The sequence below is a fragment of the Priestia aryabhattai B8W22 genome (assembly GCF_000956595.1).
Lineage (GTDB): Bacteria > Bacillota > Bacilli > Bacillales > Bacillaceae_H > Priestia > Priestia aryabhattai.
This window is the reverse complement of the sequence record NZ_JYOO01000010.1, coordinates 1-57,006: the sequence shown is the minus strand read 5'-3', so window position 1 is coordinate 57,006 and position 57,006 is coordinate 1. Positions and strand designations below refer to the sequence as shown.

The window sequence follows — 57,006 nt, the reverse complement described above, 5'->3', positions numbered from 1 at the left end:
CTTATTTTTCTGGTGGTTGTATGGCTGTGTAATATGGGGAAAGGAATAGGATGTGGATCAAAGGTGAATGCAGAGATAAATATACCGCTGTCGACGTGGGTGTGGGATACAAAGAAATGGATGCTGAACCAAGAAGCTATCCTCGAAAAGCTTCAAGAAAAAAAGGTGACAAACGTTTATTTACAAATTGATACTCATCTTTTACCTTCCGTATATCGGCATTTTATCCAACAAGCACAAGCCCAGGGCATAAGTGTTTACGCACTTGACGGCGCTCCTTATTGGATAGGGCCTTCTGGTATAGAAGAGCAGGAAGCATTTTTTAATTGGATAACAGCTTACCAAGCAGAAGCAGACGAGCAACAGCAATTTTCAGGGGTTCATTTGGATGTAGAGCCTTATTTGTATAAAAGTTGGGAAAATAATCGCGCGAAAAGTATTCTGCAGTATCAATATGTTATTTCTCAAGCCGCTGTACAGTCTCATGAGTTACACTTGCCGCTTGCTGTAGATATCCCGTTTTGGTTTGACGAAGTTCCATTCAAAAATAGCAACGGTTCCGGTTCGCTGGGGCGGTGGATTATTCAGTACGCTGATGAAGTCACAATTATGGCGTACCGGAACCACGCAGATAAAGAAAACGGCATTGCTGAAATAACAGAAAATGAACGCAAGTGGGGACGTGTACTATCCACTCCGATTGAAATAGGGGTAGAAACGATGGCTTCAGATGAAGGAGAATACATTTCTTTTCTGCTAAAGGAGAAGAAAAGATGATGCAAGAGCTGGGTATGTTGTTTACGGAGTGTCAAGCTGAAAATCCTCCAAGCAGTATAGCTGTTCATCATTTTGATAGCTGGCTACAGATGAAGCCATGACAATGAAAAGACCGCTGCATCGCTGCAGCGGCCTTTTTGGGTTTAGGGAGTATAGATACAATATAGCCATTTTATTAAAGGACTATACATAAAAAAAGTAACCATTTAAAAAATGGCTACTCACACAAAGGGGGGGAACTTAATCTTATCATTCCCACTTTTTCTAAAAGATATGCCTTTTTTAACCCGTTTTTTTAAAATAATTTAGTCGTCCAAGATTCGCAGTTCCACACGTCTGTGACCACATCTTGATAAAATTCAGGTTCGTGGCAAATAATTAAGATACTTCCTTTGTATTCTTTTAAAGCTCGTTTTAATTCATCTTTCGCATCTACATCTAAGTGGTTTGTAGGCTCATCCAGTACAAGAATGTTGGTTTCGTTGTTAATCAGCTTACATAGACGAACTTTTGCTTTTTCTCCACCGCTTAGAACTTCTACTTTACTTTCAATATGTTTTGTTGTTAAGCCGCATTTAGCTAAAGCTGCACGAATTTCATATTGGGTAAAGTGAGGAAACTCATTCCATGCTTCTTCAATACACGTATTGTAATTAGCCGATTTGACTTCTTGTTCGAAATAGCCGATATGCTGGTAATCGCCTTTTTCTACAGAGCCTGAAATCGGTTTGATTTCTCCTAAAATACTTTTTAAAAGAGTTGTTTTCCCGATTCCATTTGCTCCTACAAGGGCAATCTTTTGACCTCGCTCCATTTTTAAATTCAGTGGCTTAGAAAGCGGCTCTTCGTATCCAATCACTAAATCAGATGTTTCAAAAATTAATTTGCTTGAAGTACGAGCACTCTTAAAGTTAAACTCTGGTTTTGGACGCTCTTGAGCTAGTTCAATTACTTCCATTTTATCGAGCTTTTTTTGACGAGACATGGCCATATTTCGTGTCGACACGCGTGCTTTGTTTCTCGCTACGAAATCTTTTAAATCTGCCATTTCTTGCTGTTGTTTTTTATAAGCTGCTTCAAGCTGCTGCTTTTTCATCTCATATACTTTCATAAAATCGTCGTAGTCTCCTACATAGCGATTTAACTCTTGGTTTTCCATATGATAAATTAAATTGATCACGCTATTTAAAAATGGAAGATCATGGGAAATTAAAATAAAGGCATTTTCATATTCTTGCAAGTAGCGTCGTAGCCACTCAATATGCTGTTCATCCAAGTAGTTTGTAGGCTCATCAAGTAAGAGAATTTCTGGTTTTTCAAGCAATAATTTGGCCAGCAATACTTTTGTACGCTGTCCGCCACTTAAATCCTGTACATCACGGTCTAAGCCGATATCTTCTAATCCTAATCCGCGTGCAATTTCTTCGACTTTTGCATCGATAATGTAAAAGTCATTATTTGTTAAGAGGTCTTGAAGCGTACCGACTTCTTCTAATAGTTTTTCAAGTTCTTCTGGTGATACATCCGCCATTTTCTCATAGAGGCCATTCATTTGAGCTTCTAAATCAAATAAATATTGAAAAGCACTTTTTAGTACATCACGAATAGAAAGCCCGCGCTCTAATGCCGTGTGCTGATCTAAATAGCCAACGCGCACTTTTTTGGACCATTCTACTTTTCCAGCATCCGGTTCTAGCTTGCCTGTAATGATGTTCATAAATGTTGATTTACCTTCGCCGTTTGCTCCAATTAAGCCGACGTGTTCACCTTTTAACAATCGAAATGATACATCGTTAAAAATCGCACGGTCACCAAAACCATGGCTTAGATTTTTTACGTTTAATACACTCATGCTGACACACCTTTTCTTTTAAAATATCTATCGTACGTTTCGTTATAAACAAATTGATTCATAACGATTATAGCGAACTTATATACATAAATCCATATGAGTTTTCTAGCCTTGAACGTCATATAAAATTCACTCGCGTCTTCCTTTCTCTTCATTCATACTATATATATATCAATGTAAAAATCCTTCATGACGAAGGGACGGTCATATCGAATTATTCAAATAGAGTATATAGAAGAATAAAAAGGCAGGGGAAAAGAAATGAACATTCATACCATACTAGTGGCAGGAAGAATGCATAAAGAGTTGCAGGAGATAATCAAACAAAAGCAGCTGTCTCAGACGTTTCGATTTATGGAAGAGAAAGACGTTACAATGGAAGATTTAAACTGGGCTGACGCGCTTTTATCCTTCGGTCCAACGGATTACTTTGAAGACCATAGCTTCAAATGGATTCATTCTCTCGGCGCAGGAGTCGATCGGTTCTTAGAAAGTGGGAATTGGAAAAAGAGTGTGATGTTAACACGTACGGTTTGTTCATTTGGTCAGCGAATCAGTGAATATTGTCTTAGCTATATGCTAGCTGAACTTCAGCACCACGCACAGTTTCAGCATCAGCAAAAACAAAAGCAGTGGAAAGTGGTGGAGCCTCAGCAGCTTTCTGCTCAAACGGTCATAATTTACGGAACAGGTGAAATCGGCGGACGTCTTGCAGCCGTTTTAAAATCTTTTGGTGTACGAGTGATAGGAGTATCTAAAAGTGGAAATGAAAAGCCGTCATTTGATCAAGTGGTCTCGATTTCAAATGAGAGAGACTTGCTAAAAGAAGCTGATTGGATTATTAGTACAATGCCGCTAACGAATGAAACAAAAAGCTACTTTAATCAAAAATGGATGAATTTAGTTGAGAATGCATATTTTATAAATGTTGGACGAGGTGCAACTGTAGATGAAAATGCGTTAGTAGGGGCTATTGAGCAAAAGCGTATTCGAAAAGCGTACATAGACGTGTTTGAGCATGAGCCGTTAACGAAAGAATCTTTTTGGTGGAATCATTCACATATCATCATAACACCTCATATTTCAGCGGTGACTACGCCTGAAGAAGCCGTAGAGTGCTTTGTTGAAACGCTGCAAAAAGTTGAGCAAGGCGAATTGCCTTCTAACTTGGTTAATATTGAAAGAGGTTATTAAAGCATTATGATGCGCGTTTCCGCTATGAGAATGGTATACTGAAACTTGCTTTTCTTGGACGAAAAGAATGAAATCTGTTCTTCTAGGGGGGAACAAACGTTGAAGCAAGAAGAATTATTTGAACAAGCACGTGTATTTATAGAGACGTGCTACGCTGAACTTGAAAAAAGCGAAGCGGACAAAAACAAGCGATTAAAAGAAATTCATCAGCAAATTATGTCACTCGGACATTATGATCATACATTTGAAGAGTTAGAGCATGGAGCTCGCATGGCTTGGAGAAACAGCAATAAATGTATCGGACGACTATTTTGGCAATCGCTCAATGTATTTGATAAGCGAGAGGCAAGCACAGTTGAAGAGGTAAGAGACGCCTTGTTTCACCATATTGAATATGCAACAAATGATGGGAAAATCCGGCCTACTATTACGGTGTTTAAACCGAAAATGAAAGCAAAAGAGCCGGTTAGAATATGGAATCATCAGCTAATCCGCTATGCGGGGTACGAGACGGAATATGGTGTGATAGGAGATCCTGATTCTGTTGCGTTCACGGTGGTTTGCCAAAAGCTGGGGTGGGAAGGTGAGAAAACTCACTTCGATGTTCTTCCTTTGGTTCTGCAAGTTAATGAAGCATCACCTCGATGTTTTGAGATTCCAAAACATTTAGTGAAAGAAGTAGCTATTACGCATCCAGAACTTCCTGAATTTGAAGACTTACAGTTAAAATGGTACGCTGTCCCGATGATTTCAGATATGAAGCTAGAAATTGGAGGGATTGATTACGTTGCAGCACCATTTAATGGATGGTACATGGGGACTGAGATTGGTGCCCGAAATTTAGCGGATACGTATCGCTATAATCAACTTCCAAAAATAGCTTCTATGATGGGATTGAACATGGATTACAACGCTATGCTTTGGAAGGACAAAGCCCTTGTCGAATTAAACGTTGCGGTGCTTTCTTCTTTCAAACGAGAAGGTGTTAGCATTGTAGATCATCATACGGCTGCTCAGCAATTTCACTTGTTTGAAGAAAGAGAGCAAAAAAATGGCCGGGAAGTGACTGGGAACTGGACGTGGTTAATCCCACCGGTTTCGCCAGCAACCACGCATATTTTTCATAAGCCTTATAAAAATAAAGTATTATCACCAAATTATTTTTATCAAGACGCTGCTTATTAAATGAACAAAAAAGAGAGTACAAATTTGTACTCTCTTATTACAAGTTAATTAATTTTTGTGTTTATCAAGCAAGTTAGCAAGTACATATGTTTTGTACTTTTCCACTTTGCGGCCTTCATGGTTGCGAACTCCTCGTTTTTTAAGTTCCTCAACATACCAGCCTTTGCTTCCTACGTGCATACTCAAACACCCTTTCGTCATTTTTTTAGGATGAACAGAATGAGGTTCATTGTCTGCTCGAATGGAGACATCTTGTCTTTCCAATACGTGCCTCATTGTAACATCTTTTATTTTATGATGAAAGGGAAAAAGGTCGAAAAAACGAGAATGATTTCAGAGAAATTTTAGTTTGATCATTCCTCGTTTTTTTGAGATAGAAGGAGGAGGTTTAATTCGTCTTTATTTTGGATTAGATCTTCTAATGTATACTGATCTAAAACCTTAATGAAGGCTTGCGTGGCTTCATGCAAAACGCTTTTTAACTTACAGACGGGGCTAATAATGCAGAAGTTTCCTTCACGGTCAAAACATTCAACAATATGAAAATCTTCTTCTGTTTGACGTACCACTTTTCCAATATTAATGTCTTTTGGAAGCTGAGCTAAACGAATACCGCCGTTTCGTCCTCGGATCGTTTCAATTAAGCCAAGTTTCCCAAGCTCGTGAATGATTTTCATAAGATGGTTTTTTGAAATATTATATGCTTCAGCAATTTCTTTTATATTGCTTAGTTTATTATTATCGCGAACGCCTAAATATAATAAAACTCGCAGTGAGTAATCTGTATATTGTGTGAGCCTCATCTTTTTACCTCTTCTCTTATCAGCAGCTGATATATCTATAATAGCATGTCTATATCTAAGAAATACAGAAAGAATGCTCTCGTTTTTGCAGGAGTGAATTTGTGAACATTTTTTTAAATATGTATATAAAATATATCTTTTTAAGTCGGATATGAGTATTATAAAGATGTATTAAAAATATATCTTTTAAAAATGAATCTTTCGGAGGCGAAAGTTATGAAACAAACAACTATTTCTATTGTAAAAAGTACAGTTCCTGTTTTAGAAAAGCATGGTCAAGCAATCACAACTCGTTTTTATGAAATGCTTTTTGAACAGTATCCTTCTTTAAAAAATGTATTTAACCAAACAAATCAAAAAACAGGACGTCAGCAAATGGCGTTAGCTAATACAGTTTATGCTGCTGCGCAGTACATCGATCGGCTTGAAACGCTGCTTCCAGTTGTGAAGCAAATTGCCCATAAACATCGCAGTATCGGCGTAAAAGCAGAGCACTATCCGATTGTAGGAGAGTTCTTATTAAAGGCAATTAAAGATGTTTTAAAAGAAGCTGCGACCGATGAGATTATGGAAGCGTGGAAAGAAGCTTACGGTGCCATTGCAGACGTATTCATAAGTGTGGAGCAAGAGTTATATGAAGAAGCCGAAGAAAAAGGATGGAAAGATTATAAAAAATTAATGGTTCATAAAAAAATAAAAGAAGCAGAAGACGTGTACTCGTTTTATTTAGTATCACCTGATCAAAAAGCGCTGCCAGCTTTTCTACCAGGTCAGTATGTGAGTGTACGAATTCCTGGTCAAGAGTATTTATCCATTCGCCAGTACAGCTTATCTGGCTATCCAAACCAGCCATACTATAAAATTACCGTAAAACGAGAAAAACAAATGGAAGACGGGGTCGTGTCAACTTATTTACATGATCAATTGAAAGAAGGAGACTTGCTTGAAGTCAGCGTTCCAGCAGGAGACTTTGTCTTAAAAGAAAATAATAAATCAGTATTTATCAGCGGAGGTGTAGGGATTACTCCAATGATGTCAATGCTTCATCAAGCATTGGAAAACAATCAAGAAGTAACATTTATTCACAGTGCTAAAAATGAGCAGTTTCATGCAATGAAACGAGAGCTTCAATCGTTGTCAGAGAAATATACGTTTGAACAACACGTTTTCTATAGTCAAGCGCAAACAGATCAGCATGATGAAAACATAACGTATGGTCGCTTAACTAAAAAAGAGCTAGCTAAATATGCCGGCGATAAACATGCATATTATTATGTTTGTGGGTCTTCTTCATTTACGCAAATGGTGTTAGAAGGCTTAGCAGAAATGGGTATTTCCCAAGAAAATATCATGTATGAATCGTTTGGCCCGAAAATGAGTATGACTCCTTCCGCATAAATGTATGGAAAAAGGGTAAAAAGCTAACAGTAGACAATACTGTTAGCTTTTTTTATGAAAGGGAGTTTAAAGATGACAAATAAGCAGTATGACATGGTGGGAATAGGAATAGGACCTTTTAACTTAGGCTTAGCGGCCCTTGCTGAGCCTCTTGATGAAATTGATGCCGTCTTCTTTGATAAAGAAGAGAAATTTGAATGGCATCCAGGCATGTTAATTGACGGCACGGACTTGCAGATTCCGTTTCTAGCAGACTTAGTTACATTTGCGGATCCAACAAGCCCCTATTCGTTTCTAAATTATATTCACAAGCAAAAACGCTTGTATCCGTTCTTTTTCTTTAATCGTTTTGACATTCCGCGTCAAGAATACAACGAGTACGCAAAATGGGTAGCGGAGCAGCTATCTTCCTGCCACTTTTCTTCAAAAGTTGTGGACGTGATACCGAAAAATGAAGAAGAGTATTATGAAGTAAAGGTAGAAACACCTGAGGGAATTCAAACAGTAAATGCTAAACACGTTGTAATGGGAACAGGAAGCATTCCACTTGTGCCTCCGGCTTTTGAAGAAAAGCTGAATGAGCATATTTTACACAGCAGCGGCTATTTACATAAAAAAGAAGAGGTTCAAAAAGGAAAGCATGTAACGATCGTTGGGTCAGGACAAAGTGCTGCCGAGATTTTTCTTGATTTACTAGAAGAACAGACTGAACATGATTACCACCTTACATGGTTTACAAGATCCTCTAATTTTTTTCAGCTTGATCAATCCAAGCTTGCTCAAGAGTTATTTTCGCCAGACTATGTAGATTACTTTCATTCGCTAGCTTTTGAGGAACGTACAAGCACAGTAGAAGATTTAAATCCTTTACGTCACGGAATTGAATCTTCTACCTTAACGAAAATCTATGATTTACTCTATCATCGTTCACTTAAAGGAAGAGTACCCGTTACGATTCAAGCTTCGACTGAAGTAAGTGACATTCATAAAAAAGGAAATGGATATGAGCTGGAGTGCAAACAATTAAAGGCTGAACGCTCTTTTCAATACGAAGCGGATCGTTTGATATTATCCACGGGCTATAAGCCAAAGATTTCGCCGTTCATTGAACGAATAAAAGATGATATCGAATGGGAAGATGACAAGCGTTTCAAAGTCACAAAAGATTACCGGCTTGTCTTTAAACACCCCCGTAACCACCACTTTTTTACTTTAACTAATATCGAACATTCACATGGATCTGGCGCAACAAATCTTGGTTTATCCGTTCAGCGCAATCAGCGTATTCTGAACGTAATTGCAGGTAGAGATGTGTACCCAGTTCCAGAAGAGACGACGTTTCAGACATTTAATTTGTTTTGAATTTCTGCTTTGTAAAAACCTCCAATGTGCTTTTTGATTATTGTAGAAAAGTTTTTTGCTCATAAACCATGTTTAAAAGAACAGTGCACGGGTATTTTATTTATAGAACATTAGTACACAAATCAATTAAGGAGTTGCTTAGAATGAGTAAGAAAATTGCAGTATTAGTAACAGATTTATTTGAAGATGTGGAATATACAGATCCAGCCAAAGCCTTTGAAGAAGAAGGACATACGCTAACAAAAATCGATGTTAAAACAGGTGAAGTAACAGGTAAACAAGGTGAAACAACATTAACAATTGATAAAGCAATTGCAGATGTAAAACCAGAAGATTTTGACGCATTGTTTTTACCTGGAGGCTTCTCACCAGATATCTTGCGTGCGGACGATCAAGTCGTAGCTTTCACAAAATCATTTATGGATGAAGGCAAACCGGTTATGGCTATTTGTCACGGGCCACAGCTGCTAATCAATGCTGAAACATTAAAAGGACGTGACGTAACTGGTTTCAAATCAATTGCTATTGATTTGAAAAATGCGGGGGCAAACTTTCATGATAAAGAAGTGGTGGTATGCGGTAATCAACTAGTTACAAGCCGTACACCAGACGATATGGAAGCATTCGTACGTGAATCAGTAAACGTCTTAAAATAAAATAATATTAGTAAAACTTTCTGTAAAAGGCGATAACAGGGTGATTTACCACTCTGTTATCGCCTTTTTTGTATGTAACGATTTTGACGAGGAATTTACAGTTATATTACTGCATTGGGTGAAGCAGTTTCTAAAAGAATATGAAAACCTTTTACTATCAATAGATGGAAGCCATGTAATACAATCGAAACATTTTTTACATAAATGAAAGTATAATTTTGGTAGCTTAAAAGACGTTGCGAGTTTCATAGTTTTCGTGCAACAATGAGGGTGCATCACGAGATTGGCTTGCTACAAGCTTAGATGCGTTGCGGTTTTACAAAAAACTTTATTATCACATAGGAGGATTTCAAACATGAAGAAAAGGTTTCGTATTGCCACTGTCGCAGGTGCCGTATCATTAGGATTACTAACAGCAGGACAAGCAAATGCAGCAGCTCCTGATTGCAACACTCCAAAACAAATTACCATTAAAGATGCTCAAGCAGCACAAAATATAAATGTAGATGAGCTATTAAAGAAATTTAACGCTCAAGGGCAATCTGCTCAAGCAGCAGCTCCACAACAAGAAACACAAGCACCAGATCAAGCTGAAGCAGCTCCACAGGAACAAGCACAAGCACCAGAACAAAGTGAAGAAGCAAAAGCTCCTGAGCAAACACAGCAAAACACAAAAGCTCAACAATCAGAAAATACTGATAAAGCAGAACAAACAAAAGATGCTAGTCAATTCGAACAAAAGGTCGTAGATTTAGTGAACCAAGAGCGTGAAAAACAAGGTTTAAAACCTCTAACACTTAATAAAAAATTAAGTGACGTTGCACGTACTAAATCAAAAGATATGATGGACAAAGGGTACTTTGACCACAATTCACCAACATATGGTTCACCATTTGATATGATGAAACAATTCGGCATTGAATATACAACTGCAGGTGAAAACATTGCAAAAGGTCAGCAATCTCCTGAAGATGTAATGAATGCTTGGATGAATAGTGACGGTCACCGCAAAAACATTCTAAACCCTGATTTCACTGAAATTGGTGTTGGATACGTAAAAGGTGATACTACGTACTGGACTCAACAATTTATCGGTAAGTAATACAAAAAGAGCAGGATATACCTGCTCTTTTTTGCGTTTTTAGCTGTCCAATTTGGGTATAGTAAAGTAAGAACACGTAAAGGAGTGCCTTAAATTGGGACGTATATTAAAAAAAATTTTAGTCGCTGTTTTTCCTATCCTTTTAAAAGAAGGATATCGTCATTATAAAAATCGTAAAACTCGAACTACGCCGTCTAAAGGGTATAAATAAAAAGGACTCGAAAGAGTCCTTTTTGTTTTATGCTTGAACGGGGATATGCTTGAATTCTTTTACGTTAAATAATCCTTTGTCGGTTAATTTTAGACATGGGATAACAGGTAAGCTTAAGAAAGATAATGTCAGCAGCGGGTTGAATTTCTGTGAAATATCAAGCTCATGAAGAGCTCCGTGAAGCTGCTTAAGTAAGCTGTTTACTTCATTGTAAGGGTGAGGTGACATTAATCCTCCGATGGAAAGAGGGAGGGAGCCAATCACTTCATTGCCTTTTACAATAACAATACCTCCGCCGATTTCTTCAATTGCCGCAATTGCTTTTGCTAAATCCTCATCATTTGTTCCTACGGCTACGATATTATGTGAATCGTGAGCAATCGTAGTAGCGATCGCTCCGTCTTTTAACTGAAAGCCTTTTACGATCCCAAGACCAATATTCCCTGTTAAATGATGGCGCTCAACAACAGCCATTTTCAGCTGATCGTTTTCTACAGAAGACTGAAATTCGTTTTGCTTCACTTGAACTTCTTCTACAATATGATTTGTAAGCAGACTGTTTGGATTAATTTCAATAATATTAGCCCGATTGTGCTGAAGTGGTATCGTAAGTTTGTTAATAGAGAACTCTTTCAAATGAACAGAATTCATTAGTTCTGTCGGAAGATCAATTTGTTCTTCTTGAACAAACAGCATCTCTCCATTTTCAGCAATGAGCTCTCCGTTTTGATAAACATGTGCTGCAGATATATCGGTTAAGTCGTCCAGCAGAATAAAATCGGCTTTGTAACCAGGAGCAACCGCACCTCTATCTTTTAACCCGTAGCATTCAGCAGCATTTAATGAAGCCATTTGAATCGCAATTAACGGATCAAGCCCGAGTTCAATAGCAAAACGAACATTGTAATCAATAGAACCTTCCGTTAATAAATCATCTAGATGTTTGTCATCGGTACAGAATAAAAATCTGCGCGCGTTACGTTCATTTACAGCAGGTAACAATTGTCTCAAATCTTTAGCAACAGAACCTTGGCGGATTAGAACATACATCCCGCGCTGAATGCGTTCAATTGCTTCTTCTGCTGTTACGCATTCATGGTCTGTTGAAATGTTAGCGGTACGATAAATATTAACGCCCGTGGCATCTAGCCCTGAGCCGTGCCCATCAATTACGCCGTTTGCATCGTTAGCTGCTTGTAATTTATCAAGCATATCGTCATCTCCATCTCGAACAGCAGGGAAATCCATCACTTCTGCTAATCCAAGCACGCGAGGGTGAGAGAAAAATGGTGCCAAGTCAGCTGCTTTTAAGACGGCTCCAGAGCTTTCAAAAGGAGTTGCTGGCACGCTTGAAGGTAAGTTCACAAATACGTCTAAAGGAATCGAATCCGAGTTTTGAAGCATAAACTCAATGCCAGATTTCCCTGAAACATTCGCAATTTCATGAGGATCCGTTACGACAGTTGTGACGCCTCTAGGTACAAGAAGTTTTGAGAACTCTTTAGGTGTAACCATTGATGATTCAATGTGAACGTGTCCATCAATGAACGTAGGAGAAATATATTTCCTTTTGCATCAACGACGTTATTCCCTTCGTATTGACCTATTCCAACAATCACTCCATCAGCAATCGCAATATCGGCTTCAATGATGGAAAGCGTAAAGACATCGATAATTTTCCCGTTTTTCACTACAAGATCTGCAGGTATTTTTTTATTGGCAACAGCAAGCTGTTTTTTTAATGTTGTTTTTGTATTTGACATGAATGTGACTCCTCTCATTGTATAACTGAATAACAATGAAGGACTATGTAAGGGAGAACATAAAGAAGAATAAAAATGCAGTATGAATGATGTTCAACCCTCGTAGTCCAACTATTTACGGTAGTTCGGTAGAAACTCTTGGACCCTATTTCCAAGACTATACGAGCTTTAGGTATTTCGATACATTCTATAGACAAATAATAAAAACGTCAATTCCTAATAAAAAAGAAAGATTTTTGGGAATATTTCATCTATGTGTATGTAAACGATTTAACTCTTATTTGCTCGCTAAAAGGTGCAGCATTCATGTATAGAAAAAAATGTAGAAAAAACCGTCAATGGCTATTAGTCATTGACGGAGTTGTCATTAAGCTTGTTTACGCAGTGTACCTAATTCTTCCGCGATCGCTTGCATTTCACTTGGGCTAAAAGAATCTTTTCTCATTACCATATCGTATAAGTACTTTAAGTCTTCATACATTTCTTCGTCAAAAGCTTCAGCTTTAATTGCTCCGATATTTAGCATGCGCAATTTTTCACTAATGCTATCGACCATATGTTTAATATTCTCTGGAGATTTTACTGATAAATCCACTTTGTTCATCCTTCCAGTTGCGTTTTTTTTATTGTAACATGTTTTTATCGTGTGAACACTTTTATGTCAGGTTCTTATCCACAGAAGAGTGGAAACGATATAAATAAAAGAAAACTATTTTTTAGTTTAAAAATGATTGTATATAATGTTTGTAATAAGGGAAAGGAGTCGAGACTATGATTAACGTATTATTCGTTTGTTTGGGAAATATTTGTCGTTCACCCATGGCAGAAGCGGTCTTTAAAGATATGGTGAAGAAAAAAGGGCTAGAAGGACAAATTCACGTAGATTCTGCAGGCACAGGAGGCTGGCACAAAGGAAATCCGCCTCATGAAGGGACACAATCTATTTTAACGAAAAACAACATTGATTTTAAAGGGCAAACAGCAAGACAAGTGATTCAAGAGGATGTAGCTAAATTCCATTATATTATTGGAATGGATGTCGAAAATGTAGGAAATCTGAGAAGGATGGCTGGACATACTAAAACAGGTTATATTGCAAGACTTTTGGATTTTGTGCCCTATTTACATATTGAAGATGTGCCTGATCCTTATTTCACGGGAAATTTTGACGAAGTATATGACTTAGTTCAAGAAGGATGTAAGGCTCTTTTAGACGAAATTATAGAGAAGCATTTTTCGGAATAAGTGATACTCAAAAAATAAAAAACGGAGGAGAAACAACAAATGGGTAAACGAAATAAGCTAGTAGAAGGTATTGTCATTGGAGCAATTATAGGAGGAGCTGTTTCTTTATTTGATAAAGAAACAAGAAGTTCCGTCATTCAAGGAAGTAAAAAACTGAAAGACAAAACAAAAACTCTTATTCAGCACCCTGAACTTGTAACGGATACTGTGAAAGAGAAATATGAAACGATCCGTACGACCATTGAGCAAGTTTCTGAAGATGTATCATTTGTAGCAGGAAAAGTAGAAAAGTTAAAAGAAACAACGCCTCAGGTGATGGAAATTGTAAACGATACAAAAGAAGCATTTGTGGAGAAGTATGGTGATGAACAAAAATAAATAAGGAGGCACATATGGCTGGAATATACATAAATAACATCGTAAGGTTTGGCAAAGAACTGATGGGCCGCATTCATCGAGATGAGCTGCCCAGCTTATCAGCTGAATTGGCTTATTATTTGCTGCTCTCGCTATTTCCTTTTTTAATTTTTTTAATTACGCTGATTGGATTTTTGCCATTGGAATCAACAGATCTGCTTGACTTGGTCGAAAATGTAGCGCCCCAGCAAACGCTCCACATGATTGAAAGCAACGTTTCTCATATCATTGGTTCTCATAATGAAAAACTATTGTCCTTTGGTATCATTGCCACGATGTGGTCTGCTTCAAATGGAATCAATGCGATTGTAAGAGCATTTAACCGAGCGTATCACGTACAAGAAAATCGGCCTTTTTTAGTGGCAAGAGGTATGGCAGTTCTCCTTACTTTTGCGATGATATTTGTTATTATTGTAGCGCTTTTACTTCCGGTTTTCGGCCATATGATTGGTCTTTATTTATCGTCTACGTTTGGGTTCTCAGAAACTTTTCTCGCTTTATGGTCTGCTTCCCGCTGGATTATCAGCGGTCTCATTTTGTTTACTGTTTTTACGGGGTTATATTACTTTGCTCCTAATAAAAAGCTGCTGATTCGAAATGTGGTAAAAGGAGCGGCTTTTGCTACGGTCGGATGGACAGTGGTATCGATGCTGTTTGCGTATTATGTAAATCATTTCAATAACTATACAGCTACATATGGAAGCTTGGGCGGAATTATTATCTTGCTTATTTGGCTGTACCTATCGGGGATGATTATTGTTATTGGAGGAGAAATTAACGCTATTTTCTACGACCGTCGAGTTAAATCTTCATAGTCACAAATTGGCATGAAATCATTCGCAAGATATGAGCATACTAACAAAGTGAAAGGGAGGTTTTACATCATGACAAAGCATACAAAAAAAGACGGAAGCAATACAAAGCAAAATAAAAAGAGCCAACCAAAGCATAAAACAAGCAACAGCCAAAATGGACAAAACGGTTACCATTAAGGCATGGGTTTTCATAATAAAGAGGCTGGGACAAAGGTAGTTGAGTCCAAGTAAAAAACGAACCATTCATCGACCTGTTTGATGAGTGGTTCGTTTTTTTTTTTGTGATGGTGCATATCGTTTTATTTGTTTCGTTCCTTCTAGCAGTTGATTGGAGGGTAAGGCGAAGACTCCTGCGGGAAAAGCGGAACAGGTGAGACCCCGCAGGAGCGAAAGCGACGAGGAGGCTCAGCGGCCGCCCGCGGAAAGCGAAGCCTTGCACGGAAATCAATTGCGGTGTCATAAGCAGTCCAGCTCATGTATCTCATTTGTTCGTCTTTCGATTGGATTTATTTTGTTATGTCTCAACCTCTTTTTTGCGTTAAGATTTTAACAAACGCAGGCCGTTTAAGATAACTAAAATGGTGCTGCCTTCGTGACCAATAACACCAAATGGCATATCAAGCACTTGGAAAAAATTCGAACAAATCAATAAAAAGATGACGGCAATAGAAAAAATAACGTTTTGCTTCACAATTGAGTTCATTCGTCTAGAAAGAGCTACTGCATCCGAAATTTTTGATAAATCATTTTTCATTAAAACGATATCTGCCGTTTCAAGTGCCACATCCGTTCCTTCTCCCATGGCTACTCCAACGTTAGCAGTAGCGAGAGCAGGTGCATCGTTAATGCCATCTCCCACCATTGAAACAGTAGGGAATTTTTCTTTTAACGCTTTAATTTTATCTACTTTCGCTTCGGGCAAACATTCTGCAATGTATTCATCGACGGCACATTCTTTTGAAATGGCCTCGGCTGTTTTTTCGCTGTCTCCTGTAATCATGACGGTATGAATACCCTGCTCTTTAAGAGATTTAACAGCGTCTACAGCTTCTGTTCGTACAACGTCTTTTAGCGCAAGCAATCCCACAATACCATGCTGGTCTTTTGCGTACACAATCGTTTTTCCTTCACTGGCAAGCGTAGATGAAATCCCATTTTCAAATTCAGCTGCATCTTCTTTACCTACAAAATCTGCTTTTCCTATCTTCCACGTATCTCCTTGAAGAGACCCAATGACACCGTATCCGGGAACGTCTTCAAGTGAATCTGGCTGAACGAGCGTCAATTCCTTCTTGTTTTTCACAAAATCAACAATGGACTGAGCAAGCGGGTGATTGGACTGACGTTCAATGGATGCTATTTTAATAAGAAATTCCTGTTCGTTTATATCAGAACGTACAATAACATTTGTCACTTCTGGCTTTCCTTTTGTTAACGTTCCTGTTTTGTCAAAAGCAATTGCGCTTAAATGGCTTAACCTTTCTAAATGCACACCGCCTTTGAACAAAATTCCTTTTTTTGCTCCGTTTGAAATAGCAGACAGCGAAGCAGGGGTGATAGATGCAACTAGGGCGCAAGGAGACGCTACAACTAAGAGAATCATTGCTCGGTAAAATGTCTCGGTCCAGCTCCATCCAAGCACATAGTGTGGGAGGAAAAGCATAACTGCCACAACCGATAGAACAATTTTTACGTATGTGCCTTCAAATCGTTCGATAAATAATTGAGAAGGAGACTTTTCACTTTGAGCCGTTTGAACAAGTTGAATGATCTTTTGAAACAGCGTCTCAGCACTTGGCTTTGTCATTTTAATGGTAATGGCGCCTTTCACATTCACCGTGCCCGCAAATACTTCATCATCGAGCTGTTTTAGTACAGGAACAGATTCACCCGTAATAGCAGCCTGATCAATCGTTGTTTGACCTGAGACAACAATACCATCGGATGGCACTCGTTCACCCGGCTTAACTAGCAGCAAGTCACCGATTTGTAAAGCCGAAATCGATACAATTTCTTCTTGATCTCCAATCAGGCGCGTTGCTTCTTGCGGCTGTAAATTCATCAAGGCGCTAATTTCTCGGTTGCTTTTATTCATGGTGTACGTTTCTAATGCACCGCTTAATGCAAAAATGAAAATAAGCATAGCACCTTCTGTCCAGTAGCCAATTACAGCTGCTCCAATGGCGGCAATAATCATTAACATTTCGACGTTTAATTCTTTATTTTCGATCGTTTCTTCAATTCCTTCTTTTGCCTTAGCAAATCCGCCTATCACATAAGCTAATACAAAGAGCGTAATAGATACAGCTGTATCCTGCTGTTTTGAAAGCAGCCAGCCGGCTAAAATAAGCACTCCGCTCAACAGTGCAGCAATGAGTTCACCATGTGTTTTTAATACGTTGACAGCAGAAGACGTTTGCGGCGTTTGTTCTTGTTTTTTAGGTAACGCATTTTCCATACAAATCCTCCTTGAACGATAATTGAGAAGAATAATCACAATCATTACCCCTAAAAAAGCACGAAAGCTGCCATCTCAGCGATAGCAGCACACTTTTTCCATTTATTATCTTTTGAATTGGGATATTTAGTATAGTATAGCACGGAACAAGCAAGGAGGTAACAACTAATGCTTAAAAAATAAAAACAGAATGCAGCTGGACGTCTGCATTCTGTAAAAAACGTACTACATATCTAAATGCTCTTCATAATATTTATAAGCGGAAGTGTAAATGTGCTCGATATCGGCATCCGTCATGTACATTAAGGTTTCACGGTCAATCCCCTTCATTGTTTCAATAAATGTAATCATGTTTTTACGTTCTTGTCTGCTCATTTATTATTCTCCTCTCCATCTGTTTTAATACAGTTTATTATATTTAATTGTATTATATAACAGAAAAAGTATTTTGTGTGGATTTTTTTTTAAAAATAGGCAAAAAAATTTTGAAAGACGTAAATAATTGACTATATAGAAAAATGTGTTTTATAATTTATATATGAACATATGCTCATATACTTGCATATAATGAACGGAGAGATGGTATGAAAAAAGATGAACATTCGTTTTTATCGCCTCAAACAGTAGAAGAAGCATCAAGAATACTAAAAGCTATTTCAGATCCTACGAGAATGAAAATTCTTTATTTGCTATTTCAAGAAGAGTGTTCAGTCGGTCATATGGTTGAAGTGCTTGGTGTTTCACAATCAGCTATTTCACATCAGTTAACTCACTTGCGTCATTTACGTTTAGTAAAATATCGCCGTGAAGGGAATACGTATTTCTATACGTACGATGATGAACACGTGGTTGGAATTTTACATCAAGTGATTCAGCACGTAGAATGCGCACATAACGAATAGGAGGAGGGGCTTTGCATGAGTCATGATCATCACCACCATCATCATGGTCACCATCACCATTTTGATACACAGCGTGAAGGCAACAAAAAAGGTCTGTTAATTGCACTAATTATCACCGCGGGTATTATGGTTCTTGAGTTTGTTGGAGGGCTTTTTACAAATAGCTTAGCGTTATTATCCGATAGCGGACACATGCTGTCTGATACAAGCTCACTTGCTCTTAGCCTAGTAGCGATATGGTTTGCTAACCGAGCTGCATCGGCTAAAAAAACGTACGGTTATTATCGTTTTGAAATATTAGCGGCTCTTTTTAACGGAGTGGCACTGTTTGTAATAGCAGGGTTTATCATTTATGAAGCCTATCAGCGCGTACTAGAGCCGCAGTCTGTAGCAAGCGGCAGCATGATGCTGATTGCTACTGTTGGTTTACTCGCTAATTTAATCAGCGCCTGGTCACTTATGAGACAAGGCGATGTAAAAGGAAACGTAAATTTACGCAGCGCTTACTTACACGTATTGGGAGATGCTTTAGGATCTATTGGAGCTATTGTAGCGGGACTTCTTATGATGCTGTTTGGATGGTATATTGCTGATCCTATTATTTCTGTAGTTGTGTCTGTATTAATTTTAAAAAGCGCTTGGGGCGTGCTTGCTCATAGCGTTCATATTTTGATGGAAGGCTCTCCTGAAGGGGTAGATCACAGTGAAATAAAAAACCTTCTTGAAAACATTGAAGGAGTCAAAGATGTGCATGATTTACACATTTGGACCATTACTTCAGGACTGGACTCATTGAGCTGTCATATGCGCGTAGAAGATGAAAAAGATTGTCAGCAAATTTTGCAAAAAGCCATCGATTTAGTACATGATCACTGCGGCATTGAGCATACCACGATACAAATTGAAAAATCAGCTCTTCAGCATCGAACGCTAAAAGTTTAAAAAACAAGCGAGAACCTATAGGTTCTCGCTTGTTTTTTGCTGCATAGGCATTTTTTGTCCGAATACAAAAAGAATGATAAAAATAAAGCCAAGCATCCCGCTAATAATATTAAAAAAGCTGACATGATGAAAGAACTGAATAAAAGTACCGCCTATGTAAGGGCCGGCAAGGCTTCCGATACTAAAAGCAATGCCGCATAGTAAATTACCTGTAGGCAGTAGACGAGCAGGAATCAAATCCGTCATATAGCTGATTCCTAAACTAAACGTCGAGCCTACAACCATGCCAGCTATAAATAAACAAGCTACTAATGGAATAGCGGTCTCTTCCAAGAGGCTTGCTGTAAAAAACGTAACGGCTCCAATTGATAAAATCCATCCTAATACCAATTTCCGTCCAAATTTATCGCTCAGTATTCCGAGAGGAAGCTGAAATACAATAGCTCCAACTGCAAAGGAAGTCAAGAGGAGTGAAATAAACTCTACTTGCAAACCAATTCGTAAGCCATATACAGGAAAGCTTCCGTTCAGTGATGATTCTAAAAATCCATATCCAAAAGGCGGCAAAAAAGCAATCCAAGCATACTTAGCCGCCTTAGAAAATCGTTTAGCCGTTTCTTTTAATGAATTAACCTCCACTTCCTGTAGGGGAAATTCATTTTTTATCAAAAATAAAAACACCCACGTTATGAGGCAGAGAGCTGAAGAAATCATAAAAGGAAGCGCTTGATTAATTTCAATTAACGGCGTCATTAAAGGACCAACAGCAAAACCAATACCGAAAAAAAGCCCGTACAATGAAATGTTTCGACCTCGTTTATCAGCAGGTGAAGACGATGTAATCCACGTTTGAGTACCAAAGTGCAGCGCGTGGTCTCCTATTCCAATAAATAAACGGAGCACAAACCAAAAAACAACAGATTTCCACAAGGGAAACAAAGCTAAAGATACAATAACTAAAAGTCCGCCTGCTGCGATAATTGGTTTATATCCGTATCTGCGAAGCGGCCCTTCCATGAAAGGAGAAATAAATAAAATGCCTAGGTACAATCCCGTTGCGTTTAATCCGTTTATAGTAGAAGAAAGACCGTCTTTCTCAAAAATAATAGCAATTAAAGGCAGCAGCATGCCTTGGCTGAATCCAGAAATGGCGACAAGGCTAACTAAAATCCAGAAACGTTGTTGATGAGTAGCACCCATAGCATTTAACCTCTTTTTATCTATATTTTGTCAATCCAACTGTTTAATCGTACAAGGAAAACGCTTTATTGACAAGGATATAAACAGGCCGTGCTGTCCATTTGACATCTTTATGTAAGGGGAGTAGAATAAAATATGTAAATAGTTACATGTTTTTGTTTACAATTAAGAGGTGATTGCTATGATAGAACCAGGGTTAAAGAAAATAGCGACATTCACAATTAATGTTGGTACCCCGATTGTCATTGGTCATACAGGGTTAGGGAAAAAACAGTTTATCCCCATTAAGTCAGGTACTGCAAATGGAAAGATAAAAGGCTTAATCCTTCCAAGCGGAGCAGATTCTCAAATTATTCGTTGGGATGGCCGCGTCGATTTATCTGCTCGTTATGTGATTCACACAGAAGATGATGAACTTATCTACATTGAAAACAACGGAATACGTCAGGTTAGTAAAGAATTTAGAGAACAGGCTGCTGAAGGTGAAATTGTACCTCCAGAGCACGTTTACTTTCGTACGATTCCTGTCTTTGAAACTGGAAGTGCAAAGTATAAGTGGTTACAGGACCGCATTTTTATAGGCGCTGCTGTAAGAAACCCAGACAGCGTTGTGCTAGACATATATGAAGTTTTATAAATCAAATTAAAGGAGAGGTATAAACATGGAAAAATTTATTGGGAATCATATGATTTACACATACGAAAACGGATGGGAATATGAAATCTATATTAAAAACGAAAATACAATCGATTACCGTATTCATAGCGGAATGGTGGCAGGACGATGGGTTCGTGACCAGAAAGTAGATATTGTGAAATTAACAGAAGGTGTATATAAAGTATCCTGGACTGAACCAACGGGCACAGATGTATCTTTGAACTTTATGCCTGATGAAAAACGCATGCACGGCATTATTTTCTTTCCAAAATGGGTACATGAACATCCTGAAATTACCGTGTGCTATCAAAATGATTATCTTGATTTAATGCACGAATCCCGTGAAAAATACGAAACATATCCAAAATATGTTGTTCCGGAATTTGCTGATATTACGTTTATCAAAAATGTCGGAGCGAACAATGAGGAAGTTATCGCTCAAGCGCCTTACGAAGGAATGACGGATGATATTCGCGCTGGAAAATTAATTTAACATGGCGGCATAAAAAAGGCTAGGACAAAAGTATGTTAGTTGAAGGAAAATCCGAACGAATTTAATTCTTGATCAAGAATTAAATTCGTTCGGATTTTTTTATTGTGATGGTGCCCGGAAATAAAACCGCAGTGTAACAAGTAATCCATAGTGAGAGTAGTTGGTTATATAAAAAGCGGTTTATAATGAAGTAAAGGAGTGAAGAAAATGGAATTTAACATGAAAAAAGAAGAGGGTTTTACGACAAATCTTCCTTACGGAGAGCTGCATATCGCCGGAGATGAAGAGCATGGCTTTCGTCCTTATCAGTTAATGACATCGTCCATTGCCGTGTGCAGCGGAGGCGTGTTAAGAAAGATTCTAGAGAAAAAAAGAATCTCTTTTTCAGATCTACGCATCCAAGCTGATGTGACGCGCAATGATGAAAAAGCGGGGCGAATCGAAAAAATTCATTTGCACTATATCATCACAGGAGAAGACCTTCCATTAGATAAAATTGAAAAATCAATTGAGCTAGCTCGAAAAAATTGTTCGATGCTACAGTCGGTTATTGACAGTATAAAAGTGACAGAAACCTTCGAAATAAAATAAAAGTGGACATTGTCCACTTTTATATTTCTTTTGGTTTGCTTCCGGCTTTATCAAAATAGCGCATGCGTTCAGGGGTCAGCTGAAGAAGCAAATAATTTGGATCATCTGGACTTTTAATCCACTCTTTTAACTTTTCATTCCAAAATTTCTTTTTTAACTCTTCGTTTGTTTCTACATTTACTTTGGCTTCTACCTCTACATACGGATCACTCCAACCTTGCCCATCATAGCCTAACAAAATATGAACGTAAGGGTTTTTTTCTAGTTCTTCGACTTTATGGGTATCTTTATTGGTGGCGGTGTAGAGCACAAGATCTTCATGAAAAAACATCATAAAGCGTGAATAAGGTTTTCCATCTTGAATCGTAGCTAACGTTCCGATTGTATAGTCATCCAGTACGGATAAAATTTGATTTTTTACATCATTACTCATTTTTTCACTCCTCATTCTATCTCATTATCCTTGGTAGTTTGGCTGATTTTTAAATATCTTAATCAAAAATCAATTAGGGGTTTATCATTTATAAAAATAGGTTAAAAATACTAACATTGACGGTGAGTCTATACAAATTCTATTAATTTGATATGATTGATTTTGTTGTCAAAAAATGAATAAGGTGGGTGTACATATCGATGATCAATCGGATTTTTCTTATAGCGGTTATTCTTGGGGTGCCGCTATCTGTTATTGGGCACATGATGCACTGGTCAGATGTTCTTATGTTTATTATTTACTGTTTAACAATCATTGCCCTCGCAGCTTTTATGGGAAGAGCAACAGAGAGCTTAGCTGTTGTAGCTGGTCCTCGAATAGGCGGTCTATTAAATGCCACGTTTGGTAACGCTGTAGAATTAATTATTTCTATTTTTGCTCTAAAAGAAGGCCTTACAGCCGTAGTGCTTGCATCGTTAACCGGTTCTGTATTAGGAAATCTTCTTCTTGTAGGGGGTCTTTCATTCTTTATCGGGGGACTTAAATTTAAGCGTCAAGAATTTAACGTCTATGATGCAAGACATAATTCTGGATTATTGATCTTTGCCGTTATTGTTGCGTTTGTTATTCCTGAAGTGTTTGCTAGCGAAATGGACGAAGCGAAGACCATGTCCCTAAGTGTTGGAATCTCCATTATTCTCATCATCTTGTACTTAGCGGCGTTATTTTTTAAGCTAGTAACGCATCGAGGCGTGTATCAGCATAAAAGTGAAGAAGTGGAAGAACATGAGGAGCCAGAGTGGTCAATGTGGAAAGCGATTGCGGTTCTCTTTTTGTCTACGTTAGCTGTAGCTTACGTATCCGAAAGCTTGGTAAGTACAATCGAAATTGTCTCGGAAAGCTTTGGCTGGAGTGAGCTGTTCATCGGGGTCATCATTGTAGCGATTGTTGGGAACGCGGCAGAGCATGCTTCCGCAATTATTATGGCTGTTAAAAATCGCATGGGTGTAGCAGTTGAAATTGCTGTTGGCTCGACTTTACAAGTAGCGATGTTTGTAGCACCGATACTAGTGTTAGTGTCGCTGATGTTCGAAAATCAAATGTCTCTTGTTTTTACGTGGCCGGAGTTGATTGCGATGGTAACAGCCGTATTTTTAACGATTGCCATTTCTAACGACGGAGATACAAACTGGTTCGAAGGTGCAACTCTTTTAGGCGCTTATATTATTATGGGAATTGGTTTTTATCTTATTTAAAAAAGAAACGTTCACTTTATGTGGACGTTTCTTTTTTGTAGGTGAATAGAAGAATTTCCCTTTTGGTATTCAGGATAAAACAGGGGATGTTTGAAAAAACTATGGTTGCATTCATTAACGATGTTGAAAGGAGTTTCTAGATGTTACGTAAATTGCTTTTATTTGTGTTTACCATCATTATTTCATTTTCATGTTCAACGAAGATCGCCATTGCTAAAACAGCTCAGCCTACCATCAACGTGCCTTCTTCAGCTTTAAATATTTCAAAAGAAAATACGTATCCAAATGCTAGTCAAGACACGCCTTATTTGCAGCCGAGTGAGTTCACAAAAGAGCTCATTGAAACGTCAAATGTAAAAATTGAAAACCCTGATTTAATTCGTATATTAAATGAATCAAACATTTCTAAAACTCCATGGGCAATTGGGTTCAGAGCAACCATTTTTTTAGGACAGTGGCCGTTAAATTATGAATCAACAGAAACAAACGTTAACTGGCAGCACCAGCGAATCAATACGAATCATTATGATAACAGAGCAGGAAAAACTCAGTACAAAATGATGTACAGTCAGGAAAATCAAAGCCATGTAAAAGGCGGATTAACAGCAAAAGTGCCCCAGCCTGATCATGTTAAACAAATGATGCTAATTGAAGCAGCTAAAAAAACAAAGCTCACTTTATCATTTCAAACGTTTGTAGGTGCCGGAACGAAAAAAGACCAGGTGTATAACGTAGCTCCCAAAAAAGTAGGTTATCTCTATGCGTACACGCCTGCCGTAAGTGAAAAGGGAAAAGTGACGTATGGAGAAGTGTATGTAACGGTAAAAGGCAGCAAGCGTTCAATTGTGGTGAGAAATGTAACGTCTCAAGGAATTGGAGCATGGATTCCAGTACAAGATTATGTCTCCTTAAGTTTTGGGGCTTACGATCAGCCGAGATAACAAAAAAAGAGATTCCCACGATGGAATCTCTTTTTGTTATTTTGTAATGTTCGCTTGGAGTTTGCTGAAATCAGTACCTTGATAATAGCTGTTTTTCACCAAAATATTAGGTCCCAAACACGACACTGCTGAACAATGGCAGCTAAGTTCTTTAGAAATCGTGCTTTGTTGCCACGTATCAAAAGCGTCTGTAAGTTTTGTATCTTGAATGTTGCCAAGAGGAGGCGTATCACCAAAATCAGTTACGATGATATCTCCGTCGAAAATATTTACATTTAGGCGAGAACGCCCGTCTGGATCGTTTCGAACGGTTACATTTTTACTGCTATACAAGCGCTGTAAAAGCGTTAAGTCTTCCTCGTTATTACTGCATGCATAAAACGGTAACGTGCCGAATAGCATCCACACATTTTCATCTCGAATATCAAGAAGGTGATGAATAGCTTGACGCATTTCAGGAAGAGATAATGTTTCTAAAGTGCTGGCAAAGTCACTTGGATACATAGGGTGTACTTCGTGACGCTGACAAAGCATTTCATCCACAATTTGACGATGAATTTTTTCCATATGAGGAAGCGTACGTTTATTTAACATCGTTTCAGCTGATACCGTTACACCTGCTTTTACAAGCGCGCGGCTGTTTTCAATCATACGGTCGAAATATTTGGCGCGCTGCTCATAAGTAGGCTTTCGCTCCATCATTGCAAAGCCAGCTTCCACAAAGTCATCCATCGTTCCCCAGTTGTGAGAAATATGTAAAACATCTAAATAAGGAATGATTTGTTCGTAACGAGCAAGATCTAATGTTAAATTTGAATTAATCTGTGTACGGACACCTCGTTCATGTGCATACTTTAATAAAGGCACCACATAATTTTTCACAGAAGATAGAGACATCATCGGCTCTCCGCCCGTAATGCTTAACGCTCGAAGAGTTGGAATTTCATCGAGACGTTTTAAAATTAAATCAAGCGGCAGTGCGTTTGGATCTTTTGGCTGCAGCGTATATCCAACTGCGCAGTGCTCACATCGCATATTACAAAGCGTCGTTGTGGTAAATTCAACGTTTGTAAGCGTGGGTTTGCCATATTGTTTCATATCTAAATACGCTTCCCACGGATCGAACTCCGGGGTAATTCGTTGTAAAGTGGCCATAAAAAAACTCCTTTTATTTTTCCGTAAAGTGAAATGATGATGAAAACATCTCACGGTCCGTCCTGCTAGACTAAATTATACGTCTCATTCAAAACGGACACCAGTGACTATTATGGATTTTATTGCTTTTAGTTGTCAAATATGAAAGTATTCGTTAGGATATAAAGAAATACGAATGAAAAGCTATATCAGGAGGGTTTAAAATGGGAAACGCCGTTCGAGATAAAGATTCACAAGTACGTTATTTAAAAGATCGTTTAAATATGTTTGTACACGTATTAGACTCTATGGAGCCTGAAAACACAGACCTAGAAGACATTGACCGTTTGATTACAATGATTGATGACCTCGAAGCAAAATGTGAGCAGTTTAAAAAAGATAAAGAATGAACAAAGAAAAAAGCGCTAGAAAAACTAGCGCTTTTTTGCTTGAAGTGGAAATCCTCCTATAAAGGTCTTTCGAAACAATTTTTGAAGGAGTATAATAAATTTTGAAAGTTGTACGACAGATAGATAAATACATACATTAGCGGGATATGGGAGGAATTAAGTGATGATTGAAGCTTTAAAACAAAGCATGTACGATTTAATTGTTGAAACATCTACAAAATTGCCAAAAGACGTTCGACGTGCTATCGCAAAGGCAAAAGCGCGTGAAAATGCAGGAACTCGTGCAGCAATGTCTTTAGCGACCATTACCAATAATATTAAAATGGCGGATGATAATTTATCGCCAATTTGTCAAGATACGGGTATGCCAACATTTAAAATTAAAACCCCTGTAGGAGTGAATCAGCTTCAAATTAAAGAAGCGATTTATTGGGCAATTGAAGAAGCAACAAAGCACGGAAAGCTTCGCCCTAACTCCGTAGATTCGTTAACGGGAGAAAACAGCGGTAATAATTTAGGCGGCGGCACGCCGGTTATTAAGTTTGAGCAGTGGGAAAATGACTATATTGATGCGCGTCTTATTCTAAAAGGCGGCGGCTGTGAAAATAAAAACATTCAGTACAGCCTGCCTTGTGAAGTAGAAGGTTTAGGTCGAGCTGGCCGTGATTTAGACGGCATTCGTAAATGTGTGATGCACTCTGTGTATCAAGCACAAGGTCAAGGCTGTAGTGCCGGCGTCATTGGTGTTGGAATCGGTGGCGACCGTACAACAGGCTATGAATTAGCAAAAGAGCAGCTGTTCCGAAACTTAGATGATGAAAATCCAAATGCTCAGCTGAAAGAATTAGAAGAGTATGTAATGGAAAATGCTAATAAGTTAGGAATCGGTACGATGGGTTTTGGTGGAGAAACGACATTACTTGGCTGTAAAGTCGGCGTAATCAATCGTATTCCTGCTAGCTTCTACGTGTCAGTTGCGTATAACTGCTGGGCTTACCGTCGCTTAGGTATTAAAATCAATGCTGATACAGGAAGCGTTCAAGAGTGGCTGTATCAAGAAGGCGAAGAAGTAGATTTTAATAAAAATGCAGGCGCCGAAGAGAAGCAAAATGCGGATGAAACAAAAGAAGTTGTATTACAAGCACCTATTACAGAAGAGCAAATTCGTGAATTAAAAGTTGGCGACGTGGTGCGCATCAACGGTATGATGTACACAGGACGCGACGCTATTCATAAGCATTTAACAGATCACGATGCGCCAATTGATTTAAATGGACAAATCATTTATCACTGTGGTCCGGTTATGTTAAAAGATGAAGACGAAAAATGGCACGTAACCGCTGCAGGACCAACAACAAGTATCCGTGAAGAACCGTACCAAGGAGATATTATGAAGAAATTTGGTATCCGCGCGGTTATCGGTAAAGGCGGTATGGGTCCTAAAACGCTTGCTGCTCTTCAAGAGCACGGCGGCGTATATTTAAATGCGATCGGCGGAGCTGCACAGTACTATGCTGACTGTATCAAGAGCGTAGAAGGCGTTGATTTGATGCAGTTCGGTATTCCTGAAGCAATGTGGCATTTAAAAGTAGAAGGCTTTACAGCTGTAGTGACGATGGATTCACACGGAAACAGCTTGCATGCAGATGTAGACAAGTCTTCATTTGAAAAGCTTGAGCAATTTAAAGAACCGGTATTTAAATAAACATACGTCCAAAGCGTATGGTAAAAAGTAACGTTCATGAACGAGAAAATTGAGTGGATACTAAGCGTAAAATGACTTCCGAAAGGAGCTTCTTATGCGCCGATTCACCTTTTTTCTCGTTTTTTTATTTGTGATGTCAACAGGCATAGCATCTGTTGAAGCACAAATGTATCCAAACACTCCGATCAGCTGGGGATTTCAAAAAAGTAAAAATCACAAGCCCGCATCTGCAGGTACAGCTTATGAACAAATTCTTGCTAAGTATGATGCGTTTTACCTCGGAGATACAACTAAAAAAGATATTTATTTAACGTTTGATAACGGTTATGAAAATGGTTATACACCGCAGGTATTAGACGTGCTCAAAAAAAGAAAGGTTCCTGCCACGTTCTTTGTAACAGGACACTATTTAAAAGAAGAGCCTAAGCTAATTAAGAGAATGGTAAAAGAAGGGCATATTGTCGGCAATCATTCATGGCATCACCCTGACTTAACTCAAGTGGATGATGCGCGTTTTAAAGAGGAACTGCAAAAAGTAAAAGATGAATACAAGAATATTACGGGTCGTGATGAAATGAAGTATCTTCGCTCACCTAGAGGTGTATTTAGCGAGCGAACGCTAGCTCTTTCAAAGCAAGAAGGCTATACGAATGTATTTTGGTCACTTGCATTCGTTGACTGGAAAGTGAATGAACAAAAAGGCTGGCGCTACTCATACGACAATATGATGGCTCAAATACATCCAGGTGCGATTATGCTTTTGCATACCGTTTCAAAAGATAACGCAGATGCGTTAGATCAAGCGATTGTGGATTTAAAAAAGCAGGGCTATACGTTTAAAAGTATTGATGATTTAATGAACGAACGCAAACAAATGAAGAAAAGTCCTTCTAAAACGAAATAAAGATAAAAACCGACGGGAATGTTTCTTCTGTCGGTTTTTTGCTGTTGAAGTGTTATAATATGCGTTGATGTCTTTTTTAAAGCGATACGGTCTAATAGGTTTTAAGCAGCTAAAGACCGTTAATAACTATATAAAGAATTTAAACTAATCGGAGTTGGTCTCATGAATAAACCAAAAACTGAAATGAAAGTTCAAAAAGGACAAACGTTTCCGTTGACTATAAAAAGACTCGGTATTAATGGAGAAGGCGTAGGATATTTTAAGCGCCAAGTCGTCTTCGTGCCGGGAGCATTACCGAATGAAGAAGTAGTTGTAGAAGCAACAAACGTTCAGCATAAGTTTGCCGAAGGGAAAATCAAGCGAATTCGCAAAAAATCTCCTCATCGCGTAGAAGCACCCTGTCCTATTTACGACCAGTGCGGAGGTTGCCAGCTTCAGCACTTATCCTATGAAGGTCAGCTAGAATCCAAGCGCGATATCGTTCTGCAAGCGTTCGAACGTCACAGTTCATTAAAAAAAGTAGAAGAAAAAACACGCCAAACGATTGGCATGGAAGATCCGTGGCGCTATCGTAATAAATCTCAGTTTCAAGTCGGCGTGGACAAACAAAAAGTCATTGCTGGTTTGTACGGACTGAATTCTCACCGCTTGATTGATATTGAAAACTGTCCCATTCAGCATAAAGCCACAAATCACGTGACAAAAGAAATAAAACGAATTTTACAAGACCTTCAAATCCCTATCTACAATGAGCGTAAACGCCGTGGAATTGTGCGTACCATTGTATCTCGAGTAGGATTTGAAACGGGTGAAGTTCAAATTGTCTTGATTACGGCTAAAAAAGAAATTCCGAAAAAAGAGCTGCTGATGAAAGAAATTCAGCGCCGCCTGCCGGAAGTGAAATCGCTCGTACAAAACGTAAACGGCCAAAAAACATCGCTTATCTTTGGAGACGAAACGTTTACGCTCGCTGGAAAATCAGTGATTCAAGAAACGTTAGGTGATATCTCATTCGAACTTTCAGCGCGTGCATTTTTCCAGTTGAATCCTCTTCAAACGGTGAAGCTATATGACGAAGTAAAAAAAGCAGCTGCGCTAACGGGCAGTGAAAAAATTGTAGATGCATACTGCGGAGTAGGGACAATTGGCTTATGGCTTGCTAAAGATGCCAAAGAAATTCGCGGAATGGACACGATTGAAGAATCCGTTGTAGACGCGCGAAAAAATGCCAAAGACCATGGATTTGAACATGCCACATATGTGACGGGTCCAGCTGAAAAATGGATGCCGCAGTGGGTAAAAGAAGGCTGGAAGCCAGACGTAATCGTCGTTGACCCTCCGCGAACAGGCTGTGATGACAAGCTTCTAAAAACAATTTTACAAGTGAAGCCAAAGAAAGTGGTTTACGTTTCTTGTAATCCATCCACATTAGCGAAAGATGTGCAGCAGCTGTCGAAGGCTTATCATGTTGATTACATTCAGCCTGTTGATATGTTCCCTCATACGGCGCATGTGGAGAATGTGGTGAGTTTGACGTTAAAGAAATGAATAGAAAAAGAGTAAAGGGCAGATTTGATTCTGCTTTTTTTTTGTTTGTGATAGGATGATTTTTATCACAAATAAAAGAACAAGGTTTTTATGTAGTGTCTTCTTTCAAAGAAGGAAAATAAATGAAAATAATTTTTCTTATTGACAAAGCATCCAACTGGTATTAGAATAAACAACTATTCGACAGTCATTCTATTGACTGAAAAATTTAATACGTAGAAAGCTATGATTGCTATGGATCACACTATAGCAGGAGCAGCTTCTGGAGAGATCGCGATAGTTTCGCGACGCCGAAGGGTTCACAATCTCAGGCAAAAGGACAGAAGAGTACCGGATATTTATTTGGCATGTTACTAATTGTTAGTATGTACCATAATATTTGTTATTCTTATGACCATGAGATTGGAGCGCATCCAATCTCTTTTTTTATTGGACTTTATTTTGTAGTCCGCACGATTGTATCAAAGGTTTTATTGTTAGGAGGAGTTAGAGTTGGAACAACGAGAATTAAAGAGGGATTTATCCAATCGTCATGTTCAGCTAATCGCGATTGGAGGAACCATTGGGACGGGATTATTTTTAGGTTCTGGTAAAGCAATACAGCTTGCAGGTCCCTCTATCATCTTTGCTTATTTAATTGTGGGTATTGCGCTTTTCTTTGTGATGAGAGCGCTAGGAGAACTACTGCTGTCTAAAGCAGGTTATCAATCGTTAACAGATATTGCTGAAGAGTATCTTGGACCATGGGCTTCATTTGTCACAGGATGGACGTACTGGTTTTGCTGGATCATGACAGCTATGGCTGACGTGATTGCCGTTGGCGTATATGTGAAATATTGGTTCAATCTCCCTCAGTGGATTCCTGCACTTATTTGTGTGATTATTTTATTAGGGCTTAACTTATTAACCGTAAAATTATTTGGAGAATTAGAGTTTTGGTTTGCTTTAATAAAGGTTATTACGATTCTTGCGTTAATTGTGATTGGCGTTATTTTACTGGTAATCGGATTTAAAACGGATGCAGGATCGGTTACGGTTCAAAATCTTTGGAATCATGGAGGACTGTTTCCGAACGGGGTTTCAGGTTTCTTACTTTCATTCCAAATGGTTATTTTCGCATACGTCGGGGTTGAATTGGTAGGGGTATCGGCAGCGGAAACATCAAATCCCCAAAAAAATATTCCATCGGCCATTAATAAAATTCCGCTGCGAATCTTATTTTTCTATGTTGGAGCGCTTATCGTCCTTTTATTTATTAACCCGTGGATGGAATTAAATGCGGCAGAAAGCCCATTTGTTAAAACCTTTAGTTTAGTCGGAATTCCGCTTGCTGCTGGAATTATTAATTTTGTTGTATTAACTTCAGCCGCTTCTGCTTGTAATAGCGGAATGTTTTCAACAAGCCGTATCTTATATAATTTAAGTAAAAATGACCAAGGACCATCTACGTTTGCAAAACTGAACAAAAACCACGTACCAAGCAGCGGATTGTTTGTATCTACGCTGGTTATCTCAGCGGGAGCTTTGTTAAGCAAACTGATACCAGACCAAGCTTTTGGCATCGTAACAACCATTAGCGCTATTTGTTTTATTTGGGTGTGGAGTATCATTTTGATTTGCCATCTAAGATATAAAAAAACGCGTCCGCAGCTGCATGCAGCATCAACATTCAAAGCACCGTTAACACCATTTATAAACTATGTTGTGCTAGCGTTATTTGCAGTGATTCTTATTATTATGCTGTTTTCTGATGCGACGCGCCCAGCCTTATTGTTGACACCCGTTTGGTTTATTCTCTTATTTGGTTTTTACTGGGCTAGAAGGAAAAAGAAATAGTAAATTGACGACCTCATCATTTCGTGATGGGGTCTTTTTATTGGAGGATAAATAATGGATTTCTACTGCATGAAGAAAATGCAGGAAGCAAAGTTTATATAAGAACCCTAAAAAAATGTTTAAAACACAGTGAAAAAGCTCATAGTTTTCTGGTCGTAATGTAGAACCCAATGCTTTTCTTCTATGTCTAAAGGTGGAATTCTATCATTTACATGGAAAAGTTTTCATTTTACAGTACAATGGAGGTAGACTTCATTAGATTAAGGTGAACAAACATGAAATGGTTTAAATCTCATACGTTTTGGAAAATCTTCACGATTAATGTGCTTCTTATTTGTACCGTACTGACGCTAATGTTTATAGTTTCAAGAGTGATGCTGCCTAATATTTCTCAAGATCAATATCGACAGGTAACTGATAAAACCGTCAAGAGAATGAAAGAGCAAATTAACGTCGTGATTAAAGATATTTGGAGCTTGGGCGACGAGGTACAGCAAGATCCTATTTTTTTATCGGATGATGAACAAGAGATAGACAAAGAACTGCAGAAAATAGTTAATATTTCACCGTATATCGATAGCGGAACCATTTTTAATACAAAAGGGTATGTGGAGCATTATTACCCAGATGATTTAAAGAATATGAAGCACGTGAACTTAAGTAAAAGAAAATATTTTCAAGAAGCGCTGCGAACTAAAAAAATATATTTAAGCGATGTCGTTTCAGCAGACACAAAGCATTACATTGTGGTGATGGCGATTCCTATTTTGGATGAGCAGCAAAATGTAAAAAAAGTTATAAATTTAGCGCTGCGCATTGAAGAAAATAAAAGCTTTCAATCCATTTTTCAAACGTTCGATATAGGAGAGAACGGCTATACGTTTATTGTAGACCGCAATGGTAGAATTATTTCACACCCTGAGAAACAGAGAATCGGTGAAAATGCCAGGGAAAATGAAATCGTCCAGGAAACGATGAATCATAAATCAGGATATCAGCGCGTTGTGAACACCGAAGGTAAGTATTTCTTTGCGTCTTTCGAATATATTCCTGTTTTGGACTGGGGAATTGTTGCTGAATTACCCGTTGAAGAAATTTACAGGCCTTATGAAACGTTTGAAAAAACGCTTTGGACCGTTTCAGGTATTACAATTTTACTGCTTTCTTTTTTTACTGCGTTATATGCAAGGCAAATTGTGAATCCAATTCGTAAACTATACGAATTGGCGGGACAAGTAGCGCACGGGAATTTTAATCAAAAAATTCCAGAACGAGAAATTGAGCGGGGCGAAATCGGTACTTTATCTAAACAGTTTAATGAAATGATTAGCTATATACGCCATTCTAAAGCAAATTTACAGCAAAAAGAAAATCAGCTGCAGGAACAAAAAACGTTTTTAAGACAAGTCATTGACATTAATCCAAGCTATATTTATGCCGTTAATCAAAAAAGGGAGTTCATTCTTGTTAATGAATCTTTTGCGATACTGCTAGGTGAAAAATCTGATGACTTGATTGGACAATCAATTGATAAATATCAGTTCAACCTTCAATCAGATCTTTTATATAAAGGAGCGTTTTCAAACTGTACGCAAAAAGGGATGGTATTAGAAGAACAGTTTAAAGATTCGAAAGGAAACCGGCGGTGGGTCGAAACAGCAAAACTTCCTATTATGAATGAAAAACAGGAAGTGATTCAAATGCTGTGCGTATCGACAGATATTACGGAGCGTAAAAAAGCAGAAGAGAAGCTTAGAACTTCTGAGAAGCTTGCCGTTGTAGGAGAACTTGCAGCTGGAGTTGCCCACGAGATCAAAAATCCTTTGACGTCTTTAAAAGGTTTTGTTCACTTATTAAAAGAACAAAATCCCAAAGATGCTTTGTATATAGATATCATGGAAACTGAATTAGAACGAATGAATGGAATCGTAGAAGAATTTTTGATGTTAGGAAAACCTCAGGTTATGAATGTTGAACCCTTTAATATGCAAGCGCTTGTTCAAGAAGTGTGCTTGCTTCTTGAACCTGAAGCAGTGGAAAAAAAGGTAGCTTTCATATTTGAAAGGGACGACCAGTTACCACAGGTATATGGAGATAAAAATCAGTTAAAACAAGTATTTATTAATATTATTAAAAACTCTATCGAAGCAATGCCTGAAGGAGGGGGTATTCATATTACTATCAAAGCAAAAGAAAACCACCTTTGGCTGCAGCTTGCTGATGAAGGGCAAGGTATTCCTCCTGAACGGTTAGCGAAGATAGGCGAGCCTTTTTATAGTACAAAAGAAAAAGGTACAGGTTTAGGGCTGATGGTCAGCTACCGGATTATTAAAGCTCACCGTGCGCAGATGACATTTTCTAGTCAGTTAAATCAAGGAACAAGTGTGGATATATTGTTTCCAATCATAAAAAAGTAGGGGAAGTTCCCCTACTTTTATTATTATACTTATAATATATCAAAAGCTTTCATGCTACTAAAACAAACGAAAGCGCTAAAGAAGATATCCACAGGTTAACAAGAAGTTAACTGCTGAATTGTATAGGATATTCACAACTTTATCCACATTATTCACATTTTTTCAGAAAATTTACATAAAAATTACCCACTGTCATTTCAAGTTATGAAAGCGGTAATATACATATCCGATAAAGTTATGCACATTATCCACATAATTGTGGGTAAACTTTGTGGATATAGTAGATTATTAAAAAAACGTAAATCATACGCATAGAATCTTCGTGTTATTATCTTTACATAATATAAAACGTCCTTCCGATACACAGTGTACAGAAAGGACGTTGGGATGATCAAGCGTTGGATAGAGATGTTTTGCCTCACTTATTTTTTCGTGTAGCCGCCTGCACGATCCGCTTTTTTAAACTCGCGGCCGTAATAGATTTCTTGAGCGCTACTTAACGTATTTTTTGCGTTTTCTTTTCGTTTCTTTTCAGACATAAAAAAACCTCCAATTAACGTTTTTCGATCATGCTACTTATTTTTTCCAGAATCTCTCGTTTTTAATCATAAAAAAAAGCTCTCCGTGTAACGGAGAGACTCTTACGCTTCTTTAAGCTGGTGATCTTCTTGAACGTCTTGTTCGTGACGCAGGTAGTATAATGTATACAAGTCTTTTGGAATTTCGTATAAATCATATACGTCTTCATGTTGATTAATTTCATCGTATAAAGCTTTGTGTGTTTCATTCGCAAGTACTGCATAAGGCAGTTTTTCGGCAGCCTTAATAGACCTGATATTGATTTTACGAATTCGCATAAAAATTCGCTCTATATTTAACTCAAAGAACAGTTCATTAAAGAACGCTTCTTTTGCAATTTGATTATATCCTTTTCCATGAAACGGTTTGCCAAGCCAAGTGCCTAAAAAACCAGCTTGGTCCTGTACATCAAATAAATTAATGGTGCCGATAGGGTTACCCCATTCATCTAAAATCGTGCGAGAAATAATTTCTCCATGATCTTCTGCTTCCATCGTTTGTTTAGTCACAAATAAAAATTCTTCATAGGAATGGGCTTTATGACGAACAAAAGGGAAGACATCAGGATGTACCATGAGTTCGTATAGAGATTGACAGTCATTTAGGTCACGTTTTTTTAACATAACTTTTCCCTCCTGATCGAGGGTATATACAGACTCCAATCAAGTCCCCACCCTCGAAATTTTTTAATAATTAAAAAAATTTCGGGGTGGGAATCGAACCCACTAGAACCAGTTACCTGGTGGCGCACCATTTGCCTTCCCATTACAAGTCAACAAACATAAAAAGTCAACGTGTGATGTTTATGCTTTTGTGAAATTCACATGCTTCTAAACGTATCATACTAAAAAAAATAAAAAAGAAAATAGGTAAAATGTTAATTTTTTTAAATAATATTTTACCATCTATCATGGTGAAAATAGGCTTTGCTAGGTAGTGAAAGGGATGGTGGCTCCATAGCACTAAATCGGCGTCTTTTCCTGCTTCGATACTGCCGATTCGATGATCAATACGGAGATTCCGAGCAGCAGCAATCGTGATGCCTTCTAATGCTTTTTGTTCTTCGAGTCCTTCACGTACGGCAATGGATGCACAAATATTTAAGTACTGAATAGGTGTATAAGGGTGGTCTGTTGTAATGGAAACTTCTACTCCTTCATTGCAAAGAGCTTGATAGGTTTTCCACGTTTTATTCTTAAGTTCAATCTTTGAGCGGCGTGTTAAAGTTGGTCCTACGCTCACTTTTAAATTTCTTCCACCCAGCTCTTTAGCAATTAAATGGCCTTCTGTACAGTGTTCAATACGAACGTCTAAATGAAATTCATCTGCTAAGCGCAGGGCTGATAGAATATCGTCCGCTCGGTGAGCATGAATTCGAACGGGAATCTCTCTATTCAGTGCTTGAATGAGCGGTTTGATGCGCAAATCATTTTTATTGTCACTGCTTTTTGCATGATAAAAGGCTTCTCGCAACATCCCCATAATACCCATTCGTGTAATCGATTCTTTATTACCATGGCTGTGAATTCGTTTTGGATTTTCTCCTAGCGCAATCTTAAGTCCAGCTGTCTCTTGAATCAACATTTGAGAAATGCTTGTTCCGGCTGTTTTAATAACGGACGTTGTACCTCCGATCACATTTGCACTTCCAGGCATAATGTGTACAGACGTAATACCCGCTTCAATGGCATCTTTAAACCCAGGATCTAAAGGATGTACACTGTCAAAAGCTCGGATATGTGGAGTCATAGGTTCAATGGTTTCGTTAGCATCATTCCCGGCCCAGCCGGTTCCTTCATCATATAATCCTAGATGTGTATGAACATCAATAAATCCAGGGAATAAATAACGCTGTTTGCAGTCAATGACTTCTACTCGAAGAGGTGGCTGCAAGTTTGGCCCAATTAAAACAATTTTTCCATCTTGAATGAGCACATCACTATTATAAATAGGCTTTGACGTAATAGGATAGAGCGTTGCATTTTTCAAGAGAATGGTTTTCATAAAGTTACTCCTATCTATCGGCAGCTTAGTCACCTGTTTTAGGGAAATAACAGAAAATAACTAGAGTAAATCTCGCAATGCATCTTCTAATACAGTATATGTAAAAATGTAATTCTGTTGAATCAATTTTTCAGGTAAAACGCGCTGTCCCTTTAAAATAATCATACTCATTTCTCCCATCAGCAGCTGAAGGCCAAAGCTAGGTACGGGCATCCAGTGAGGACGATTCAATACTTTTCCAATCGTCTTTCCAAACTCTTTCATTTGAATGGGGTTGGGGGCCGTTACATTAACAGATCCCTCTATTTGTTCGGTATGAATACAATAATCAATGATCTTCACGACGTCTTGAAGATGTACCCAAGACATCCACTGTTCTCCGGAACCGACTGTTCCTCCTGCAAATAATTTATAGGGAAGGGCCGTAGAAGGAAGTGCTCCGCCATCTTTTCCTAATATAACGCCGAATCTTGTTAAGACAGTACGAATATTGAGTTCCATAGCTTTTAGGGCCTCGTTTTCCCACTTTTTTACCGTTTCAGCTAAAAAGTCTGTGCCGGTGGATGGAGAAGCTTCTGTGAACGTTTCTTTCGTTGATGTTCCGTAATAACCAACGGCGCTTGCATTTACGTAAAGTGACGGCTTTGCGGGTAAGGCAGCCATAATGCGAAGGATTTCTTGAGTAGAAGAAAGGCGACTTTCCACGATGGCTTTTTTGCGCTCGTCCGTCCAGCGGCCGCTGTTAAGTGAAACGCCAGCTAAATTGATAAAAACGTCTGCTCCTTCTACATGCTCTTCAGGTTGGCTGTTTTCTTGCATCCACTCTACATATTTAAGTTTCGGATCTCTTGCAGCTTTGTCTGCATTGCGTGTTAAAATATATACATAATGTTTTTGTGTTAAAAAATGTTTTGTTAAAGCTTTACCTACGAATCCAGTTCCTCCAGCAATAACAATTTTCATACGAACTTCCTCCTTTATTGAGATAAATAAAAATGTGTATGATACGTTTGGCGGTTCTTCAGCCATCAATTTAAATAAGAAATATGAGGTGAAGGTGTATGCCTGTTGTCACAAAGATCACAACGCAAAAGAATAGCGGTGAACGTTATAATGTGTATTTAGATTACGGTAAAGGTGAAGAGTTTGGCTTTGGCGTTGACGAAAATGTCCTCATCAAATATGACTTAAAAAAAGGTCGTGAGCTTGATGAATTTGAATTAACGGAAATTCAGTACGCAGATGATGAGAAAAAAGCTTATAATTTAGCGATCACTTACTTATCTTATCGAATGCGCTCTGAAAAAGAGGTACATGATTATTTAAAGAAAAAAGAAATTAACTCTACTATTATTCAACAAGTTATTCAGAAATTAGTCAGCCACCGTTATTTAAATGATGAAGAGTTTGCAAAAGCATTTGTGTTAACTCAGATGAACACGACATCAAAAGGACCAAATGTGATTCAAAGAGAATTGAAAGAAAAGGGGATTTCTGATTCCATTATTACCCTTAGTTTATGTGAATACCCTGAAGAACAGCAAATTCAAACTGCTGTGAAATTAATTGAAAAATTAAAAGGGAAATACAAGAAATTATCTCAAGTAATGATGAAACAAAAAATGGAACAAGCGTTGGCAGTGAAGGGCTATTCGTTTCCTGTTATTCAAGAAGCATTTCAGCGAACGGATACAGAAAAAGAAAGTGATGAGGTTTGGGAAGCTCTGCAATATCAAGGAATGAAAGCTCATCGTCGTTTTTCAAAATATGAAGGCTGGGAATATCAGCAAAAAATGAAGCAGGCTCTTTATAGAAAAGGATTCTCCATTGATCAAATTCAATCATTTCTAGACTCTATTGAAGAGGAGTAGAGGTGGAGGAAAAAGTACGTTAGTTGAAGGGAAATCCGAACGGTGAATCGAGATTCTTGATGGAGAATCCAACTCGTTCGGATTTTTTCATGGTTAACGTTAACGTAGGTTTCACTCTTTCTTTAAAACAAAATGTCTTCTGAGTCATTCTGCTGTTTATAAATAATCTCAGCAATTTCTGAAGCCGAGCGCAAGCGGCTTTTATCTTTAATATGGTTGTTGTGATCCCAAAAAGGAGTATTCATGCCTCCCATATAAGCCGCAATCACATGAAGGTTGGTATCTTGGTATTCCACTTTTAAACTTTCTGTAAATCCCCTTACGCCAAATTTGCTTGCCACATAGACGCTTTCATTGGCTTTTCCGCGAAGTCCTGCAGTTGAAATGATATTTATAACTTTAGGATCAGGTCTCGTCAAGAGATGAGGCATAAGCGCTTGCGTTAAAAAAATAGTTCCTTTTACATTTGTATCGATGACTTCATCGATTGCTTGTTTTGTATAATCTGTCAAAGGACCAAAATGTCCAATGCCTGCATTGTTGATAAGGATATCTACTGAATGCTGCATCAGCAGTTTTTCTACAGATTTTCCTACTTCTTCATGCTGTGTAATATCTACAGACATCGTATATACGTTGTCTCCCAGCTCATGCTGCGCCTCAGTTAATTTCTGTTGATTGCGTCCAGCTAGAATGACGTTGTAGTCTTTTGCGTAAAGTTTTGCGAGTTCTTTTCCAAGACCCGTCGCACCGCCCGTGATTAATACTGTTTTCATTCCCAAAACTCCCTTTTCATAGTCTCCCTTTAGTTATACCTTTTGTTATAATAAAATGAAAGCAACCAAGGGGGAAAACAGCATGTCTGAAAAACGTTACAGTGATATGACGACGTATGAACTTCAACAAGAAATTGGGTCTCTTCAAGAAAAAGCACGAAAAGCTGAACAGCTTGGCATGGTCAATGAGTATGCAGTATTAGAAAGAAAAGTAACAATGGCTAGATCGTATTTATTGGATCCTGAAACGTTTAAAGCAGGGGAAGTATATGAAATTCAAGGAGATCCGGGTTCATATTTTAAAATTGATTATATGAACGGAGTTTTTGCGTGGGGGTTTAGACTTGGCTCACCGCAAAACGAAGAGGCATTGCCTATTTCCATGTTGAAAAAATAAAGGGACGAACAAGCAGCACGAAGTGTGCTGCTTGTTTGATTTCTATATTCATTTTATTTTTAAACAAATAAACAAAGCAAGCGGTTATTCTTCGCGCTCATTAGAAGCATGCATACGTTCTTGAGGGTGCGTGTTAATTGTTCCATTTGCACGTTTTGAAGCGTATTCAGCTTTTGCTCGAGGTTCGCCTTCAAACTTAGTATGATGTTGGTTTGGAAAATCTTTTGCTTTATTGCGCATCGATACCTCTCCTTTTACAACAGAAAGCGTTGCGGTTATGATATAGTACATGAGGGAGTGAATAACTCCGCATTTATAGTGTAAGTTAAAAGTGCAAACATACTCATAAAGAATTTTGGTAATCGAGGTGTTCTTATGAACGATATATTTGAAAGATTAACGAATCAGCTATTAAATAAAAACAGTTCGCTCTCATACGCTCAAGCGCGCACGTGGGTTGAACTTTTCTGGGAAGATTTTGAGTCGTCTTACGCAAAAGCAGGATATGATTATAAAGGGAAAGAAGCGACGGAAAAGGTTGTTACGATGTACATCAACAGCTACGGCGACAAACTTCATGAAATCGCGGTTAAAAACCCTAAATATCAGCATTTATTAAATAACGATGACTATTTAAAACATTAAATAAAAACGAACCGTCTTCTCAAGACGGTTCGTTTTTGGGTTTCATATTTGTTCTTGTTATGATTAGTGCGGGAGGTAATCAAGCTTTTTACGCAATTTTTTCTCACTGAAAATCCAACCAGTGTACGAACAAATAATATTTAAGTCGTAATCAAGCTGGACTACGGCTACAAATGGATAGTAATCTTTGCTGCGGTAGCGTAAATCAATAAAGCGCACTTCAATATGGTCGTTGTATTCGTCCAGTTCCCATCTGTAAATAGGTGAAAAGGAAAGAAAAGCAGATAAGTTTTCATCTTTTTTCGCTACTTCGATTACGGCCGATTCAGGAATTGGAACTTTATCAAACGTATCATAAATGAAAATTTCTTCTCCGATTGCTCTTCCTACATGAAAATACTTTTCGGTCGTCACGGCTAAGTGCCAGTGAGTGAAACGCATTGTGGGGGAGATATTGAGCTTGATTACATCAGGAAACTGTTTTCGAAGCTTTTTGGCGATTTGATGGCGCATATAAAAGCGCAGTCCATAGTAAAACGCCAATAACACATACAGCGTAATAAATGTTGGTCCTGGCTCTGCTCCAATAAACCAAATTAAAATCGCAAGTACGTGAGCTGAGAAAATCACGTAATCAAACGTGTTGATTACGCCAAGCGCAATCCATTTATTTGTGAAAGGCCGTAAAGCCTGCGTCCCATAAGCGTTAAAGATATCAACAAAAACGTGAATAATGACGCCTGCAAAGGTCCACATCCATAGATGCAGCAAGTTAGCTCCTGGCAGCAGAAGCGAAAGAATGAGCACGATAAGCAAAGGCCATAAAATAACAGCTGGGATAGAATGTGTAATTCCACGGTGATTGCGGATATACTGTGCATTGTTTCGCAGCTTTAAAACAGTGTCTAAATCAGGTGCTAATGACCCGGCCATTACGCCAATCATCACAGCATCCATTGTGGCTGTATTCGCAGATACAGTGGGGTCTAATGTTGCAAGGCCGCCCAGAGCGATTCCCATTGCAATGTGTGTACCAGTATCCAGAGCGAACTCCTCCTTTGTAAGATGACGATCTTAGATTATTCTAATTCAACATGAAAGCTTGATTTAAAGCAAAAAATCTTGTTTTATTATTAACGCAGCAAATTGGCTGTTTTTATTCATTATTTGAACAATTCATTTTACTATTCATATTTGTAGTTGTTATAAGGTTATCATAAAGTTACTAAGATTCAAAAAGCAACACATTGTATATGTATAGTTAATACCTCGGAGGCTATGACGTGAAACAAAGTAAAGATATTGTACAAAATTTTGATATTCGAGCATTTCAAAATGACTTAATCTCTTGGTTTGAACAGGAACAGCGCATTTTACCTTGGCGTCAAGATCAGGACCCTTACAAGGTGTGGGTATCTGAAATTATGCTTCAACAAACAAGAGTAGATACGGTTATTCCTTATTTTAATAATTTTATTAGCAAATTTCCCACTATCAAAGACTTAGCTTATGCGAATGAAGATGATGTGTTAAAAGCGTGGGAAGGATTAGGCTATTATTCCCGCGCCCGTAATTTGCAAACCGCGGTTCGAGAAGTCCACGAACAATACGGGGGAGAAGTTCCAAATACGCCAGCAGAAATCTCCAAACTAAAAGGAGTGGGTCCTTATACAACAGGGGCCATTTTAAGTATTGCATACGGAGTGCCGCAGCCTGCTGTAGATGGAAATGTCATGCGTGTGCTATCGCGCATTTTATCCGTTTGGGATGATATTGCAAAACCGAAAACAAGAAAGCTGTTTGAAGAAATCGTGCATGAAATTATTTCAAAAGATAATCCTTCTTATTTCAATCAAGGCATGATGGAGCTGGGTGCCATTGTCTGTACACCAACTTCTCCTTCCTGTTTGTTATGTCCAGTTCGCGAACATTGCCGCGCTTTTGAAGAAGGGGTGCAAAATGAGCTTCCTGTTAAATCAAAGAAAAAAGCGCCGCGTGCTCTTCAGCTTGCTGCAGCGGTGGTTAAAGACGGTGAAGGAAATTATCTGATTCATAAGCGTCCAAGCAAAGGACTTTTAGCTAACCTATGGGAATTTCCAAATATAGAAGTAGATCTTAGTATAGCGCCAGATCATCAGCAGCTTCAGGCATTTATTCAAAATGAGTACGGAGCTGATATTAAAATTAATGCGCCGTTTACCACAATTCAGCACGTGTTTTCTCATATCGTCTGGAACGTCACAGTATATGAGGCAGAGCTTGTAAGTGATATCAGTGCATTAAAAAATTTGAAAGTGGTTTCTGAAAAAGATTTAGAACAATATGCATTTCCTGTTTCCCATCAAAAAATCTTAAAAGAATATTTACTTGTTAAATAAAAGAAGCGTGGATAAACTCCGCGCTTCTTTTATTTAATCATATGAAACATGTGTGCCGTGTGTATAATCTGCTTCGTGGCGCTGTAACCCGCCCCGTGCTTCAATTTCTTTAATAATTTGCTGATGAATACTTTGTCCTTCAGCATTTAAATACGGCGTCATTTGCTGTAAAGAGTGATGGAAAAACGCAAGCTCGCTGTCTTTCCACTCGCTTTTAGAAATCATTGAAAGAGCCGTCATGTCTCTACCTACATACATTCTATTCACCTCGTTCATTTTATCAAGTTTTATCTATTTTCCCTATATTACTTGTTTCTTATGCGATAAAATCAGTACAATGTAAAGATAATATGATACATAAGGGAGATGACATCATGTCACAAAAGGTAGCACTAGTTACGGGAAGCAGCAGAGGTATTGGTAAAGAGATTGCCTTACGTCTGGCTAAAGAAGGATACGATATTGTATTAAACTATGCACGAAGCAAAAGTGCAGCGCAGGAAGTAGCGGAAGAAATCAAAGCATTAGGCAGAGAAGCATTAGTTGTTAAAGCAAACGTAGGAAAAGTAGAAAAAATTAAAGAAATGTTTGAACAAATTGATGAAGCATTCGGTCGCTTAGACGTATTTGTAAGTAATGCGGCTTCAGGGGTTTTACGTCCTATTATGGAATTAGAAGAAACTCACTGGAATTGGACAATGGACATCAATAGTAAAGGGTATTTATTCTGTGCACAAGAAGCGGCTAAACGTATGGAAAAAGTAGGCGGAGGAAAGATTGTTACCATCAGTTCGCTTGGTTCTATTCGCTATTTAGAAAATTATACAACAGTAGGCGTGTCAAAAGCTGCTGTAGAAGCATTGACCCGCTATTTAGCAGTGGAGCTTGCTCCAAAGAATATTGTGGTAAATGCTGTATCTGGAGGTGCTGTGGATACAGAAGCATTAAAGCATTTCCCAAATCGTGATGAACTGTTAGATGATGCGCGCAAACATACTCCAGCTGGTCGTATGGTGGAGCCAAAAGACATGGTAGATGCAGTAATGTTCTTAGTCTCCGATCAAGCAAATATGATTTGCGGCCAAACGCTTATTATTGACGGAGGGCGTTCACTTTTAATGTAAGGTAAATGTATTTTGTGCTTGCGCTTTAAAATACTGAAAAAAGTTTGCATACCCTATTTACCTCCCGGGCATATTAATTTTCGTGGAGGTGATTACAATGGCAAAACAAACAAACAAAACAGCATCTGGTACAAGCACACAACACGTGAAAAACCAAAATGCTCAAGCATCTAAAAACAACTTCGGTACTGAATTTGGTAGCGAAACAAATGTACAAGAAGTGAAACAACAAAATGCTCAAGCAGCGGCAAACAAAAGCCAAAATGCTCAAGCATCTAAAAACAACTTCGGTACTGAATTTGCTAGCGAAACAAGTGCTCAAGAAGTGAGACAACAAAATGCACAAGCTGAAGCAAAGAAAAACCAAAACTCTGGTAAATACCAAGGTTAATATCAAAAGCGAACTTAACGTCTTTCATACGGCGATGTTAAGTTCGCTTTTTCTTATATAAAAAGCAACAAAGTATGACAAAACTTCTTGAAACTTTACACAGCTCGTCAAAGGAATCTGGATCACCTAAACAGAATGTTAACAGAAGTGCCGCGTGTATGGTTAAAGCAAATAGGGAGGAGCTATCGTATGAAAAAATTTGATCAGCTAGTGACTCAACAATTGGAGACCATGGATCAACTTCTGTTTTTGCAGTCTGAGATTGAGCGCTGTCAGGAAATTGAAGGTGAACTAATAAAACTTCATGAAGAAGCAAAACTTCATTCTGTGCAGGATGAAATTAGTGAAATGAAGCTAAAATTAAAAGAGATTCAATTGACGTTTGAAGCACAAACCGAAGACATTATTCGTACATATAAAAGTGAAGGGGCTTGCTCTACACTTGCTTAATGAACATTGATGGGTCACTTCCTCTCTTTTTTAAGGCTGTCAAGCAAAGGAAAAGTAGGGGAAGTGACTTTTTTGAAATCAAGAAGGTTAGCACATTTGTGTTAAAATGAGAGAGAAACCGTTATAATAAACATAAGACAAATGGAGACGTTATATGAATTTTTTTAAGTGCTAAAATGAAAGTAGGTATTGGAGATGGGAATTCCGGTGGAAGGAGAAACAATTCAAATACACAGCTACAAGCATAATGGACATATTCATCGCGTGTGGGATCGGACAACCGTATTAAAAGCAACCAATAACTTAGTGATTGGAGGAAATGATCGCACGGTCGTTACAGAATCAGATGGACGAACATGGGTCACAAGAGAGCCTGCAATTTGTTATTTTCATGCTCAGCAGTGGTTTAACGTCATTGGGATGATCCGTGAAGATGGAATTTATTATTACTGCAATATCAGTTCGCCGTTCATTTATGATGACAATGAAGCGCTCAAATATATTGATTATGATTTAGATATCAAAGTCTACCCAGATATGACATACACCCTTCTTGATGAAGATGAATATGAGAAGCATCGAAAAGAAATGAATTATCCAGAAGTGATTGACCGTATTTTACATAATCACGTAGAGGAGTTAAAAGGTTGGATTCGACAGCGAAAAGGCCCGTTTGCTCCAGATTTCATTGACATTTGGTATGAGCGCTTTTTAACATATCGGCATTCTTGATGAATGATCTAGAGAACATTATGTTAGGCCGTCTAAAGCTGACTGTTTGATATAATGTTCTTTTTGGCGTTATGCTCACCATCTTTTAGAAGAGATAAAAGCACTAAAAAATCGACGCGTGTACATATACTAAGAAAGCTTGCCCTCATAGATAGAAAGGGGAGATTTTATGGGAAGTATAAGACGCTACATGAAGTTTGTACAGCCATATAAATGGCAAATTGTCGGCACTGTATTAATTGGTATTATTAAATTTGCTATTCCTTTATTAATTCCGCTGCTTTTGAAATATGTTTTGGACGATATCGTAAATGGACATGGCATGTCTTCCGCTGAAAAAGTTCATAAAATGGTGACGATTATGGGAATTTCGTTTGTTATATTTTTAGTGTTAAGGCCTCCCATTGAATATTACAGGCAGTATTATGCTCAGTGGGTATCGAGCAAAGTATTATATGATATTCGGGATCAGCTGTTTAGCCATATTCAAAAGCTTAGCTTACGTTACTATGCAAATACTCGAGCGGGTGAAGTGATTTCACGAGTCATCAATGATGTAGAGCAAACAAAAAACTTTGTTATCACAGGCTTAATGAATGTATGGCTTGATATGATGACGATTGTAATAGCCATTGTGATTATGTTTACGATGAATGTACCTTTAACACTAGTATCGATTATTTTGCTGCCGGTTTATGCGTTCTCTGTAAAATATTTTTACAGCCGTCTGCGCCATTTAACCAGAGTCCGTTCGCAGGCTTTAGCGGAAGTGCAGGGTCACTTACATGAAAGAGTTCAAGGAATCTCTGTTATTCGCAGCTTTGCTATTGAGCCTCATGAGCAGAAACAATTTGATAAGCAAAATTCAAATTTTCTACAAAAAGCAATCAATCATACGAATTGGAATGCAAAAACATTTGCAGTAGTGAATACTATTACCGATTTGGCACCTTTAATCGTGATTACATTTGCTGGATATCAAGTCATCACAGAAAGTCTTAGCGTAGGAACGATGGTAGCATTTGTTGCCTACATTGACCGCTTGTATAATCCGCTTCGCCGCTTGGTCAATTCATCGACTACGCTCACGCAGTCTGTTGCATCTATGGACCGGGTGTTTGAGTTCATTGATGAAGAATACGATATTACAGACAAAAAAGATGCAAAAGAATGCACTGAGCTTCATGGAAAAGTTCAGTTTGAGCACGTTTCATTTGCTTATGAAGAAGAAGAAAAACCTGTGATTCATGATATTAATTTAGATGTAGAAAAAGGAAAATCCGTTGCGTTTGTTGGAATGAGCGGAGGAGGGAAATCCACGCTTATCAGCTTAATTCCGCGCTTTTACGATGTGACAGAGGGGAAAATTCTCATTGATGACATTGATATCAAAACCTATAAAGTACGCAGCCTGCGAGATAAGATTGGAATTGTTCTGCAGGATACGGTGTTGTTTAGTGACACGGTTAAAAATAATATACTGCTTGGAAAGCCAGGAGCGACAGATGAAGAAGTAATCGCTGCGGCAAAAGCCGCAAATGCACACGATTTTATTATGAATTTGCCTGAAGGATATGATACAAAAGTGGGAGAGCGGGGAATGAAGCTATCGGGGGGACAGAAGCAGCGCATTTCCATTTCGCGCGTATTTTTAAAAAATCCAGCTATTCTTATTTTTGATGAAGCCACTTCAGCGCTAGATTTGGAAAGTGAGCACTATATTCAAGAAGCATTAGCTGAACTGGCAAAAGACCGTACGACCTTCATTGTAGCCCATCGTTTATCTACAATTACTCATGTGGATGAAATTGTACTTTTAGAAAATGGAAGAGTAGTCGAACGGGGTTCTCATGAGGAGTTAATTAAGAAAAAAGGTCATTACTATCAGCTCTTTAACGTTCAGCAGCTTGATACAATTTAAAAACACCACCTATTGTCTAACAATAGGTGGCGTTTTTAATCTTCTTGTCGCTGATGATTAATATCAAATGAGTTATCATCTTTGTGATAGTTTTGGAACGTATCAATCAGCTTATCAAGATGTTCTAACTCTTCACTATACTCAATAATGACAGAAATTAAAGGAAAGATATGATAAATAACCTTATTCTCTTCATCATTATCGTATATTTTATACTGCATAAATTTATCGATTAAAGCTCGTTTTCCAACGCAGGCTTCGTTTGGTACAGTAGTGGTTGGCTGTACGCGTAATTTCCCAATGAATTTTAATAATACTTGCTCATGATACATTAACAAGCACTCAACTTCAGATTTGATTAAATCTTGAAATTGCTGCGGCATGACTTGAAGATCATTTTCTACTCGGTGAAGTAGTTTCAAGGTTGTAAGAGCTTGTGTTGTTACGGTAATCATTTGACGAAATAAAACGAGCTTGCGTGACTTAACAAAACGTTTTTTGGTTGAATAGGTGCGTTCTTCTTTGTAAAAATCAAAGATTTGATTCATTTTAGCCACATTGTCTTTCATTTTTTCAATGTCTTCTTTTAACAATGTGTGCTCAGATGCGTGATAAAGGTTCATGCGAATCCATTTAATAATTTCTTCCGTTGTGCTTACAATTTTATAATACAATCTTGTTTCATACTTTGGCGGAATAAAAATAAGATTGACAATAAATGCTGAGAATACCCCAAGTAACACTGTACCAAAGCGTATAAGCGCATATTCAACGAAATTATCTCCTGGATTTTCCATGATTGCAATTACTGTCACAAGCGCAAGCCCAATTGTATTATTAATACGTAATTTTAAGTTGACTGCGATGACAACAACAGCGGTAAAACCAATAATGATGGGATGGGTACCAAAAATAAGTCCAAAACAAACTGCAGAAGCAGCTCCAATCACATTCGCCTGTATTTGCTCCAATATTGTTAAATAAGATCTGTAAATAGACGGTTGAATTGCAAAAACTGCCGCAATTGCCGCAAATATTGGAGATGGTAAACTTAGAAATTCACCTAATAACAATGAAAGTGTAATGGCAATTCCCGTTTTTAAGATGCGGGCACCAAGTTTCATGTGCGTTCGTAGTTCCTTTCTGTAGAAAAGTTTTTTCGTTATGAAGAATGTTCCCCAAAACAAATGATAAATTGCAAAAATCAATCCTTCTTTATTACATAACCTGTTGGAAATAATATAAACAATAACATACTATACAAGGTTTAAGAATGGATATCAAGAGAAAACAAGCAGAAAAATAAGGGTATTTCTCGGGATTTTTCGACAGGCTGACAAAAAGGAGATGACGCGTAAGAAATGGTTATGAAAGGTGGGAATGTTCTATAAGGAAACCCAAAGGTAAAACGAAAAAGAGGTCGAGATATAACGAAATAAATCCAATCAACTGCTAGAAAGACCTACATACATGAAACCTACGTTTACCCTAACAAAAAAACGAACCACTAATCAAACATCCTGATCAATGGTTCGTTTTTCACTTCGTTTAAAATCCTTTTATCTCAGCCTCTTTAGAATAAAAATTAGCGTTCTTCACTTAATTGTTTAAATGCTTTTTCCACTGCTTCTAATGTGTCGGTAATATCTTGTTCTGTATGAGCTGTAGTAAGGAACCATGCTTCATACTTCGAAGGAGCTAAATTGACACCTTGGTGGAGCATTAGTTTAAAGAAGCGTGCGAATAATTCGCCGTCTGTATTTTCTGCTTGTTCATAGTTTTTAACCGTTTCTGTTGTAAAGTAGAGAGTAAGAGCGCCTTTTAATCGATTGATCGTAATAGGCATGTTATATGTACGAGCATGTTTTAAAATACCTTCTTCGAGCATCGCCCCTAGCTTATCCAGCTGTTCATAAACGCCTTCTTGCTTTAGTACTTCCAGGCAAGCAATCCCAGAAAGAATAGAAGCTGGGTTTCCTGCCATTGTACCTGCTTGATAAGCGGGTCCAAGCGGCGCCACTTTTTCCATGATTTCTTTTTTACCGCCGTAGGCTCCGATTGGAAGACCGCCGCCGATGATTTTTCCAAAGGCAGTCAGATCAGGTTTTACACCAAGTAAATCTTGAGCTCCGCCGTACATAAAGCGAAACGCTGTAATAACTTCATCATAAATAACAAGTGCTCCAGCTTCGTGAGTTAATTCGTTGACTTGTTCTAAAAAGCCAGGTTCCGGCTCAACAATTCCAAAGTTTCCAACGATTGGTTCTACTAAAACAGCCGCAATCTGATCGCCCCATTTTTCTAATGCTTCCTTGTAAGGCTCAATATCGTTAAAAGGAACTGTGATGACTTCATTAGCGATACTTTTTGGTACACCTGCAGAATCAGGAGTTCCGAGTGTAGAAGGGCCAGATCCAGCTGCCACCAATACAAGGTCGGAATGGCCGTGATAGCAACCTGCAAATTTAATAATTTTATCGCGTCCAGTATAAGCGCGTGCTACACGGATCGTTGTCATAACTGCTTCTGTTCCAGAGTTGACGAAGCGCACTTTATCCAATGCGGGCATCGCTTCTTTGAGCATTTTAGCAAATGTGACTTCATGAGCAGTTGGAGTACCGTAAAGAACACCCGTTTCAGCTGCTTTTGTAATAGCTTTCGTGATATGAGGATGAGCGTGTCCTGTAATAATAGGACCGTAAGCTGCTAAATAGTCAATATATTTATTTCCATCGACGTCCCAGAAATAAGCTCCGCTTGCCTTTTCCATTGCAACAGGTGCTCCGCCTCCCACGGCTTTATATGAACGTGAAGGGCTGTTAACGCCGCCTACAATATGTTCGAGCGCTTCAGCGTGTAATTGTTCTGATTTTGTAAATTGCATGTTATGCCTCCTAATAAAAAGTTCAACTTCTTTATTCTATCAAACTTATTTGTTTCTTGAAAAACATTCGAGAACGTGTATGATAGAAATTTGTGAGCTAACTGCTAGAAAATAGTTCCTCGTTTCTTGGAGGAGTTGCTAGCAAGGGCGCCGGAAACAATAAAAGAAACCACTAATACGTCGACGTAACGGAGGGAATACGATGAAAAATGCTATTGAGGTGAATCAACTTCGGAAAGAATTTAAAGCTTATTCTAGCCGCTCTGGCCTTAAAGGGGCATTCCGGGATTTATTTACCCGTAATTATAGAGTCATGAAAGCTGTGAACGATATTTCGTTTACCGTAAAACAAGGGGAAATGGTAGGTTATATAGGAGAAAACGGAGCGGGGAAATCGACCACAATCAAAATGCTGACAGGAATCTTAACTCCTACTTCAGGCGAGATTACCGTAAATGGAATGAACCCTCATAAAGAAAGGGAGAAGTTTGCCCAAACGATTGGAGTTGTTTTTGGTCAACGCTCTCAGCTGTGGTGGGATATTGCCGTACAAGAATCTTTCCGCTTGTTAAAAAAAGTATACAAAGTGTCAGATGAAGATTATAACGCTCATATGGAGCACGTTATTCAAACTTTAGATATTGGACCGCTGCTAGATAAGCCGGTGCGAAAGCTTTCTCTAGGTCAAAGAATGCGCTGTGAGCTGGCTGCTGCTCTTATTCATAATCCGCCGCTTCTATTTCTAGATGAACCGACGATCGGTTTAGATGTACTAGTTAAATTAAAAATCCGCCAATTTTTAAAAGAAATTAATGAAAAGTATAATACGACAATTTTACTTACGACACATGATTTAGCAGATATTGAAGCTTTATGTGAACGCGTTGTAATGCTGGATGAAGGCAGTATTATTTATGACGGATCACTGCAAAAGCTGCGTTCGAATTGGGGAGACCTTAAACAAGTTACGTTTGAATTTGGAACAGCTCCAAATCAAGAGCAGTTGAAGCTATTGACGCAAGGGATGCCTGTTAACTGGATTGAAGGTGATCAAAAATATTTGTGGACAGCGCAGCTTCAAAATAAAGGAGACTTAATGTCACAGCTGATTGCTAAAGTGGTGGCAAAACATGAAATCAGTGATATTAACATTGAAGAAATTTCAACGGAAGAAATCATCCGCAACATTTATGAAGAAGGTGTTGTGAATGGATAAATATATAGAGATGATACGCATTCGCTTTTTAATGATGCTGGCGTATCGGACGAATTATTACAGCGGAATATTGATTTATGCGATTAATATTGGTGCTTACTACTTTTTATGGTCCGCTATTTATGGAGGAAAAGAGAATATTCAAGGGTTATCCATTACCCAGATGACAACGTATGTAGCAGTTTCATGGATGGCAAGAGCCTTTTATTTTAATAACATTGACCGTGAAATGGCAATGGAAATTAAAGATGGCAAAGTGGCAGTAGAGTTAATTAAGCCTTATAGCTACCTTGGTATGAAAACAATGCAAGGACTGGGAGAAGGGATTTTTCGGTTGCTGTTTTTCTCAGTGCCAGGTATGATTATTGTCGCGTTTTTATTTCCAGTACAGTTCTCAGCAAATGCAGCAACATGGCTTTATTTTGGACTGTCTTTAATTTTTAGTTTCATTATTAATACACAAATTAATTTATTAACGGGTATTACGACTTTCTTTCTCTTTAACAATGATGGGCTCATTCGAGCAAAGCGAGTGGTTATTGATTTGTTTTCAGGACTTCTTTTGCCCATCAGTTTCTATCCTTTCTGGGCGCAACATATTATGAGCTATTTCCCTTTTCAGGCCATTAGTTATATTCCGAGCATGATTTTCACAAATGGATTTAAAGGGCAGGAAATAATAAATGCTCTTATCACACAAGCAGTTTGGTCAGGACTTCTATTTATCCCTATTGCATGTTTGTGGAACATAGCGAAGAAAAAAATGGTTATTCAAGGAGGGTAGTCTATGAAAATGTTTTATTTTTCGATTTTCTTTCAGTACATTAGTCAATATATGAAAACCAGGCTTCAGTATCGCACCGACATGGTAGTTGAAATCATTTCAGACTTATTGTTTCAAACAGTTAATTTGATTTTTATTTTAGTTGTATTTGGACATACTCAGTCGCTGCACGGATGGTCACGAGAGGAAATTATCTTTATTTATGGTTTCTTTTTGGTCCCTTTTGCTATTTTTTCGTCTTTCTTTAATATTTGGGATTTCAACGAGCGGTACATTGTTAAAGGAGAAATGGACCGAATCTTAACGCGGCCGATTCACAGTTTGTTTCAAGTTATTTTAGAGCGGATGGAACTAGAATCATTGTTTGGTGGTATCACAGGAATTGCAGTAATGGCTTACGCTGCGTCTTCTTTACATCTTCATTTCCAGTGGTATGATGTTTTTATTTTTCTATTGTTTATTTTAGGAGGAGCGCTTGTATACGCAGGAATTTTCATCGCCTTAGCAAGCATAGGCTTCTGGTCGGATGCCAGAACTTCTATTATGCCTACTATTTATAATATTGGAAATTACGGAAGGTATCCTGTAGATATTTATAATAATGTCATCCGATATGTTTTAACGTGGATTCTTCCATTTGCATTTGTAGGCGTATATCCAGCTGCTTATTTCTTAGGAAGGTCAGAATGGTACGGATATGCATTTTTAACCCCAGTTATGGGAATCGTCTTTTTTGTAATCTCTATTTTCTTATGGAATACAGGTGTCAAAAAATACAGAGGAGCAGGCAATTAAATGCCTGCTCTTTTTCGTGGCTTCGGAGTAGTAATGAATGGACAAGAACGTGCGTATAGTGGTAGTAGAGTACAAGTTAAAGGAGTAGAATGATGGTTATTTTTCTAATCCTCGTTATCATTGTTTTTGTGATTGGTAGTATGAAGTTTCTCTTTGAAAAAGAACTTGGAGAATTTCATTTTTTCTCAATTGGTCATTTCTTTGTCTTGTTTTATTCATATATCACAGTTTTATTGGGATTTAGCCTTATTTATACAGTGTGTGAGATGGGGAGCATTCCAGTGTTAAGCGGAGGGTTTGAACATGAAGGTCATTATTTTTATACGCTGTTTAACAGCATGTATTTCAGCGCAGCGACGTTATTTTCAGTAGGATACGGAGATATGTATCCGGTTGGAGTTGGGAAATTATTTGCAACTTTTGAAGCGTTTATCGGCTATATTATGCCTGCAATCTTTGTGATGCGAACTGTTACCCGCACTTAAACTTGTCATCTTATCTAATATTGGGTACGCTATTCAGAGAAAATGAAAAGCGTAAAGGAGAAGATAAATATGACAGCTGTAGTTGGAGAAAAAGCACCCGATTTTGTATTGATGTCTACAAATGGAGAACAAGTATCACTAGCGTCGATGAAAGGAAAAAACGTTGTGCTGTATTTTTATCCGAAAGATATGACGCCAGGCTGTACAACAGAAGCCTGTGATTTCAGAGATCAGCATGAAAATTTTGAAGAGCTAGATGCGGTGATTCTAGGAGTGAGCCCGGATCCAATCGACAAACACCATAAGTTTATTGATAAGCACGGCCTTCCGTTCTTACTTTTAGTTGACGAAGATCACAGCGTAGCTGAAGAGTATGGAGTATGGAAACTGAAAAAAAACTTTGGAAAAGAATATATGGGCATTGAACGCTCTACTTTTATCATTAATAAAGAAGGAACGCTCGTAAAAGAGTATCGCAAGGTTCGAGTAAAAGGGCATGTGGAAGAAGCTTTATCATTTATTAAAGAAAAAATGGCATAAAAACAGGCAGATAACTAGAGCAGTTTTAGTCTTTGAACATACAATATCAGTGTAGGGCATACCTCCTCAGATGTTAATATATTTAAAAGTGTGGGTTGATTTCCACACTTCTTTTTTTGCATAAAATATATGAATAGTTTTTACTTATTACATAAAATAGGAATAGGCATCAAGTTGACAAAACGTGGGTAAAACATGTAGACTAATTATAAGAATTATAAAGTAATAATACTTACAGAAGAGGGGTGCATGACGTGTCAAATCATTTACAAGAAGCCCTTGAAACGTTAAAAGGTACTGGCGTTCGTATTACACCACAACGTCATGCTATTTTAGAGTATTTAATCAATTCCATGACACACCCAACAGCAGATGACATTTATAAAGCGCTGGAAGGTAAGTTTCCAAATATGAGTGTAGCAACCGTTTACAATAATTTAAGAGTATTTCGCGAAGTAGGTATTGTAAAGGAACTAACATACGGTGATGCATCAAGCCGGTTTGATTATGTTACAACAGAGCATTATCATGTGATTTGCGAAAGCTGCGGAAAAATTGTGGATTTTCATTATCCTGGTTTAGACGAAGTAGAAAAGCTGGCTGCTCATATTACAGACTTTGATATTAGTCACCACCGAATGGAAATTTACGGAACGTGTCCTGATTGTACGGCTAAAAAAGCGCATTAATAAGCTGATAGTAGTGATACTATCAGCTTTCTTTTTGTTTTTTTCTATTATACTTTTCATCGAATTGTTTTCCTTCAAGAGACCGATCAAGCGTAAGCGGCTCGTTGCAATACATACACATATCTACACGCCCTAGCATTTTGGTTTGCTTTCGACATGTAGGGCAGGTTACTTGAACCGCTTTTGTAGAAAGCATGCCAATCCAGAAATAAACGCCGGTACTAGCTACGATGCACAGCAACCCCAGAAGCATAAAAATAGTCATTAGCCAAACTGAAGACCGAAAGAAAATTCCCCCATACATAACAATGAAACCAACAAAGATCAGGCTGAGTGCAAACGTGCGAATCTTGTTAATTTTATTTGAATACTTTATCCCCATCAGTATCCCCCCTGTTACCAATATATCATAGAGTGAGACAGTGAATGGTGATAAAAATTGAATCTTCGGAAAATTATCTTTGGTTTTTGAGCTTTCTGAATGATTTCCATAATTCTGAGTGGGATATCCGTTATACATCGTATATAATAAAAAAGAAATCTTAGTCCATAGCCTTTAAAATTTTGAAAAATATTTGTCTATTACAGTTAGGAGAGCTCAAAATGGAAGATGTTTTACGGCCAATATATCAAGAAAGAGCTAGCAATAAAGACACACTAGGTATTTTACTGATTGAAAAAAAGAAATCAGAATCTCCAGTGACGGATAATTTGGATGCTATCTTATTTATTGTGACCAAAACCACAGAAACTTCTCTTTTTATTAAACAATACGAATATGAAAATGAGCGTGCGGCACTTTATATGGCTTCTGAACAGCAAATGAGTGAATGGATTATGAATGGGACGAACCGCCGTATTATTGATTGGATCTTAAATGGTAAAGTGCTATTTGATCGAAACGAATATATGGAAAACTTAAAGAACCGCTTAATTGATTTCCCTAGAGAAGATCGGACAAAGAGAATAGGTGTCGAGTTTGCTAAGTTGATTCGCCGATTTAAAGAAGGAAAAGACTTTTATGCGTCTAATCATTATTTAGATGCATTCAATCATGTCATTCATGCTCTTCATCATTTAGCACGACTGTCTGTGTTGGAAAATGGATTTCACCCAGAAGTAACAGTATGGAACCAAGTGAAAAAAATAGAACCTGAAATTCATCGTCTTTATGAAGAGCTAATTATTAGCCAAGAAGAGGTTAGCAAGCGTTTAGAGCTGCTTTTCTTAGCAAGTGAATTTCTAGTAAATAAAAAAACTGAATTGGGTGCAAAGCATCTTGTTCATATTATGAAAAGTGAAAAGCAGGAATGGACGTTTAATGAACTTGTTCATCATCCCGAAATACGCCCTTATGCTATTGATTTAGGAATACTCCTTGAGTTTTTAATTGAAAAAGATATCATCATGGTAAGAAAAGTAGAAACCAAAGGAAAGAGTTTGTACCATAGACACTATGTGGCGAAATGATAGAGAGATAAAGGGTATCTGATACGGTATGGTTATCACGTATAGATACCCTGACATATGACTTTATAGCCTAGATGAAAGGTTTTTCTAAAAAAACACGATTTATTTTAAAAAATCTATTGACGCTTTGAAAAATCCGTGGTAAATTTATATACGTCGCTGATGAGCGATACTAAATTTATCAAAAACTTGAAAAAACTTCTTAAAAAAGTTGTTGACAAGAAAGAGATAAGCTGGTAAGATTAAAAAGTCGCTTAAGAGCGGCGG

Annotated in this window: 59 protein-coding genes, 2 pseudogenes and 2 riboswitches (1 of these 63 only partly in view); of the genes and pseudogenes, 40 read left to right on the top strand and 21 right to left on the bottom strand. The window is 38.0% G+C overall.

The window, feature by feature from the left end; translation table 11 throughout:
* Window positions 1-777, top strand: the 3' portion of a protein-coding gene (locus tag N178_RS09870) for an amidase (protein WP_237758434.1). The gene continues 18 nt to the left of window position 1, outside the view; the window shows 777 of its 795 coding nt (coding positions 19-795); its start codon lies off the left edge, out of view; it ends in the stop codon at window positions 775-777.
* 295 nt (window positions 778-1,072) lie between these two features.
* On the opposite strand, the gene N178_RS09865 is transcribed toward N178_RS09870, so the two are convergent.
* Window positions 1,073-2,629: an ABC-F family ATP-binding cassette domain-containing protein gene (locus N178_RS09865; RefSeq protein WP_045291989.1), complete on the bottom strand. Its 1,557-nt coding sequence runs from the start codon at window positions 2,627-2,629 to the stop codon at window positions 1,073-1,075.
* A 261-nt stretch (window positions 2,630-2,890) separates the two neighbouring features.
* Between N178_RS09865 and N178_RS09860 the strand changes: the two genes are divergently transcribed.
* Window positions 2,891-3,823 carry a D-2-hydroxyacid dehydrogenase gene (locus tag N178_RS09860; protein ID WP_045291988.1) on the top strand — a complete coding sequence of 311 codons (933 nt, stop codon included), beginning with the start codon at window positions 2,891-2,893 and terminating at the stop codon, window positions 3,821-3,823.
* Between the two features lie 99 nt (window positions 3,824-3,922).
* Entirely contained in the window at window positions 3,923-5,008 is a 1,086-nt protein-coding gene (locus N178_RS09855; RefSeq protein WP_045291987.1) for a nitric oxide synthase oxygenase, read from the top strand.
* A gap of 48 nt (window positions 5,009-5,056) precedes the next feature.
* Here N178_RS09855 and N178_RS25865 read toward each other — a convergent pair whose 3' ends face one another.
* The gene (locus N178_RS25865) at window positions 5,057-5,188 is read right to left on the bottom strand and encodes a YflJ family protein (protein WP_016762840.1); all 132 of its coding nucleotides are present in this window, start codon (window positions 5,186-5,188) and stop codon (window positions 5,057-5,059) included.
* Between the two features lie 173 nt (window positions 5,189-5,361).
* On the bottom strand, window positions 5,362-5,811 hold the full coding sequence (locus N178_RS09845) for an Rrf2 family transcriptional regulator (protein WP_045291986.1): 450 nt from the start codon (window positions 5,809-5,811) through the stop codon (window positions 5,362-5,364).
* Window positions 5,812-6,027: 216 nt separating this feature from the next.
* On the opposite strand from N178_RS09845, the gene hmpA reads away from it, so the two are divergent.
* From hmpA to N178_RS09825, 4 genes are all read left to right on the top strand, one after another.
* Window positions 6,028-7,209 carry an NO-inducible flavohemoprotein gene (gene hmpA, locus N178_RS09840; protein WP_045291985.1) on the top strand — a complete coding sequence of 394 codons (1,182 nt, stop codon included), beginning with the start codon at window positions 6,028-6,030 and terminating at the stop codon, window positions 7,207-7,209.
* 72 nt (window positions 7,210-7,281) lie between these two features.
* A complete protein-coding gene (locus N178_RS09835) occupies window positions 7,282-8,571 on the top strand; it encodes a lysine N(6)-hydroxylase/L-ornithine N(5)-oxygenase family protein (protein ID WP_045291984.1) in 1,290 nt (429 codons plus the stop codon).
* 143 nt (window positions 8,572-8,714) lie between these two features.
* Complete coding sequence (locus tag N178_RS09830; RefSeq protein ID WP_013081517.1) at window positions 8,715-9,227, top strand: type 1 glutamine amidotransferase domain-containing protein; 513 nt, start codon at window positions 8,715-8,717, stop codon at window positions 9,225-9,227.
* Between the two features lie 355 nt (window positions 9,228-9,582).
* On the top strand, window positions 9,583-10,329 hold the full coding sequence (locus tag N178_RS09825; RefSeq protein WP_045291983.1) for a CAP domain-containing protein: 747 nt from the start codon (window positions 9,583-9,585) through the stop codon (window positions 10,327-10,329).
* A gap of 238 nt (window positions 10,330-10,567) precedes the next feature.
* Here the strand turns inward: N178_RS09825 and ade are convergent.
* Together ade and N178_RS09815 are read right to left on the bottom strand one after the other, a co-directional pair.
* Window positions 10,568-12,303, bottom strand: a pseudogene (gene ade / locus N178_RS09820) (adenine deaminase).
* Between the two features lie 83 nt (window positions 12,304-12,386).
* A riboswitch (purine riboswitch) is annotated at window positions 12,387-12,488 on the bottom strand.
* Window positions 12,489-12,670: 182 nt separating this feature from the next.
* Window positions 12,671-12,898, bottom strand: coding sequence for a DUF1128 domain-containing protein (locus N178_RS09815; RefSeq protein WP_013055127.1), 228 nt, complete (start codon window positions 12,896-12,898; stop codon window positions 12,671-12,673).
* A 176-nt stretch (window positions 12,899-13,074) separates the two neighbouring features.
* Here N178_RS09815 and N178_RS09810 point away from each other — a divergent pair, with 176 nt between their 5' ends.
* The 4 genes and pseudogenes from N178_RS09810 to N178_RS28025 form a co-directional block, all read left to right on the top strand.
* Window positions 13,075-13,548 (top strand): low molecular weight protein-tyrosine-phosphatase, encoded by a 474-nt coding sequence (locus N178_RS09810; protein ID WP_045291982.1) that lies wholly within the window; start codon window positions 13,075-13,077, stop codon window positions 13,546-13,548.
* Between the two features lie 39 nt (window positions 13,549-13,587).
* On the top strand, window positions 13,588-13,926 hold the full coding sequence (locus tag N178_RS09805) for a hypothetical protein (RefSeq protein WP_045291981.1): 339 nt from the start codon (window positions 13,588-13,590) through the stop codon (window positions 13,924-13,926).
* 14 nt (window positions 13,927-13,940) lie between these two features.
* Window positions 13,941-14,780, top strand: a complete 840-nt coding sequence (locus N178_RS09800) for a YihY/virulence factor BrkB family protein (RefSeq protein ID WP_045291980.1) — start codon at window positions 13,941-13,943, stop codon at window positions 14,778-14,780.
* A gap of 339 nt (window positions 14,781-15,119) precedes the next feature.
* Window positions 15,120-15,353, top strand: a pseudogene (locus N178_RS28025) (hypothetical protein); the annotation flags it as partial.
* Here the strand turns inward: N178_RS28025 and N178_RS09795 are convergent.
* Both N178_RS09795 and N178_RS09790 read right to left on the bottom strand, forming a co-directional pair.
* Window positions 15,319-17,238, bottom strand: a complete 1,920-nt coding sequence (locus N178_RS09795; RefSeq protein ID WP_045291979.1) for a heavy metal translocating P-type ATPase — start codon at window positions 17,236-17,238, stop codon at window positions 15,319-15,321. The pseudogene N178_RS28025 and the gene N178_RS09795 sit on opposite strands and share 35 nt — an antisense overlap.
* A gap of 225 nt (window positions 17,239-17,463) precedes the next feature.
* Complete coding sequence (locus tag N178_RS09790; protein WP_013055132.1) at window positions 17,464-17,613, bottom strand: BH0509 family protein; 150 nt, start codon at window positions 17,611-17,613, stop codon at window positions 17,464-17,466.
* 209 nt (window positions 17,614-17,822) lie between these two features.
* On the opposite strand from N178_RS09790, the gene N178_RS09785 reads away from it, so the two are divergent.
* Together N178_RS09785 and N178_RS09780 are read left to right on the top strand one after the other, a co-directional pair.
* Window positions 17,823-18,140 (top strand): ArsR/SmtB family transcription factor, encoded by a 318-nt coding sequence (locus N178_RS09785; protein WP_013081523.1) that lies wholly within the window; start codon window positions 17,823-17,825, stop codon window positions 18,138-18,140.
* Window positions 18,141-18,155: 15 nt separating this feature from the next.
* Window positions 18,156-19,082, top strand: a complete 927-nt coding sequence (locus tag N178_RS09780) for a cation diffusion facilitator family transporter (RefSeq protein WP_045291978.1) — start codon at window positions 18,156-18,158, stop codon at window positions 19,080-19,082.
* 15 nt (window positions 19,083-19,097) lie between these two features.
* On the opposite strand, the gene N178_RS09775 is transcribed toward N178_RS09780, so the two are convergent.
* Window positions 19,098-20,282 carry an MFS transporter gene (locus N178_RS09775; RefSeq protein WP_045291977.1) on the bottom strand — a complete coding sequence of 395 codons (1,185 nt, stop codon included), beginning with the start codon at window positions 20,280-20,282 and terminating at the stop codon, window positions 19,098-19,100.
* A gap of 181 nt (window positions 20,283-20,463) precedes the next feature.
* Between N178_RS09775 and N178_RS09770 the strand changes: the two genes are divergently transcribed.
* From N178_RS09770 to N178_RS09760, 3 genes are all read left to right on the top strand, one after another.
* Window positions 20,464-20,919 (top strand): DUF3237 domain-containing protein, encoded by a 456-nt coding sequence (locus N178_RS09770; protein WP_045291976.1) that lies wholly within the window; start codon window positions 20,464-20,466, stop codon window positions 20,917-20,919.
* Between the two features lie 25 nt (window positions 20,920-20,944).
* A complete protein-coding gene (locus N178_RS09765) occupies window positions 20,945-21,433 on the top strand; it encodes a phenolic acid decarboxylase (protein WP_045291975.1) in 489 nt (162 codons plus the stop codon).
* A gap of 207 nt (window positions 21,434-21,640) precedes the next feature.
* Entirely contained in the window at window positions 21,641-22,024 is a 384-nt protein-coding gene (locus N178_RS09760; RefSeq protein ID WP_045291974.1) for an OsmC family protein, read from the top strand.
* A 19-nt stretch (window positions 22,025-22,043) separates the two neighbouring features.
* Here the strand turns inward: N178_RS09760 and N178_RS09755 are convergent, their stop codons facing one another.
* Window positions 22,044-22,457 (bottom strand): pyridoxamine 5'-phosphate oxidase family protein, encoded by a 414-nt coding sequence (locus N178_RS09755; protein WP_028412447.1) that lies wholly within the window; start codon window positions 22,455-22,457, stop codon window positions 22,044-22,046.
* 200 nt (window positions 22,458-22,657) lie between these two features.
* Between N178_RS09755 and cax the strand changes: the two genes are divergently transcribed.
* Entirely contained in the window at window positions 22,658-23,713 is a 1,056-nt protein-coding gene (gene cax, locus N178_RS09750; protein ID WP_045291973.1) for a calcium/proton exchanger, read from the top strand.
* 140 nt (window positions 23,714-23,853) lie between these two features.
* Window positions 23,854-24,654, top strand: a complete 801-nt coding sequence (locus N178_RS09745) for a YfkD famly protein (RefSeq protein ID WP_028412446.1) — start codon at window positions 23,854-23,856, stop codon at window positions 24,652-24,654.
* 36 nt (window positions 24,655-24,690) lie between these two features.
* Here N178_RS09745 and yfkAB read toward each other — a convergent pair whose 3' ends face one another.
* Entirely contained in the window at window positions 24,691-25,809 is a 1,119-nt protein-coding gene (gene yfkAB / locus N178_RS09740; protein WP_045291972.1) for a radical SAM/CxCxxxxC motif protein YfkAB, read from the bottom strand.
* Between the two features lie 203 nt (window positions 25,810-26,012).
* Here yfkAB and N178_RS09735 point away from each other — a divergent pair, with 203 nt between their 5' ends.
* The 6 genes from N178_RS09735 (at window position 26,013) to N178_RS09710 (ending at window position 34,608) form a co-directional block, all read left to right on the top strand.
* On the top strand, window positions 26,013-26,198 hold the full coding sequence (locus N178_RS09735) for an SE1561 family protein (RefSeq protein WP_013081532.1): 186 nt from the start codon (window positions 26,013-26,015) through the stop codon (window positions 26,196-26,198).
* Between the two features lie 163 nt (window positions 26,199-26,361).
* Window positions 26,362-27,903, top strand: a complete 1,542-nt coding sequence (locus N178_RS09730) for a fumarate hydratase (RefSeq protein WP_016762857.1) — start codon at window positions 26,362-26,364, stop codon at window positions 27,901-27,903.
* 94 nt (window positions 27,904-27,997) lie between these two features.
* Window positions 27,998-28,807, top strand: a complete 810-nt coding sequence (pdaA, locus tag N178_RS09725) for a delta-lactam-biosynthetic de-N-acetylase (protein ID WP_045291971.1) — start codon at window positions 27,998-28,000, stop codon at window positions 28,805-28,807.
* Window positions 28,808-28,969: 162 nt separating this feature from the next.
* A complete protein-coding gene (rlmD, locus tag N178_RS09720) occupies window positions 28,970-30,355 on the top strand; it encodes a 23S rRNA (uracil(1939)-C(5))-methyltransferase RlmD (RefSeq protein WP_045291970.1) in 1,386 nt (461 codons plus the stop codon).
* Window positions 30,356-30,607: 252 nt separating this feature from the next.
* Window positions 30,608-30,688, top strand: a riboswitch (glycine riboswitch).
* 159 nt (window positions 30,689-30,847) lie between these two features.
* Window positions 30,848-32,191, top strand: coding sequence for an amino acid permease (locus N178_RS09715; protein WP_045291969.1), 1,344 nt, complete (start codon window positions 30,848-30,850; stop codon window positions 32,189-32,191).
* Window positions 32,192-32,466: 275 nt separating this feature from the next.
* A complete protein-coding gene (locus N178_RS09710) occupies window positions 32,467-34,608 on the top strand; it encodes a PAS domain-containing sensor histidine kinase (protein ID WP_045291968.1) in 2,142 nt (713 codons plus the stop codon).
* 422 nt (window positions 34,609-35,030) lie between these two features.
* Here the strand turns inward: N178_RS09710 and N178_RS25860 are convergent, their stop codons facing one another.
* From N178_RS25860 to N178_RS09695, 4 genes are all read right to left on the bottom strand, one after another.
* Window positions 35,031-35,147, bottom strand: a complete 117-nt coding sequence (locus N178_RS25860) for a YfhE family protein (protein WP_013055148.1) — start codon at window positions 35,145-35,147, stop codon at window positions 35,031-35,033.
* A 102-nt stretch (window positions 35,148-35,249) separates the two neighbouring features.
* On the bottom strand, window positions 35,250-35,810 hold the full coding sequence (locus tag N178_RS09705) for a GNAT family N-acetyltransferase (protein ID WP_013055149.1): 561 nt from the start codon (window positions 35,808-35,810) through the stop codon (window positions 35,250-35,252).
* 166 nt (window positions 35,811-35,976) lie between these two features.
* Complete coding sequence (locus tag N178_RS09700) at window positions 35,977-37,191, bottom strand: amidohydrolase (RefSeq protein ID WP_237758433.1); 1,215 nt, start codon at window positions 37,189-37,191, stop codon at window positions 35,977-35,979.
* A gap of 60 nt (window positions 37,192-37,251) precedes the next feature.
* Window positions 37,252-38,154 (bottom strand): TIGR01777 family oxidoreductase, encoded by a 903-nt coding sequence (locus N178_RS09695; protein ID WP_045291967.1) that lies wholly within the window; start codon window positions 38,152-38,154, stop codon window positions 37,252-37,254.
* 98 nt (window positions 38,155-38,252) lie between these two features.
* Here N178_RS09695 and recX point away from each other — a divergent pair, with 98 nt between their 5' ends.
* Window positions 38,253-39,062 carry a recombination regulator RecX gene (recX, locus tag N178_RS09690; protein WP_045291966.1) on the top strand — a complete coding sequence of 270 codons (810 nt, stop codon included), beginning with the start codon at window positions 38,253-38,255 and terminating at the stop codon, window positions 39,060-39,062.
* A 122-nt stretch (window positions 39,063-39,184) separates the two neighbouring features.
* On the opposite strand, the gene N178_RS09685 is transcribed toward recX, so the two are convergent.
* Complete coding sequence (locus N178_RS09685; RefSeq protein ID WP_045291965.1) at window positions 39,185-39,838, bottom strand: SDR family NAD(P)-dependent oxidoreductase; 654 nt, start codon at window positions 39,836-39,838, stop codon at window positions 39,185-39,187.
* A gap of 82 nt (window positions 39,839-39,920) precedes the next feature.
* On the opposite strand from N178_RS09685, the gene N178_RS09680 reads away from it, so the two are divergent.
* Window positions 39,921-40,235, top strand: coding sequence for a YfhH family protein (locus tag N178_RS09680; RefSeq protein WP_013055154.1), 315 nt, complete (start codon window positions 39,921-39,923; stop codon window positions 40,233-40,235).
* Between the two features lie 84 nt (window positions 40,236-40,319).
* Here N178_RS09680 and N178_RS09675 read toward each other — a convergent pair whose 3' ends face one another.
* Entirely contained in the window at window positions 40,320-40,475 is a 156-nt protein-coding gene (locus tag N178_RS09675; RefSeq protein WP_013055155.1) for a small, acid-soluble spore protein K, read from the bottom strand.
* A 135-nt stretch (window positions 40,476-40,610) separates the two neighbouring features.
* Between N178_RS09675 and N178_RS09670 the strand changes: the two genes are divergently transcribed.
* Window positions 40,611-40,880 (top strand): YfhJ family protein, encoded by a 270-nt coding sequence (locus N178_RS09670; RefSeq protein ID WP_013055156.1) that lies wholly within the window; start codon window positions 40,611-40,613, stop codon window positions 40,878-40,880.
* A gap of 63 nt (window positions 40,881-40,943) precedes the next feature.
* Here the strand turns inward: N178_RS09670 and N178_RS09665 are convergent, their stop codons facing one another.
* Window positions 40,944-41,924: a metal-dependent hydrolase gene (locus tag N178_RS09665; protein ID WP_028410120.1), complete on the bottom strand. Its 981-nt coding sequence runs from the start codon at window positions 41,922-41,924 to the stop codon at window positions 40,944-40,946.
* Between the two features lie 239 nt (window positions 41,925-42,163).
* Between N178_RS09665 and mutY the strand changes: the two genes are divergently transcribed.
* The gene (gene mutY, locus N178_RS09660; protein WP_045291964.1) at window positions 42,164-43,258 is read left to right on the top strand and encodes an A/G-specific adenine glycosylase; all 1,095 of its coding nucleotides are present in this window, start codon (window positions 42,164-42,166) and stop codon (window positions 43,256-43,258) included.
* Window positions 43,259-43,291: 33 nt separating this feature from the next.
* Here mutY and N178_RS09655 read toward each other — a convergent pair whose 3' ends face one another.
* On the bottom strand, window positions 43,292-43,516 hold the full coding sequence (locus N178_RS09655; RefSeq protein WP_014461827.1) for a hypothetical protein: 225 nt from the start codon (window positions 43,514-43,516) through the stop codon (window positions 43,292-43,294).
* Between the two features lie 116 nt (window positions 43,517-43,632).
* Between N178_RS09655 and fabL the strand changes: the two genes are divergently transcribed.
* From fabL to N178_RS09630, 5 genes are all read left to right on the top strand, one after another.
* A complete protein-coding gene (fabL, locus tag N178_RS09650; RefSeq protein ID WP_016762867.1) occupies window positions 43,633-44,382 on the top strand; it encodes an enoyl-[acyl-carrier-protein] reductase FabL in 750 nt (249 codons plus the stop codon).
* 97 nt (window positions 44,383-44,479) lie between these two features.
* A complete protein-coding gene (locus N178_RS09645) occupies window positions 44,480-44,773 on the top strand; it encodes a gamma-type small acid-soluble spore protein (protein ID WP_045291963.1) in 294 nt (97 codons plus the stop codon).
* A gap of 189 nt (window positions 44,774-44,962) precedes the next feature.
* Window positions 44,963-45,223: a YgaB family protein gene (locus tag N178_RS09640; protein ID WP_013081548.1), complete on the top strand. Its 261-nt coding sequence runs from the start codon at window positions 44,963-44,965 to the stop codon at window positions 45,221-45,223.
* A gap of 195 nt (window positions 45,224-45,418) precedes the next feature.
* The gene (gene ntdP / locus N178_RS09635) at window positions 45,419-45,955 is read left to right on the top strand and encodes a nucleoside tri-diphosphate phosphatase (protein WP_013055163.1); all 537 of its coding nucleotides are present in this window, start codon (window positions 45,419-45,421) and stop codon (window positions 45,953-45,955) included.
* 169 nt (window positions 45,956-46,124) lie between these two features.
* A complete protein-coding gene (locus N178_RS09630; RefSeq protein ID WP_045291962.1) occupies window positions 46,125-47,876 on the top strand; it encodes an ABC transporter ATP-binding protein in 1,752 nt (583 codons plus the stop codon).
* Between the two features lie 35 nt (window positions 47,877-47,911).
* Here N178_RS09630 and N178_RS09625 read toward each other — a convergent pair whose 3' ends face one another.
* Entirely contained in the window at window positions 47,912-49,000 is a 1,089-nt protein-coding gene (locus N178_RS09625) for an FUSC family protein (protein ID WP_045291961.1), read from the bottom strand.
* Window positions 49,001-49,461: 461 nt separating this feature from the next.
* Entirely contained in the window at window positions 49,462-50,760 is a 1,299-nt protein-coding gene (locus N178_RS09620) for a glutamate-1-semialdehyde 2,1-aminomutase (RefSeq protein WP_014461821.1), read from the bottom strand.
* A gap of 202 nt (window positions 50,761-50,962) precedes the next feature.
* Between N178_RS09620 and N178_RS09615 the strand changes: the two genes are divergently transcribed.
* From N178_RS09615 to perR, 6 genes are all read left to right on the top strand, one after another.
* A complete protein-coding gene (locus N178_RS09615; protein ID WP_045291960.1) occupies window positions 50,963-51,976 on the top strand; it encodes an ABC transporter ATP-binding protein in 1,014 nt (337 codons plus the stop codon).
* Entirely contained in the window at window positions 51,969-52,760 is a 792-nt protein-coding gene (locus N178_RS09610; RefSeq protein ID WP_045291959.1) for an ABC transporter permease, read from the top strand. The genes N178_RS09615 and N178_RS09610 overlap by 8 nt, the downstream gene beginning before the upstream one ends.
* 9 nt (window positions 52,761-52,769) lie before the next feature.
* On the top strand, window positions 52,770-53,555 hold the full coding sequence (locus tag N178_RS09605) for an ABC transporter permease (protein WP_013055169.1): 786 nt from the start codon (window positions 52,770-52,772) through the stop codon (window positions 53,553-53,555).
* A gap of 92 nt (window positions 53,556-53,647) precedes the next feature.
* A complete protein-coding gene (locus N178_RS09600) occupies window positions 53,648-54,040 on the top strand; it encodes an ion channel (RefSeq protein WP_045291958.1) in 393 nt (130 codons plus the stop codon).
* Between the two features lie 69 nt (window positions 54,041-54,109).
* Window positions 54,110-54,580, top strand: coding sequence for a thioredoxin-dependent thiol peroxidase (gene bcp, locus N178_RS09595; protein ID WP_045291957.1), 471 nt, complete (start codon window positions 54,110-54,112; stop codon window positions 54,578-54,580).
* Window positions 54,581-54,834: 254 nt separating this feature from the next.
* Entirely contained in the window at window positions 54,835-55,269 is a 435-nt protein-coding gene (gene perR / locus N178_RS09590) for a peroxide-responsive transcriptional repressor PerR (protein WP_013055172.1), read from the top strand.
* A 22-nt stretch (window positions 55,270-55,291) separates the two neighbouring features.
* On the opposite strand, the gene N178_RS09585 is transcribed toward perR, so the two are convergent.
* Window positions 55,292-55,651 (bottom strand): YgzB family protein, encoded by a 360-nt coding sequence (locus N178_RS09585; RefSeq protein WP_045291956.1) that lies wholly within the window; start codon window positions 55,649-55,651, stop codon window positions 55,292-55,294.
* A 221-nt stretch (window positions 55,652-55,872) separates the two neighbouring features.
* On the opposite strand from N178_RS09585, the gene N178_RS09580 reads away from it, so the two are divergent.
* The gene (locus tag N178_RS09580) at window positions 55,873-56,739 is read left to right on the top strand and encodes a nucleotidyltransferase-like protein (RefSeq protein ID WP_045291955.1); all 867 of its coding nucleotides are present in this window, start codon (window positions 55,873-55,875) and stop codon (window positions 56,737-56,739) included.
* The last annotated feature ends 267 nt before the right edge of the window (window positions 56,740-57,006 follow it).

What these genes read in the sequence shown, in the direction of transcription:
- N178_RS09865 (WP_045291989.1), bottom strand. Translation starts at nt 2,629, where the DNA reads ATGAGTGTATTAAACGTAAAAAATCTAAGCCATGGTTTTGGTGACCGT.
- N178_RS09860 (WP_045291988.1), top strand. Translation starts at nt 2,891, where the DNA reads ATGAACATTCATACCATACTAGTGGCAGGAAGAATGCATAAAGAGTTG.
- N178_RS25865 (WP_016762840.1), bottom strand. Translation starts at nt 5,188, where the DNA reads ATGCACGTAGGAAGCAAAGGCTGGTATGTTGAGGAACTTAAAAAACGA.
- N178_RS09845 (WP_045291986.1), bottom strand. Translation starts at nt 5,811, where the DNA reads ATGAGGCTCACACAATATACAGATTACTCACTGCGAGTTTTATTATAT.
- hmpA (WP_045291985.1), top strand. Translation starts at nt 6,028, where the DNA reads ATGAAACAAACAACTATTTCTATTGTAAAAAGTACAGTTCCTGTTTTA.
- N178_RS09835 (WP_045291984.1), top strand. Translation starts at nt 7,282, where the DNA reads ATGACAAATAAGCAGTATGACATGGTGGGAATAGGAATAGGACCTTTT.
- N178_RS09830 (WP_013081517.1), top strand. Translation starts at nt 8,715, where the DNA reads ATGAGTAAGAAAATTGCAGTATTAGTAACAGATTTATTTGAAGATGTG.
- N178_RS09825 (WP_045291983.1), top strand. Translation starts at nt 9,583, where the DNA reads ATGAAGAAAAGGTTTCGTATTGCCACTGTCGCAGGTGCCGTATCATTA.
- N178_RS09810 (WP_045291982.1), top strand. Translation starts at nt 13,075, where the DNA reads ATGATTAACGTATTATTCGTTTGTTTGGGAAATATTTGTCGTTCACCC.
- N178_RS09805 (WP_045291981.1), top strand. Translation starts at nt 13,588, where the DNA reads ATGGGTAAACGAAATAAGCTAGTAGAAGGTATTGTCATTGGAGCAATT.
- N178_RS09800 (WP_045291980.1), top strand. Translation starts at nt 13,941, where the DNA reads ATGGCTGGAATATACATAAATAACATCGTAAGGTTTGGCAAAGAACTG.
- N178_RS09795 (WP_045291979.1), bottom strand. Translation starts at nt 17,238, where the DNA reads ATGGAAAATGCGTTACCTAAAAAACAAGAACAAACGCCGCAAACGTCT.
- N178_RS09790 (WP_013055132.1), bottom strand. Translation starts at nt 17,613, where the DNA reads ATGAGCAGACAAGAACGTAAAAACATGATTACATTTATTGAAACAATG.
- N178_RS09785 (WP_013081523.1), top strand. Translation starts at nt 17,823, where the DNA reads ATGAAAAAAGATGAACATTCGTTTTTATCGCCTCAAACAGTAGAAGAA.
- N178_RS09780 (WP_045291978.1), top strand. Translation starts at nt 18,156, where the DNA reads ATGAGTCATGATCATCACCACCATCATCATGGTCACCATCACCATTTT.
- N178_RS09775 (WP_045291977.1), bottom strand. Translation starts at nt 20,282, where the DNA reads ATGGGTGCTACTCATCAACAACGTTTCTGGATTTTAGTTAGCCTTGTC.
- N178_RS09770 (WP_045291976.1), top strand. Translation starts at nt 20,464, where the DNA reads ATGATAGAACCAGGGTTAAAGAAAATAGCGACATTCACAATTAATGTT.
- N178_RS09765 (WP_045291975.1), top strand. Translation starts at nt 20,945, where the DNA reads ATGGAAAAATTTATTGGGAATCATATGATTTACACATACGAAAACGGA.
- N178_RS09760 (WP_045291974.1), top strand. Translation starts at nt 21,641, where the DNA reads ATGGAATTTAACATGAAAAAAGAAGAGGGTTTTACGACAAATCTTCCT.
- N178_RS09755 (WP_028412447.1), bottom strand. Translation starts at nt 22,457, where the DNA reads ATGAGTAATGATGTAAAAAATCAAATTTTATCCGTACTGGATGACTAT.
- cax (WP_045291973.1), top strand. Translation starts at nt 22,658, where the DNA reads ATGATCAATCGGATTTTTCTTATAGCGGTTATTCTTGGGGTGCCGCTA.
- N178_RS09745 (WP_028412446.1), top strand. Translation starts at nt 23,854, where the DNA reads ATGTTACGTAAATTGCTTTTATTTGTGTTTACCATCATTATTTCATTT.
- yfkAB (WP_045291972.1), bottom strand. Translation starts at nt 25,809, where the DNA reads ATGGCCACTTTACAACGAATTACCCCGGAGTTCGATCCGTGGGAAGCG.
- N178_RS09735 (WP_013081532.1), top strand. Translation starts at nt 26,013, where the DNA reads ATGGGAAACGCCGTTCGAGATAAAGATTCACAAGTACGTTATTTAAAA.
- N178_RS09730 (WP_016762857.1), top strand. Translation starts at nt 26,362, where the DNA reads ATGATTGAAGCTTTAAAACAAAGCATGTACGATTTAATTGTTGAAACA.
- pdaA (WP_045291971.1), top strand. Translation starts at nt 27,998, where the DNA reads ATGCGCCGATTCACCTTTTTTCTCGTTTTTTTATTTGTGATGTCAACA.
- rlmD (WP_045291970.1), top strand. Translation starts at nt 28,970, where the DNA reads ATGAATAAACCAAAAACTGAAATGAAAGTTCAAAAAGGACAAACGTTT.
- N178_RS09710 (WP_045291968.1), top strand. Translation starts at nt 32,467, where the DNA reads ATGAAATGGTTTAAATCTCATACGTTTTGGAAAATCTTCACGATTAAT.
- N178_RS25860 (WP_013055148.1), bottom strand. Translation starts at nt 35,147, where the DNA reads ATGTCTGAAAAGAAACGAAAAGAAAACGCAAAAAATACGTTAAGTAGC.
- N178_RS09705 (WP_013055149.1), bottom strand. Translation starts at nt 35,810, where the DNA reads ATGTTAAAAAAACGTGACCTAAATGACTGTCAATCTCTATACGAACTC.
- N178_RS09700 (WP_237758433.1), bottom strand. Translation starts at nt 37,191, where the DNA reads ATGAAAACCATTCTCTTGAAAAATGCAACGCTCTATCCTATTACGTCA.
- N178_RS09695 (WP_045291967.1), bottom strand. Translation starts at nt 38,154, where the DNA reads ATGAAAATTGTTATTGCTGGAGGAACTGGATTCGTAGGTAAAGCTTTA.
- recX (WP_045291966.1), top strand. Translation starts at nt 38,253, where the DNA reads ATGCCTGTTGTCACAAAGATCACAACGCAAAAGAATAGCGGTGAACGT.
- N178_RS09685 (WP_045291965.1), bottom strand. Translation starts at nt 39,838, where the DNA reads ATGAAAACAGTATTAATCACGGGCGGTGCGACGGGTCTTGGAAAAGAA.
- N178_RS09680 (WP_013055154.1), top strand. Translation starts at nt 39,921, where the DNA reads ATGTCTGAAAAACGTTACAGTGATATGACGACGTATGAACTTCAACAA.
- N178_RS09675 (WP_013055155.1), bottom strand. Translation starts at nt 40,475, where the DNA reads ATGCGCAATAAAGCAAAAGATTTTCCAAACCAACATCATACTAAGTTT.
- N178_RS09670 (WP_013055156.1), top strand. Translation starts at nt 40,611, where the DNA reads ATGAACGATATATTTGAAAGATTAACGAATCAGCTATTAAATAAAAAC.
- N178_RS09655 (WP_014461827.1), bottom strand. Translation starts at nt 43,516, where the DNA reads ATGTATGTAGGTAGAGACATGACGGCTCTTTCAATGATTTCTAAAAGC.
- fabL (WP_016762867.1), top strand. Translation starts at nt 43,633, where the DNA reads ATGTCACAAAAGGTAGCACTAGTTACGGGAAGCAGCAGAGGTATTGGT.
- N178_RS09645 (WP_045291963.1), top strand. Translation starts at nt 44,480, where the DNA reads ATGGCAAAACAAACAAACAAAACAGCATCTGGTACAAGCACACAACAC.
- N178_RS09640 (WP_013081548.1), top strand. Translation starts at nt 44,963, where the DNA reads ATGAAAAAATTTGATCAGCTAGTGACTCAACAATTGGAGACCATGGAT.
- ntdP (WP_013055163.1), top strand. Translation starts at nt 45,419, where the DNA reads ATGGGAATTCCGGTGGAAGGAGAAACAATTCAAATACACAGCTACAAG.
- N178_RS09630 (WP_045291962.1), top strand. Translation starts at nt 46,125, where the DNA reads ATGGGAAGTATAAGACGCTACATGAAGTTTGTACAGCCATATAAATGG.
- N178_RS09625 (WP_045291961.1), bottom strand. Translation starts at nt 49,000, where the DNA reads ATGAAACTTGGTGCCCGCATCTTAAAAACGGGAATTGCCATTACACTT.
- N178_RS09620 (WP_014461821.1), bottom strand. Translation starts at nt 50,760, where the DNA reads ATGCAATTTACAAAATCAGAACAATTACACGCTGAAGCGCTCGAACAT.
- N178_RS09615 (WP_045291960.1), top strand. Translation starts at nt 50,963, where the DNA reads ATGAAAAATGCTATTGAGGTGAATCAACTTCGGAAAGAATTTAAAGCT.
- N178_RS09610 (WP_045291959.1), top strand. Translation starts at nt 51,969, where the DNA reads ATGGATAAATATATAGAGATGATACGCATTCGCTTTTTAATGATGCTG.
- N178_RS09605 (WP_013055169.1), top strand. Translation starts at nt 52,770, where the DNA reads ATGTTTTATTTTTCGATTTTCTTTCAGTACATTAGTCAATATATGAAA.
- N178_RS09600 (WP_045291958.1), top strand. Translation starts at nt 53,648, where the DNA reads ATGGTTATTTTTCTAATCCTCGTTATCATTGTTTTTGTGATTGGTAGT.
- bcp (WP_045291957.1), top strand. Translation starts at nt 54,110, where the DNA reads ATGACAGCTGTAGTTGGAGAAAAAGCACCCGATTTTGTATTGATGTCT.
- N178_RS09585 (WP_045291956.1), bottom strand. Translation starts at nt 55,651, where the DNA reads ATGGGGATAAAGTATTCAAATAAAATTAACAAGATTCGCACGTTTGCA.
- N178_RS09580 (WP_045291955.1), top strand. Translation starts at nt 55,873, where the DNA reads ATGGAAGATGTTTTACGGCCAATATATCAAGAAAGAGCTAGCAATAAA.